The following is a 57219-nucleotide window of genomic DNA, read 5'->3' as shown; positions in this document are numbered from 1 at the left end:
CGGTTGCGTGCATACTGCGCTCTCGCACGCCATCTGACGCCAAACATCGCGTGAATCACCGAATTCACGCGGAAGAGGAGCAGCAGGGCCTAGTTCCGGTGAGACACAGATGCCACTCTGAGCACCGAAACGATTAAGCCACCTCGGGAGAAGATGAGAGTACGATTGGTTGTTTCACCGGGCTGCCAAGCCCTGTGTTCTCCCGGGATGACCCTCTGCTGCCACCAGGGGGGATGACCCCCTGATTCTACGTCATCTAGCTGTGCATATTAGATGGCGATGTAACGACTCTTCTTAATCCCATCGGTCAGATAGATCAACTGGTGGTTCCGTCCGACAGTTTTGCAAATTCGTGGCTCTGTTGAAATCCTCTTCTTTAGACACAGTATCGTCTGAAACGTCCGGTCGCTGAAGAGTGCGAAGTACTCAATTTGCTCTCATCTGTAGGGTTTCGTAGATCGCTCCTATGACGGAGATACTCAAGAGGACGAACAATGAAACATCCACGAGCGTGTTGAATGCCGTTGGCCCGTTGGAAATGAGGTCCTGTAGCGTATTCCACTGAAGTGATGCAAAGAGGAAACTCAGCAAAATAAGCATCATCAGCTCACGCCATTGCGGTATGTCACTGGTGGAGGGCATTATCCTGATTGTCCACCTCAGAAATAAAAATGTCTTCTGATGGGTATGTCTCCTGAATTGACCGCAGCCCGATTAGAATATATCACCTGTTGAGGATTTCAACAGAGCCAAATTCGTGGAAGACTCACGTTCTGTCGTCGGTGTGTTGGATCGATATCTCTAGTGATCTCTATCTTCATCCTCCTCTGTCAAGATTTCTTAGAAGAATTCTCTCGACAGTGCTCCAGAACCGACGAGAGAGTGGCTCGATCCCGGCGCAGTCTGCGGATTCAACAGAGCAGATCGGGTCCAAACATCCGAACGTACAAGACACCGCCTCCCAAGAAATATACAGATGAGTGTGCCGCTGCGTGACATCAGGCTGGTCCGCGACGGTGAGAAGCAGCGCGCTCCAAATTTGGTCGGTCTTGATGAATCGACTACAACGGTAGAAGGAACGCGATATACCATTGTAGTCGCCGTTCGTGCCGCTCGAGAGGACGAAATATCTCTTCTCCGCGCACTTATTGAAAATGATCTCCAGCCATTCAAGCATAAATCATCGTCACTACTCCGTTACGGGGATGTTTCTGTAAAGGAACGTGCTAGACGGGTCCAAGGACTTATCGAGGATCTTCGATCGCTACCGGTCTCTTGGAGTGCCATCCTCTGGGAGGGCCCCGACAAGGCTACTGGACTCGCAACATGCGCAGTTACAGCTGCAAAAAAATCAATCACGAACCCACTCCAAGTGGGAGACCTTGCCCATGGGTGTGGTAAAACAGCGTTCCTTCACGATGGTCGTGAAGATGCCCACAGCAATTATTTTCACCAGCTAAAGCGACAGATGCCTTCAGCATTCGACACCAGTTTTCAGCAGTCCATCTGTCCTGTTTTGTTGACGTTCATGGAGGGGGCTGATCGGACATATCCCGCGACGAATACGGCAGACTACATTGCTGGTCATATTACCCGTCAGTTGGAGAATGGTCGATCTGAGCTCCCTCCCCAGGTTCTCGATTTCGACCCATCATGGGTAGATCCTGCTCCTCAGGCAGAGGTCCCCTACCAACTTTACTCGATCCGTCCGATTCGCGAAGAGGGCGTCCGCTCTCGAGTACTCGCTTGGATTTTGGGAAAAGGAATCCCGATGAATCCGTCGCCAACAAATCGGGACCCGTACCGCGATCACGTAAGCCAGATCGACGACACTGCTGTGCGATCCTATCTACTGGAGGAACTGTAGATATGAAGACCGGATGTCGTCGGACCGTGAGCCACTACCTCACTATCCTAACCGGGAGAGGCGGCGCGTTACGCTAACCGCCTCCCCCGCATCCTCATGTATACATAACTCGGTCCAAATGAAAAGCGTTGCTAACATAAACGGGATTTTCTCATACAAGTCTGGGAAGTAGATTAACATGCCCGTTAATCTTTTTCTCAAGCAAGTATTAAGATTTGATACGATGAGCCAGCCTAAAGAGTACACCATATCAGACACGACTGAACTGGAAATTGGCGAAGGAGCATTCACTGCTCAGGAGAAAGAAGCACTACAATCTGTGGGGCTACTGAGTGTCAAATCGCACAGCAGTAACGGGGACGTAAATAGGGCATATATCGATATTGAGGCCCTTGCTAGGATGGCGTTTGAATACGATCTGCTTCGAAACGTAGCAAGCCGGGTTGAAATTGATATTCTTGAGGCCTTCCGACGTAGCGATGAGAACACGCTCACAACATCTGAAATTGCCAAGATGACTGAGCGACCAAAGTCAAGCGTCAGCCGGGCACTCTCTCAACTGGTTGAGAAGAACAAATTGACAAAAGTCCAAGCTGGTGTATATCGACACCCCCAGTAGCTCTCGATCAAAGGTCCGACGTCCACTCGAACCTGAAGCAGCTGGAAGTACTAGGCATCCTCACGCTCGAAGCGGGCAGGCCAAGCGATGCGATTCAACCTGTTGTTCCGTCCGACCGCATCGAGGTCCACATCGACTACCCGCTCGTCGATAGCGGCGACGCCGATGGGACTCCTACGAGCGCGTAGTCACCACCCACCGCTCTCGGAATGTCCTCGTGTGATAGCTACTCACGACCTGTAGTCACGCTACTGTCCCCGGAACAGTACTTTCACTCCGCTCGCCCGAAGTATAAGTCACAGAGTCTCAAATTTTGAGGAGAGGGAGCACCGCTGGGTCGGTTTCAACAACCGGATCAGCTCCAAAATAGTGTCACACGCTCCCTCTCCCCCTCGGAGTAGCCCGTGAACTCGTGAGAATGACTCCTGATGACCCAGAGACAGTCCGTGGCGACTGGTCGTTCTGCGGCGAGACAGTCACGAGTCGGCACGCAATCATCCACTATGAGACCGCTAGCGGTGACCCTGGCGTGTGGGCCGAATGTCCAAGCTGTGGCGAGATCGTTGACCCCACCGATGCTAGGTAAACAGTTCATCCAGCAGATCGTCAGGCTCGAGCCGTCATCGACAACGCACCACGAGTGCCGTCACTGTGGGTACAGCGTGGAGAAGGACGTCGATGAATGTCCACAGTGTGGCTCTCACGAGATTGCGGCCTACGATCTCGAGTAATTGCTGAGGTCCTCACGGTTGGTAGAGAAGATTCAATTTCTTATGTAGCACCTGAACGCTAATATGACCCCAATTGTTACATAAGGTATGAAGCAGCCGTCACCACCCACCTCGCTCCCGAAGTATCTCGCAGAGGGGCTCCCAAAACAGGATACAGAGACACTCCAGAAGGTACAGAACTATATTGAGGCGCTCATCGAGTATCGCGACCAGTCGGTTGACACCGACAAGCTTCCCGAGACTGCCGAACCCGTCGAGGAGTCCGACAGCACAGGAAGCGGGACCGTCGTCAAAGAGAAAGTCACCTGTGGCGACGACAGCTGTAAATGCGCAAGCGGGGATCCCGCGGATATGCACGGCCCGTATCTCTACCGCTACTATCGTGAGAATGGGACAATGAAATCGGAGTATGTCGGCAAGCCGGGGAATGAATAGTAGTGTGAGGGTGTCATAGAAGTCTTCTCACACCTACACAGGAATCACTCAATACAGACCCATCACTCATCGCCACCACCCTCCTTGAGGAGGAGCTTTTCGACTGTCTCAATCTTGTTAGTGCTGTAGATTGGGATTCCTGAAACGACAATTTCTCGGACGTCTTCTGTGTACGTGGGAATCGCGTGGACCGCCTCAACGTCGACGTCGTAAGCATACCTGTTCCCGTCGAACTCGGCGTCTTCGAGGTCGTGACCAACAGCGTTCGCCTCTCGTTGGTTTGGGGCTCGTTCGTTCGTGGTGAGTACCCAGACGTCGATGTCGCTGCGCCGATCGGCTTCGCCACGCGCGACACTTCCGTAAAGGACGATCCCGATGACGCCGTCGAGACGGCCAGTGAGCTCGTCGACCGCGGCTTTCACGGGTTTCTGGAACTCTGGTTGCGGTATTCGGAGGAGAGGGTCGTCCGGAACAGTGAGTCGCTCGCGGTTGATCTGAACGAGCCGTTGATTGTTCTCGGGCCATTCAACCACTAATCCGTTCTCGACGAGGGTATTGATCGCTCTCCGAACCGTCTGTTGGGAATGGCCAATCTGGTCAGCCACCTCGCGCATTGAGAACTGTTTGAATCGGTGGTTCGTTAAAAATAGCAAGATGTCGTTCGTTGCCTTGCTTTTGAATAAATCCGCGTCTGAGACGGGTATTGGAACAGATATGGATACACTCTGTGCGGGGTTTGATTCCATCTCATGGCTCATATGCCATGCTACGGCTCACTACTATATGAAATTTATAAATAAATGACACAGTAGTTAAAAATGACAAATCACTGGTCGTCATCGTTGTGTCCTTCAGATTCGACGGTTTGGGTGTCTTCTTCACCGTCACCAACGCTTGGATGAGGCCGATCCGGCTGTGCGTCGCTCCACGCTTTTGCTTCCTCTTCGCTCTCGATGATCGATCCAACCGACTCGTTGAGCGTGGAGAATACCTTTGAGAACCGGGTCGCTTCGACGAGTCGATGGTGATCGTCTGTGATCGCCCAATGATTTTTGCGGTGGCGAACGAGACCGCGATCTTTCAACCGACTCAAGTTCGTTCCCACGGTGTTCGGATCACGGTTGATTTCGTCTGCGATCTCGCGGCGTTTCCACGCTCGATCCCTGTTCTCGAGGAGGAACTTCACAACTGCCTCGCTAGTGGATAGTCCCTCCTCCCCGTTCCCCGCTGCTTCAAACTCTTCCATGTCCATTGTCATGGTCACGTGTTGGGTGTACTATTGTAAGAGTATGCTGCTGTGCTATGTGCTGTTGTGCTGAAGCAGATAGCCGTGTAAGCCGAGGTCATCATGTCGTCTAAAATCGGTTGGAGCCCCAGCTTGCGGTTATCGGCAACCAGCTGTTTCAGTCTGGAGGCTCTGTTGAAATCCTCAACAAGTGACACATTTTGACACGGTTGCGGTCAATCTAGGGGACTCACGAATCGCTCAGTACAGGAGACCTCCGGAACGGTTCCCAGAGTTTACTGGGTGGAGGAGTCGTTATATTTCTATTTTTCCTCAGATACGACACCTGATTGGCTCGGGGAAAATCGCCGTAAAGCAAACGCAACAGTAGATGATACAATCCCTATTGGGACGCCATATAACATTGCTCCCCCCACGCCGGTTAACAGTCCATAGTCAGGTTGAGGGTGATTAAGCGAGATGACACTATACAGGGCAGAGCCGTTTATGACGATCACGGCGACGGCGATACTCACGAGTATTCCGTCGTTGCGATATGTGTGTATCCCTGCCAGAAAAATCGCTGATACCGTGACTCCAAGAAATGAGTTTCCCATACCGGAATTTCCAACAAGATAGAGTTGACCGAAGAACAAGGCCATGAGAATGACCGAGTAGCCGAGATACCGAAGCGATAGGTTCAACGACTTCCCGAGAAGGAACGATCCTAACCGTGAGTTCATGTACCATGCTGACTCGCTGGTCGTATAAGCTTTTGATCGAGAAGGTCGCGGGAAATTAGGCATATAGATAGTACCCAAAACGAGCAGGTACTCTATGACCGGGTTCAATAAGCAAGCGCGTTCTATCGGCTGATTCGGCTGTGAATTCACGAAATAAATGTCGTGGCAAATCGTCTATGACACCCTATAGTAGTGTGAGAAGTTTGCGATAACCACCCGTTCGTGCCAACCTGCGGGTCCTAGACTTCCCCGCGAGGGGTGTCATCAACAACATCAGCGAACGCAACGTTCTCACGCACCTGTTGCATCTCGACGGTGACTCGGTCTCCAATATTTGTCTCGGGAACGATCACGACGTAACCGTGCTCAACTTTCGCGATCCCGTCACCTTGGTCACCGAGGTTCTCGATTTCAACGTCTCGCTGTTCACCTTCCTCAACAGGCGGGCCGTCGTATTCGTGTTGCTGACCAGTGTGGTCAGCTGACTGAGTGACCTCAGTCGTGTCGGTGGGTTCGGTATCCGACGTCGATGTCGATATGAGCGCAACACGGTACGTTTCACCCTCAGAGAGTGTTCCCGTGGCTATCTCACGGTCAGGCACAGGTATCTGGTAGGTGCCATCGTCTTGCTCAACAGTCGCAGTATACAGTGTCTGGAGCGTCTCAGAAATGTTCATAAATCGTGTATTATGTTGACTCGTGCCAGCGGACTTGTTTCTAGCGTTTCTAGCGTTTTCAACTGATTAGCGCCGGTCTGACCAAAGTACCCGAGAGACCACCTCAGGACTCATCGTCGGCATCAAACACGGCCGCAAAATCCTCGAGAAGCTCCTGCGGTGATCGCTCATCACCACGAGACGGCAAGGGTGCTTCCCAGCATTCGATCTCGAGTGTGCGCGCATTCGACACTGACTCCGGTTCGGTTGTCACATTGAAAATTCCGGTATGATAGATCGCGAGCAGTCGCTGCTCATGAACCGTAACGTAATCGATACCGGCCCGGTCTAGGACTGTTGAAACATTAGTAGGCACAGATAACGAGACAGAGACACTTGGAGACGCCGAGTCGGTCATACCAAGTTATAGGTCTATGCTAGTGATAAAAACCCGACTTGAGCACGGTCCGGGTACACTATCTGGTCAGTTGCCGTGGCCGGTCTGTCGTCTCCTAACGAGTACGATAGAACGGTCCTCCCGCAGTCTCGGCTGTGACAGTATCCGCCCAGACGCCGGCTACCCACCAGTTGAACGAGTGTGATAGGATGTCCCGGAGTCAAAACTAGTGAGTTCGGTGATACGTTGCTCCAACTCTTCGATTTCAACTTGGAGCTCGGTTGTGTCTTCGTCGGCTCCAGCCAACTGGTCTTTGAGCCCTTGGAGACGGGTTTCTTTCATCTCTTCGTCGACGTCTGCCTTGCGTACATACTCGCTCTCTTCAATCTCGTACACGTCGGATTCAGAGAGTGACGTTACCTCCAGCGCGTCGTCGAGTTTGCTCGTGTCGACGGTCAGCACGCGCTCGGGGTCGATCCCTTCTGCTTCCAGTCGCTCAAGGACCGTTTCGTCATCTTTGAGTGTTCGATTTCGGCGGACAGCCCGTTGAACGGACCCGTATTGACCACTCACAGGTTGATCGTGATGGAAGCGGTCAAGCAAGACGCCACGGACCTGCTGCCGAAGATCGTTGGCGTTGCGCTGGACATCGGACAGCAACGTGTAGAGGTTCACGAGCGTCGGCACGTCTAGTTCGGTGAGTGACGTCACATCGTGCTGCTCGAGCGCGTCGATCAACAGGAGGGCATCTGCATAGACCGGGATATCGGGCTCTTCTCGTGGACCATCGTCGTGTTCGACCGTATGGGCATCGACGAGTGGGGACGCTGTTGGCGTCTCGCTTTCAGAAAGGGTACCCTCCCGGTCGTCGATCGCGAATCGCGGATGGAGACTCATCACGGTGGCATACGGTTCAGCCCCGGGTGGGAGGCGATCGAGATCGAACGACCCAGTCGCATCGTCAACGCGCTCAAACAGCGTCTCGAACTGCTCTCGCTGGAGCGGGACGGTCTCACTGTCGGCCTGATACTCGATCAGCACTCGGTGTTGCTGGACGTCGGTAATGTGAAACGGCTTCTGAGAGAGCGGAGTGAGGAGTGTAGCGTCTGCTGGAAGCTCCTCCACGTTGTCGAGGAGATTCTCCCACGTCACTCGAAACGACATACTGGCGATTCAGTACTGCGAGACAAAAGCATACGGGCGTACGTGATTGAGCTCACCGTGATTAACCAACAGATAGCAGCAGAAGCGCCAGTTTGTTGGTTAATGGCTCGAACTTGTCCTCAGAGGTTCTTTCCAAGGTCTCCGACACCGCCTAGGTGTGGGGTGACAGAGGTCGTTTCGCGAGTTCCGTCTGTCCTGATTACTACCCCACCCCCCACTTTTCACGAGAGTTCTCAAATATATTCAGCACACAACTAAAATCGAGAGCTACAGTTCACCAAGGTCTGCTACCACCCACCCCACTTTTCACGAGAGTTGCTCCAGCTCTCGTTTCTCTGTACGAACATACCAACGTGGTCGTACTGTCTACAACCCCCCACCCCCCATTTTTCACGAGAGTTGCTGTTAGAGACTAGGTAGTGAAACGATGTCTGCTACTCTCTTAGCATTCTTCTACAGCACAATTAACCGCTACAATAGCTGTGCGGGTATGGTTTCGAGCGATGTGTTATAAAGGTTTGCGTGTTAATAAAGTGATCTCGATCCTCCCCCACCGTCTTTACCGCGGAACTCTCGTGAAAAGTGGGGGGAGGGGGTTCGTCATCTCTGTCTGGTTTTGTTCGCGAACACCACCGTATCTGTGTGGTGTATCTATGTCTCATGAAGGCATGGTGTACACAGATGAAACTGATGACACTCATGAAGGTGTGGTTTTAAGTAACGCCGTGGTTACAAGTCGAGTAATAATGGGGCTGGAACGGTTCAAACCCGATTCTACAATTTTTGCTGATGAAGCAGTGCTTCGAGACGGGTATCGGCCTGATCAGTTAATCGAGCGAGATAACGAACTCAAGCAGTACCAGTCGGCTCTGAAACCCGTGATCAACGGAGCACCACCGAAAAACCTGTTTCTATATGGGCAGACAGGCGTGGGAAAGACGCTCTCATCTCGAATGATTATTGAGCGGCTAGACGAGGATCAACAGAATCTAGATGACGTCGATGTACACTTTGCCGAATTGAATTGTAAATCGCTGAACTCGAGCTACCAGGTAGCTGCGAATCTGATAAACGAGTTTCGAGAGCCGGAGGAGCAGATCAAGCCGACAGGATATCCATCTGGGATGATATACACGATGCTATTCGAGGAACTCGAAAAACTCGACGCTACGCATTGCCTAGTTGTTTTAGACGAGATCGATGCTATCGGAAATGATGACGACATCCTATACAAACTTCCTCGCGCTAACGATAATGGGAATGTCAGAGATACGTCTGTCGGGGTTATCGGGATCTCGAACGATTTCACTTTCCGAGATAACCTTTCTGCACGGGTGAAAGACTCCCTGTGCGACGAGGAGATTCATTTCCCACCGTATGATGCGAATGAACTCGGGAACATCTTGAAGCAACGAGCATCCGAAGCATTCCACGATACGACTGCATCGCAACTTGATAATGGAGCGTTCGAGTTATCATCAGACATTCTTGAAGATGATGTGATCCCGTTATGTGCAGCGTTCGCGGCGCAAGATTCTGGGAGCGCCCGGCAAGCGCTGAAGCTGTTGTACAAGGCCGGTGATATGGCGCGTGACGAGGAAAGTGACTGTATTACTGAAGAGCATGTTCGTCGTGCGGATGAAGCGGTTGAGCGGGATAAAGTGAGAGAGGAACTAGGACGACTTCCCACACAATCAAAATTAACGCTGTACGGACTATTGTTGCTCGAGCAGGAGAGTGCGCTCCCAGCTAAGCGAAATCGGATCTACGAGCGGTATGTGTTGGCTGCAAAGCGTATCGACGCGGATGTCCGTACCGACCGCACTATTCATAACCGCTTGTCCCAGTTGACGCTGAAAGGATTTCTTGACGTTCGCGAGCAAAACAAAGGCCCGAAAGGTGGGAGTTACTATGAGTACGAGTTCTCAATTCGTGCAGACATCGTGCGTGATGTACTCCAAGGAGATAGTCGCCTACAAGAGTTGTTTGACGGAATTGATGGAGACATGACTCTCGACAAGTTTTGATACAGATCTCTTTTTGACTGGTCATTGTTAACTAACTCCAATAAATGGGTACGGATAGCCAGTAGCGCAGCGTCAGGCTCGTGAAAAAGTAGCTTGGTAACGCCCAAACCCTTATTCGGCTTTCATCACGTAGATAGAGCATGGCCACGTCGACGAGAGAAGGCGATGACCACGAGGACGAGATCCGTCTCTGGCGGGAAGATGGGTGGTGGGTCGCCAAAGACGTCGAGACGGGGGTGACGACTCAGGGGACCTCACGCGCCGTTGCGTTGGAGAATCTCGATGAAGCAGTGGCTCTCCATCGAGGAGAGATTGGACACGAACCGACGAATGTAGAACTCGAGGAGTTAGGTATCGATCCGGAGGACAACACGACCGGGGAACAGCACCCCCCGGACGTGCTCGAATAGATGGGAAGACGGACGTTTTCAGGACACGAAATTGCCAAGGTCCTCGTCAATGCTGGTGGCTTCGAATGGCGGCGGACAGCCGGAGACCACGCACAGTTGTACTATGAGCATCCGACGAACGAAGATGATCGCCGCCAGGTGACTGTTCCGTTACACGACGAGCTTCGAACCGGGACGCTCCGTGAAATCGCCGACGGAGCGGGTGCGCAAGACTTTGAAGAGTTCTGTGACTGGATCGATCGGAACGCGTAGCACATTGAGAAATCAGATACGGGTTGAGCAAGAACTTCCACAGCACAATCCATGTGAGTTGGACCTCGCTTTGATTAACCAACATAGACGGCAAAAGCGTGGTGTGTTGGTTAAGTCATCTCGTCTTTGTGTAGAACTGCTGAAAATCCTCTCGACAATGAGGGTCTGTCCCTCCCCCGTTTTCGAAGCTTTTGGTGACAAGAGATAGCGGGAACCCACACACCACTATTTCCGAAGCTATCCACGAGAGAAGAAGGGGCCACAAAAAAGGCGGCATAAATAGTTGAGAGTCTCATCGATTAACTGGATTCTGTTGTCCTCGACACAATATCTATTTTCGACGTACTGCCCCGACGACGAACTGGCCTCGACAGGACCGTCAGCAGATTGTACGCAATCGCGTCGGTGGTTATAGTTGAACACTTGAACGGGTGGTGTGTAAGGTCGACAATTAGAACGGCTGTCTGGTCATCGGAGACACTTGAAGACGTGGTGTGTGTGAGATCGGCTGGGATTTCAGCGTCGATCGCTGTCGGCGTACAGCTCGAAACACTCGAAGCGCCGGAGGGTGAGGACAGAGACAAGCGAGGTGCCGTCGCAGAGGCCGGTGATCTACTCCTCCCTCCCCGGTGGTTGGACGACATCTGCGAGGGATCGAACCAATTGGATCCCGTTCTCATAGCCAGTCGTCACCCGATATCCTTCTTTGTCCTGCTCAACGGCCCCTGCGCTTGGATGCGCGAGCAGTTGGAGGGCGGATCGAACCTCTTCGGTGGTTGGGATATCGTTCGAGTCCTCCATGCCCACGACGATCCACCGGACGTCCTCCGCTGTCTCCACGGCTCCGTCGGCACGCTCGAGAGCTCGAATGACCGCAAGCAAGGTCTCTCCAGCATCGATGCGGTCTTGGATGTACTCATCGAGGAGGTCGAGTCTGTCGTCTTGGAAGGCCCTGAGCGTGTCAAGAGCGCCAGTATTTCCTCGGGTGGGACGGCATACTCCTCCCGGCGATCGAGAAGCTCGACGAGGTCGTCGACGGCGATTGTTGTCAGCTCGGTCGTCTCGGCATTATCGATCACCTTTGGGGCGAAGCATGGGGCGACCACGATGGCGTGATCGGCTCCACGCTGGCGTCGATGCTTGTCCACGTTTGTGACCTCTAGCGAGTTGACTCGCCCGTTCCCTCGGGCCTTCACTTCGACAACGACGTGTTCGGGGGATCGGATCTCCACGTCGGTGTCACCCCCTCCTTCGATCCAGTCGGCGGCACAGCCCAGCCGGGAGAAGGCCTTCGCAACGAGTTTCTCGAACTCCTCATGAGCGTTCCCATCTGTGCTGGCCGCCCGGAGTTGATCGGCGAGGTCGGGAGTGGGTCCGTCGTCTTCGTCGTCGACCGGGTGAACACGCTCGCCGGCATCGGTGAGGTCGGCAATGGCGGTTTCGACTGATTCCTCGCCAGAGAGTTGGTTGAGGCGCTTGTCTGCGACTCGTGTGAATCCCTGCGGGCGGTAGGTCTCGTCATAGCCAACGAGCTCGTTGAATTCCTCAATGTCGACGTCGACTTCCTCAACATCGGTGAGGAAGGTCATGTACTCCCACGGGCTTTCCTCGTTCCAGCGACCGTGTTCAACGTTCTCTCTCCAGAGATACTCCGCAAGGTCGGGGTCATGTCGGAGTTGGAGAACTTGTCCCCTCGCGACGAACGCGCCATCGTGGTAGACGAGCGCGATGTCGTTTCGCTCGACGTTCCGCCACGTCCCGTCTACTGAAGTACCCCAGACATGGACGAGATCGTTGTCAGATGTCGTCCGAAACAGTTCGAGATCCTCGTCATTGAGGTAGGACTCAATATCCGCAATTGGGTGCCCATCTCGGATGAACTGTTTGTAGTCCTCAAACGCGTCGTCGCGACCAGCGGGGAGGATCACGATTCCGGTCATGCTTGAGTGGAAATCACTAGTGGGAATCAAATAATTGGCTACAACTCTATGGAAAGGCTCTTTTGAATTCCTCATTTGGTGATATATTCTCGGAGCCGTGCTGAACCCAGAGCGTGAGTCGGTTGGGTGGGTGGCAAACGTGCCCGCGGACACCGGCCCGTTCACGAGTCGAGACAGTTAGTGCCCACTGAGCCGACGGCGACGCTGGGAGGCCCACCCTGCGACCGCTCCGAGGGGAACGAGCAGGGCACCGACCAGCGGGCTCCACGCAGTAGCGACGGTTCGAGTAACATCGACAGCAGTCCACAGCGGTTCCGGATAGAGCTGTATTGCGTACTGTAACCCCTGCCCGGTAACGATACTGAGGAGGAGTGGAAACAGTAGTACGTACACTCCTGCCAGTATTGGGACGAGTGCCACGATTCAGAGGGCCATCGCGCTACCCACGAAGGCCCCCTGTTCCGGAGTAGATACCCGAGACGCGACTCGTCGCCACACGATAGCGCCTAGGACGAACCCCGAGACAAACGCGAACTGTGGCGCGTATCCGACCCAGTACTGCGCGTCTGGCGACAGGCGCAATGGAACTACCATCGCCACGAGCATATAAAGGAGAGAGGCGGCGAGTGCCGCCGCCGCCGTGACGACCCCGGCACCCATATCCCGCCACCACGTCACCGAGCGTTGCTGCCACGTGACCATACGGCTTTGGACGCTGCGTGGGGATATAATTGAGCGCAACCGGTCGGTGACAGGTGTGTATCCTCTGTATCTCGCACGCCGATTCTATCAGCTCTTAAGGACTTCAACAGAGCCGCAGAGTCGTATTCGAGGGTACACTCGGACCTGTACCGGTGGGTCATTCTATTGAGTTCGAGGCTTCTTGCTCCACCACGGTCGGCACCCCGGCGAACCGCTGTACCGTAGCGACCACAACGAGCGTAACCGCCAACAGCGCGAGTGCGAGTGGAACAATCGCGTCGATGCCGCCGGCGATAAAATCGACCCAGATACGTGTTGGTATCGTTCGAGGATTGTACGCGACCATCATCGTTGCGCCGAACTCACCGATGGCCCGCGAGAACGTGAGTATAATGCCGGCGACAATCGCTCGTCTCGCGAGGGGGAGCGTCACGCGTCTGAACGTGGCTATCGGCCCGCACCCGAGTGATCGAGACGCCTGTTCAAGCCGCTCATCAATTGAGCCGAATCCAGCGCGGGAGGTAATCACGACGAACGGCGCGGCAACGAACGTCTGTGCGAGCACGATGCCGACGAGACTATCTGTCAGCGGTAGCCCGACCTGCGCCGCGGCCGCTCCAATCGGTGTGAACCGCCCAACCACACTGAGCAGCATCGCCCCGCCAACGACCGGCGGGACGACGAGTGGAAGTACGACCAGCGCCTCAACAAGTCGCTTCCCTGGAAACGTCTTGCGTGCAAGGACGTACGCGAGCGGAACGCCGAACACGGTCGAAATCGCGGTAGCGACGGGCGCGGTGAGGAGCGAGTTCCGGACCGCCGTCCGGCTCGTCGTCTGTAGCAGGGTCTCAACGACGGGAACCGATCCGGTTCGGCCGAGGAACACCACGAAGGGGAGCGCGAAGTACACGAGCAGAACCACTCCGAGAACTCCAAAGACCAGCAGCGGGGGTACACGTCGTGATTTCGTGGCTGAGCGAGTTACATCAACAAGGCTCATTCGCTGCTCACCTCGATAGGAGCCTCCCCGTGCGTTCTCGGGAATTCCTCCGTCTCGAACCCGTTCTCACGGAGGGTCTCGCCGGCATTCGCAAGGAATCTGACGAATTCGTGCCCGGCGTTCGGCGAGTCCGCACTTTCGAGCACCGTCGCGTTGTACACGATCGGCGCGCCGGTCGCCGTGTACCCGTCGTCCGTCGTGTACGAGACCTCCGCGTACTGGTCGGCGTACTCCGGGTTCGAGAAGTTGTACGCGTCCGGGAACGAGTGAAACGGAAGCCCGTGGTCCGCGGCCATGTTCCGGTAGACGACCGCGGCGGCGCGGTTCCCCGTCTCGACGCCGGCGAGCAGCTGTGGTTCCTCCGGCTCCCGATAGGCGGCCTCGGTGACGGTCTCAGAGAAGCCGTCGAGCCCGTGTTCCCGCTCGGCGAGTCGAAACGCGTGGATGGCGCGGTATCCGAGGGGATCAAGATCGGGATCGCTTATCGCGAAATTACCGCTGTCGGCCTCACGCGCAACCTCATACCACGGATCGCCCGCATTTAGTCGTTCCCCGAACCGTGTGTCGGGAGCATAGGCGATCCCGATGGCGTTGGACGCGAATGACACGTCCCATGCCGAGTGAGTGTCGTAGAGTCGGTCGCGTAATAGCCTGGCGTCAGCGCTCACGACAACGTCAGGGTACTTCCGGTCGTCCTCGACCATCCGCATCACCGCGTTGGTGCCGTAATATTCCCCGCGAACGGCGAGTCCCGTCTCCTCTTCGAACCGCTGTCCGAGGTGTTCGTCGAGGACGACCGCGAGGCTCCCGGCGGCGAGAACGGAGACAGAATTGCCGCCACCGAGGCAGCCAGCGGCCCCGACTCCGCCCCCGGCCGCGAGCGTCGCGAGGACCGATCGACGGGATCGCGATTGCATGGGAAAGCCTTCAGACACCAGTCGAATATAACCTTCTCAAGTTACTACTTCGTGAGAAGTAATTGCTTAAGATTATATTTCGACAATCTCCAAGTTATTCGCGGTCATATCTAATTACGACGCCAGATCTGAAGGGAGACCTTCGACTGAGCGCGAGCTTCAGCGTGCCGTTGCCTACTGGTTCTGCCCAATTTCGACGGCACCGTTGGCGTGCGAACGTCTCCGCTCTCGACCGACTTGGTCCATCGTCCGTTCAGCGAGCTTTCGGAATGCTCGTGCCGGCTCCGAGTTACCGTCGGAAACGACGGGCTCTCCGACCTCGCACCCCTGTTGGATCGCAGGGTCGAGCGGGATCTCGGCGAGGAGCGGGTGATCGAACTCGTCGGCGAGTCGCTGGCCCCCGCCGGTCGCGAACACGTCGTGTCGAGTCCCGCACTCGTCACAGACGAACCCGCTCATGTTCTCGACGACGCCGAGTACCGACGTATCATGCTTGTCAAACATCCGAACGCTCTTTCGGGCGTTATCCAGCGAGATGTCCTGCGGCGTCGTCACGGCGAGCGCACCCAAGACCCCTATCTGCTGGAGCAAGGTCAGCTGTACGTCCCCCGTTCCCGGAGGCAAGTCGACGACGAAGTAGTCGAGATCTCCCCACTTGGTGTCGTGTAGTAGCTCTGTGAGTACCTTATTGACCATGGCGCCCCGCCAGATGACCGGATCGTCGTCACCGACGAGGAAGCCGATGCTCATCAGCTTGAGTCCGTGGCTCTCGACCGGTCTGATTGTCTCGTCGTCCTCCGCCCTCCCCAGTTCATCCTGTACGCCAAGCATCCGCGGGATGTTAGGGCCGTACACGTCGGCGTCGAACAGTCCAACATTGGCCCCCCGCTCGGCCATCGCCGTCGCAAGATTCACCGAGACGGTGCTTTTGCCGACGCCGCCCTTCCCGGAGGAGACAGCGATCACGTTCGGTGCGCCGTCCATCTGGCCGGCGGGCGTCGTATCGTCGATCTCGACCGAGAGAACTGGTTCGTATCCCTCGTCCCGAACGGCGGCTCGAACGTCCTCGGTTATCTGTGTCTCGACCGGCGAGTGCGGGGCACCGAGTGCGAGCGGTACGTGGGCGGTATCTCCATGGAATTCAATGTCTCCGACGAGACCGAGCGAAACAATGTCGTCATCAAGGGCCGGATCCTCGACCCGTGCGAGCGCGTCTTGAAGGGTAGCCATTAGTAGATCACGTGGTTAGGCTGCGGGGCGGATTGCCGCACTTCGCCGTCGTCGACCGTAATATCGTGGGCGGTGCCCTCGATGGGCACCGGCCAGTCGTGGAACGCTATAGACTCGAGACAGGCCTCTGAGCCTTCAGGCGCCTTATAGTCACCATGGTCTCGGTACATGTTCGTGTGTAATATCTCGAGCGGCCAAGCCGTATTCCTGAATATTACAGGTTTTTAAATCTATCAGGCGTGCTCTAACGAATTACGGAGAATCAAGGAGAAAGCCTCGCGCTTCAGCGCGGGGATGAATCCGACAATTCTCTACAGCAACCACGAACTTCTGGTCGGGTGTTTTAAGTGAGTGATTGTCGTACCAATAGGTATCCGAGGCGGTCTATTCGCCCAATGAATCGGACAATATCGGGATTCCCGACCACACACAGAAAGCACCCTTTCTGTTGTCGTGTTCGGGTACAGTACGAAGTACCGCTGAATCCCATGCCGGGATAGGAGTAACGGCTGATTGGCACAGCCAGTAGCTGTCACCGAGACAACTACAAACCGTAAACACCCCAAACTAGCGGTGCGGGGCCGTGGGAATCTTCGCCCTTCAGGGCGGAGATGATGTCAATGCTGTACCGCCCGGTTCGAGCGAGCGATTCGAGTAGACGCTGTGTGGCGAGAGTTTCTACAGCAGAGAACAATCCATCCACCGAGATCATCGGCAGCTTCCGTCACACGACGGTGGTGTTTTGGCCGTCTCGTCATTCATAAGCATATAATGACTAACATAATTTAGCGGAGAGAGTTTACTCTTTTCAGCGGAATGTACTCGTACGGGTCTACCAATGGCAACGAACGGCGCGGGCGACGGTGGGCATACGGTTCTAATAGAGACCGATCCGAGTGTCGATATTGCGGCCGTCTTAGGTACGATTGCGGATCTCGATATTGACGGAGTACGAGTTCGTGATATCCGCGCCAAGGAGCGCTCAACCGTAACAATTTCCCCCGAGAAACTGACAGAGGTACAGCGTCGGACATTGCTTCGAGCGGTTGAAGCCGGATACTACGCCGAGCCACGGGAAGCGACACTCGCAGACCTCTCAGCGGAGTTTAATGTGTCTAAGTCCGCGATTTCACAACGCCTCCACGGTGCTGAGGCGACAATCATTCGGCAAATGGGCGAAGAGATGACTCACGGGCGGGTACTGGATCCGACAATGGCGTCTAGTCGAGGGGAGTGACGGCTCGAATCCGTCGAACCGATCGAGGCAGTATCGTCACGTCATGGAAATACTCGGGTCGCTTTTATCTGTACTCTCTAGATGTCCGTGTATGTCTGATGCCATCGAAGACACCGACGAACTTCCGTCGACGGCGGGTGAACTCGCCGCTGAATTTCCCGAGGTGTGGGACGAGTACGCCGATTTAGGCAAAGCCTGTTCGGAAGCCGGTCCGATCGAGGGCGAAGAGAAGCGCCTGGTCAAACTGGCGCTGGCGGCTGGCTCTGGGTCAGAAGGAGCTGTCCACTCACACGTCCGACGAGCGCTCGAGGAGGGTGTCGACCCTGAGGCGCTGCGACACGTCGCGCTACTGGCTGTGCCGACAATCGGGTTTCCAAACGCGGTGGCAGTGCTGACGTGGATCGACGACATCGTCGACGCAGAGTGAGCAGCAAACTGGCTCGGTCCGTCCGTTCAGTCGCTCACAGAGCGTACAACGCAAGTGATTACATCTCCCGTTGGTGAATTTATAATGGTAGAAACGACAGAGCGCTCATCGACCGCAGCGAGTGATAGTACGGAGACCGCCTATCGACTCTACGCCGAGTTTGAGCTTTCCGCGTCCGGTGAGATCGCCTGTCCTGTCGAGGTCTTCGGCCAGAACGCAGACCGGATCGATCGGCAGTCTTCTGACGGGAAGTGTCACACGGAGACCACACATGAGTGCGGCGACGAAACACCATCTGGGCCGGCCGACACAGAAATTCGCCACTCGAAAACCGAGATCACGTCTGAGTGCTTCTGCCCCATCTTCTTCGACTACGACTGTATGCCGAAGATCACGGCGGTCACCGACGACGCCGTTGTCATTCAGGCGTTCCTTCCGGACCGCGACCACCTCTCCGCGCTGATAGACGATCTCAGAGAGGCGACGGACGACCTCTCGTTGCGCCGTCTCACCCGGGTCGACTCCGTCGACGGCGACCGGTCGAACCGCGTCACCCTCGACCTCTCCACGCTGACCGAGACCGAACGGGAGACGGCCGCGATGGCGGTCTCGTCGGGCTACTACGAGACGCCGAGGGAGACGAGCGTCGGCGAGCTCGCTGCGGACCTAGACATCACGAAGTCGGCAATGTCGCAGCGACTGAGTTCGATCGAATCGAAACTTGCGCTCGCCGCCTTCAGGTAAGCCGTCCGGCTCTCGGGACGGTCATCGATGTGCGGCGATAAGGCGTGTGAAATACCAAGGTAGTATTCTATCTGTGCCATAATATAACAATTGTTCACCAATAACTCGAGGCGCATATAATATGCTGTAGTATACAGCGCGAGTCGTATCGCGGTCTACTCACAACATACAGATAGAGCCATGAGTGACCCACAGCAGCCGAGACTGACGCCGATCGATGAGTGGGAAGATGAAGCTGAAGCGATGTTAGATGATGTCGAATATGACACTGATCTCGGTGTGCAGATGGCTCGTGATGCGATTCGGGTCTCAAATGGAGAGCTGACTGACGCCGAGTTCCACGAGAAGTACCACGAAGCAGTACTAGAAGAGTTCGGCGAGGACGAACGCCCGACGAAGCCGGAGGGGTTCGAGGATGACTGACGGGAAAGCGTACAGACGAGACGTACTGAAGGCCGGTGGAGCCGCTGCCGCCCTCGGAGTCGGGGGGAGCGGATTTCTCCAGACGCTGGTCGAGAGCGAGGAAGATCAGCCGTCGACCTCCGGGTTCGAGAGCTTTGTCGGTCAAAACGACGTCGTCCAGACCGTCTGTTCGCCCAACTGTCGGGGGAAGTGTCCGATCGACGTTCACGTTCGCGACGGTCAGGTGAAGAAGATCGAACCACATCCACCGGAAGACGAACAGTACAAGCGAGCCTGCGTGCTCGGGCTGTCACACACGCAACGCGTGTACGACCCGACGCGACTGAAGTACCCGATGAAGCGGGCGGACTGGTCGCCTGACGAGCCCAATCCACAGGGACGCGGTCCGGACGCCGAGTTCGAGCGCGTCTCGTGGGACGAGGCGCTCGACCTCGTCGCCGACAAGATGCAGTCGTTGAAAGCCGACCACGGCGCCGAGAGCGTCCTCTTCCACGAGGGGTCGGGGAACTACGGGCAGACGGGCAAATCGTTCAAGCGACTCGCGTCGCTGTTTGGCGCGACCCAATCCGCCTGGGGTATCGACACTAACGTCGGTCGCGGCTTCAACCGCGTCACTGGTGTCGGTGCCTTCCTCCCGCCGACGAACGAAGCCGAAGACTGGGAGAACGCGAACACGATCATCGTCTGGGGGTCGGACATCTTCTCCAGTCAGTTCCAGATGGACGCCTCGAAGATCCTCGACGCGATCGAGAACGGGGCGAAACTCGTCGTCGTCGATCCGGTGTACACGACGACGGCGTCGAAGGCGGACCTGTGGCTCCCCGTCGAGCCCGGTAAGGACGTACACCTCGCGCTCGCGATGATGCACACCGTCTTCGAGGACGAGACGTACGACGAGGACTTCCTCCGGAAACGGACGACTGCTCCGGCGCTGATCCGCAAAGACACCGGGGAGTTGCTCAAGGCGAGCGACGTCTTCGAAGACGGTGGCGAGAATCAGGTCGTCGCCGTCGAACGCGGGAGCGGTAGCCCGGTCGCACTGGAACCCGAAACCGGCGGCGCGTACGCGCTCTTCGGAGAGTTCACCGTCGACGGCGTCGCGTGCGAGACGGCACTGACGCGGCTTCGAGACCACGTGGCGGACTACGCTCCCGAGAAGGTCGCAGAGACGACCGGTGTCGACGCCGAAAACATCCGGACTGCGATCCGGTGGCTGGCGACCCGTGGTCCTGGCGGTATCGCCCCGAGTTACGCACTCGGCCGGTACAAACACGGACACATCTTCGGGCAGGCGTACGCCATGTTGATGGGGATGACCGGCGACTACGGTCGTCACGGCAACATCCACGCCCACCACTCGGGCGGTGCGACGCTTGCTGCCGGCGACTGGGCCAGCCCGAGCGACGCCGACCCGGGCCCGTCGCTGACCTTCCCCGAGTACCCCGACGCGATGATCGACGGTGACCCGCACAAAATCAGGGCCGTCTACTCCATCGAGTCGAACATGATGGGGAACCAGTTCCCGGACCGACAGCGGTTCAGAGAGGCCATCAGAAGCCTCGAGATGTACGTGGTCGCGGACATGCACCACACGGACACGGTCCAGCACGCCGACATCATCTTCCCGGTCCCCCACTGGTTCGAGCAGGAAGACATCAGCTCGGGCTGGGGGTCCCATCCGCATCTCGGCTACCGCCACAAGGTACAGGAACCGATGTGGGAGGCCAAAGACGACTACTATGCCATCCGCGGACTCGCGGAGCGGTTCGGGTACGACGATCGCTTCCCGGAGACGAAACGAGACATGCTCCGGAAGCTCGCCGGCCGAGACGACGACATCGACTTCGACACGCTGTTCGAGCAGGGGACGCAAAAGAAAGAGAGCGTCCCGATCGTCAAGTACACCGACGAGTTCCCCACCGAGACGGGGCGCATCAAGATGTACGACGACGACGCCCCGAGCGAAGAGGGCGTCACGTTCGACGTGCCGCGACCGCTCGAGGATCGGACCGCCGACGACTACGAAAAGGCCGACGAGTACCCGCTGATGTTCATGCAGAAGCACAGCCGGTTCCGCATCCACTCGCAGTACGAGATGCTGAACTGGGTGCGCGAGATCAACCCGGAACCGCAGTTGGACATCCACCCGAAGGACGCGAAGGCCCGTGGCATCGACGACGGCGAGTACGTCCGGGTGTACAACGACCGGGGCGAGATGGTCGTGAAGGCGAAGTACAACGACGCGTTCCAGCCCGGTCTGGTCAACACCGATCAGGGGTGGTGGAGCCGCGACTTCGTCGAGGGTCACCTCCAAGACCTCACGCACAACGAGGTCAGTGAGGTCGGCCAGACGATGGCGTTCTACGACGTGCGGGTGGCGGTCGAATCCGCACCCGACGACGTCGACACCGATAAATACGGATCTGACAACCCGCGCGGGAGCGGTGCCAAAGCGACTCCCACAGGAGGTGACTGACGATGACAAAACACGGGCTCGTAATCGACCAGGAGCGGTGTATCGGGTGTCAAGCGTGCGCAGTGTCGTGTAAACAGGAGAACAACGTTCCGATGGGGCAGTTCTGGAACCGCGTTCTCACTGAGGGCGGTGAGAAGATGGACACTCCCTCGGGCGGCTACCCCGAAGACGGCGGGAGTGGGTCACTGGACATGCAGTACCAGCCGACGGCTTGTCAACACTGCGAGAACGCGCCGTGCGTGAAGGTCTGTCCGGTCAACGCGACGTACACCCGCGACGACGGCATCGTCGAGATCGACTACGACAAGTGTATCGGCTGTCGCTACTGTATGGCGGCGTGTCCGTACAACGCTCGGGTGTTCAACTGGGACGAACCCGAACACATGCCAGAGGAGGGAACCGGTGACGTGGAGGCCCGACCGCAGGGCGTCGTCGAGAAGTGTACGTTCTGTAGCCACCGCGTCGACGAGGGGCTCGATCCGGCCTGCGTCGTCAACTGTCCGGCCGATGCCCGCATCTTCGGTGATCTCGACGACGAGAGCAGCACCGTCTCGAAGTACATCGACAAGTACGAGACGGACCAGCTGCTCGAAGACCGCGGGACGGACCCGAACACGTACTACATCAGCGGCGAAATGAGTCCGGGACGCCCGCAGACGTCGGACAAGATGGAGAGCGAACTCGACGACGTCTCGCCGTGGTCCGACGGCGACGACGACGTGCCGTCGGAGGAAGCCGACGGCGCCGGTGGCGAGTCGAGTGGTAGCAGCCACTCCGTTGAGGGTGGCGAGATTCCGTACGCTACGCCTGCGAAATCGGGAGGTGACGACTGATGGCAGCGAAAACCGGATCGTCGCGCGTTGCGATCCCCTCGTTCGGCGGGAAGGGCAAGCTCTGGATCGGCCTGCTCGTCGCGCTCATGGCCGCTGGGATCGCTGCGTGGGGGTACCAGCTCACGACGGGGCTGATCGCCACGGGAATGCGCAACGTCTTCTCGTGGGGGCTGTACATCATGATGTTCGTCCTGTTCGTGGGGCTGTCGGCAGGCGGACTCATCATCAGTAGCGCGCCGAAGTTCTTCCATTCGCACCGCTACGAGGGCTTCGCCCGGCTCGGAGTGCTGGTCAGCCTCGCGTGTATCATCGTCGCGGGACTGCTCATCTTGCCGGACATCGGTCGTCCGGGGCGGATATACCAGTTTTTCACCTCGCCGGACTTCCGGTCACCGATGGTGTGGGACTTCGGTATCGTCCTGCTGTACGGACTCTTAAACCTCTGGTACCTGTGGCTCTTGACCCGACGTGACCTGGCCGCGCGCGGGTCGGCCCTCGCGCTCGGGTTCAAAGACACCGAGGCGGGCCGTGAGCGCGATCGAACGCTCATGTTCTGGACGGCGGCAGTCGCGCTTCCGACCGCGGTCGCGCTCCACTCGGTGACGGGCTGGATATTCGCAACGCAGGTCGGTCGCGGTGACTGGTTCAGCCCGCTTGTCGCCCCGGTGTTCATCGCGAAAGCACTCGTCTCCGGGCTCGGCCTGCTGCTGGTCGTGTCGGTCCTCGCGGACCGGTACACAAACTTCGAGGTCGACCGAGAGGAGCTCACGAGCCTCGGCAAGATCCTCGGGATCTTCCTCGCGTTCCACGTGGTGTACCTCTTAGCGGCCGAGCGGCTACCACACGCTTGGGCGGATCACTTCGAGTTCTGGGCCATCATGAGTAACTTCCTGATCGGAGACTCGGTGTACTTCTGGCTGTGGACCGTCGTTGGTGGCGCAGTCCCACTCGCTATGCTGGCACTCCCGCCCCTCCGAAAACGCGTGTCAGTTATCTTCACCGCGAGCGTGCTCGCGGTCGTCGGGACGATGTTCGAGGGGATTCGCCTCGTGTTCACGGGGTACGAGGTCGCCAACATCGACTCTGCGCCCGGCATCTCGCTCGGCGGCGAGTACACCGGTATTACGACCGATATCTGGGCGACGGCAGGGGCCTACACCCCGACGCTCGTTGAGATCGCTGTCACCCTCGGCATTATCGCCTTCGGGGCGTTTATCGTCACGCTCGGCCTGAAGTACGTGCCGATTCAGCGAGTCGACGCTGAGCCATCGTACGCGACTGACGGCGGAAAACAAGACCAATGACGGACCAAACTACCGCGTCGACCGAACGTGAGCGGTCGACCGAACAGACCGACGAAAGCGACGCGTTCCAGTCGGACGCAGCGGCGACATACGCGGTCCTCGCCGAGTGTTGGCGGGAGCCCAGCCCCCGGCTCGTCGCGGCCGTCGAAGCAGGCGAGTTGGAACCGGTGTTCGGCGACCTCGGATCGGTAGACCTCAAGGACCTTCGAACCGAACACACGCGGCTGTTTATCGGCCCGGCAGGACCGCCGTGTCCGCCGTACGAGAGCGTCTACCGCGACCGCGACGACCCCGACGAACTCGGTCCAGTCAAGGGGCCCGCTACGATGGCGGTCGCGCGCTGGTATCGAGAGTTTGGCGTTCAGCCCGCTCAGGACCATTCGGACCTTCCAGACCATATCGCGACGGAGTTAGAGTTCGCCGCGTACCTGGCGGAAGAAGGGTTCGATGAGCGGCTCGAACAGTTCTGTGACGAACATCTCAACACGTGGACTGAAGCGTTTTTGGAGCGTGTTGAGGACAAGACGTCTGAACAGTTCTATGAGGCGCTAGCGGCGACAACCCGGCAGGTGGTGGGATAGCTAAGCCACTCGGCTTGCGAACTCGACGGCGTCTCGGCGGTATTATCGACCGAGTCGGCACCGCGCAGGTACCGCTTTTCCGTGGGTTGCACTTCTCTTGAGAGAGCCGCGGACGTCGGGCAGCTAGGCTCGATCAACGAGTTGATCGAGCGCCTCGCCGATCGCCTCGTTCGCTCTTGTTGGGCCGTCGGCCAGTGCTACCACGTAGACGAGATCGTCATGTTCGTCGAAGAGAGACTGCTGACGGTGGACGCGCGCGTCACGGACGCCGTCCGTCGAACGGAGGCGGCGTTCCGCCCCTTCGAGCTGTGTTTCCACGTTATCAGTGGAAGCCAGTTCAGCCTCCAGTACGGTACTCGTCGCGATACTTCCGGAAGCGCTTGTACCGACTGAGCCACGGAGCGCGGTCACGAGGGACGCCGGTGTCTCGTAGGAGGGGAGGGTCTCGACGATGTCCGTCACCTCGTCGAAGTCAAGATCGTCAGCGCTGGCGGCCGTAACTACTTCCGGGACAGTAACCGGTCTATCGCCGAGCGACACCTTCGGCAGGTAACTGTCGCTAAACCCCTCGACAACGGCGTAGTCACACTCGATTGCGAAGTCGTCGAGCACGTCGCTAAGCGTTCGCTGGTCGCCGGTGCCGAACCATCCTCCGTCGTCGGTGAGACCGACGGTATACATCGAGCCAGCCGCTCGATGCCTGGCGGTGTCTTTCCCATCGGTATCGATGTCTGGTTCGTGAGTGAGGCGCTTGACGGTTCCCACCGCCCCGTGAGCACTGAGGCGAGACGCGAGCTCTGCGACGGTGGTTGTCTTTCCGGAGTCGGACGGTCCGGCGACGCCGAGTACTTTCATACTCTCACTCACAGGGAAGCTAATATATAGCGTCCGGAAGCGCTAGGTTAGGGTGACTCATTCGGTCGTCACAGCGGCTGTTCGCATGGTAGATGAGATTCTTCAGACCGAGGCAAGACTATACATTTATATTTACTTAATCAGGTTAATTGTTGAGGAGCAGGCTCAGGGTCGCTGAGAACTACTGCTTTACTGTTAGGCACATGAATTCCCCAGACACTCGTTTCCACGAACTTCCCCCACTATCCACCCCGATTACTGTCTCGGGGAATCGCAGTCTGTCGTTATCTGGTGAAGCACTGTCGATGCTTCCGATCGAGACCAAAACGGTCACAATCAAGTGTGCGTCGGGTACACGCAACACAGCAACCTGGACAGGAATTCCGGTACTCGAACTGCTCTCTGCCGCCGACGTTTCAGATGAGACGACTCATTTGGTGGTCGAAAGTGATGGCGGCTATCGCATGTGTGTTGACATCCGCGCGGCGCTTGACGGCTTGCTCGCCTTCTTTCGTGACGGCACGCCAATTTTGGAGTGTGAACCATACGAAACACGGTTTATCACGCCTGGTGTCGACGGCGCTCGAACGGTAAAGGCGGTCGCCCTACTGGAAGCACGACACCTCTCTCCGAGTGCTGACCCGGAATCTGTCGAAGAAATATCCCGAGAAGAAGAATACTCCGCATGAGTGGCGAATCACCTGGCGTGACTGGCGTGGTTCTCGCAGGTGGGAACAGTCGTCGATTCGACGCCGGAGACAAGGCTCTTGCCACGCTTGACGGCGAGACGTTTCTCGAGCGAGTACTCGGTACGCTTCGTGCTTCGACAGCACAGCCACCGATTGTCGCAGTTCAAACCGAGGCCCAACGGGAGCAACTTCGCAGGACCCTCCCGCCGTCATGGGATGTGCGGTTCGTGCTGGACGACAGCAGTCTCGCGGGACCGCTTGCTGGACTATTGTCAGCATGTGAGGCGGCACCGACACCGTGGATATTCGCAGTCGGGTGCGATATGCCGCTCTTGGATCCGAGAGCAGTCAGGGAATTGTGGACACGAGTTGCGAATCACGCTGAGAGAGCGCCTGAAGCAGTCGTCCCAGTTTCACGGCGCGGACGACGCGAACCACTACACGCGTTTTACCGACGCTCTGGGGTCATCAGCCACCGAAATAGTGTATCTGGTGAGGGTAGTTTCAATGCGTTTCTCGCCGAGTTTGACCATGTCGACTACGCCGAGCTGAATGAACTACCGCAGTTGATCCGGCTATCGACAACGAATATAAACACGGTCGCAGAACTTGAACACGTCACTGAGAGACAAAGGGAGTAATCTGCTTTGTTGAATCCACAGAAGGCAGCAGGATCGGGTCATTCTGTACACGGTTCAGGACCGCTGCCGAGAGAATGTAGAGATGGACTCTTGCCAGGGAGAGCACGGATCGAGATCGTTGGGTGGATCGATCCAATTCATCGACGACGAAAAACGAGATAACCGCGTCTTCAGCGATCGTAATCACCGTGCTGTCATCGGATTCAACAGCGCAGAACGGGTCCTCTTTCCGGGACTATACGGGTTAGCAGACTGGCTCCATCGTTACTATACCCCAATCCGGGTTTGGAGCTTTTCCGAACAAAATTGCCGCCTCCGTCTCCCCCTGCCCGGTATGGTTCGTGAGAAGGTGAACAGGGCAGTGCTGGCATTCCCAGAGCGCGACGTCGACGCGATCATCGTACCTTCGTTTGATGACTTCCTTTCTCGTCCATTCGTGAATGCCGTGTGGTCCGCGACACGGTGCGACATCGGTACGGTTTGCTAATGCTCCCTCAAACGACCGTTCACGACCGAACGAGTCGCCGTTCTTCCAGTCGTCAAAATCGTCCGCAACATCTGGATAGGGGATAACAGCGTCACGAAGAACTTCGATGTCGACCTCTGGTGCGAGCACCCCCTCGTAGTCGTACACGAACCTGGTTAGTTCGTGATCGTACCGCCGGCGTGATCCGCACCACCAGCAGTATTCGTATTCGTACCCGTCCGGATGCGCATATCCTAGGACTTGGCTCCAATTGTGGCTCCCGTATTCTTCGACGAAATGGCAGCCTCGAGATTTTTCCTCCCAGTCGAGATTCGCTTCGACACGAGTGTCGAACTCCCACGGGTCGTACTCACGGATGCTGAAAGCACGACCGTCGTCGGCTCGGAACGCGTCGTCGACGACCTGATAGTCCAGCTGCTCGTCACCAAAATCCCCAGACTCTAACCACGCGACTGAGTACCCCGCTGAAAGGTAATCGTGGGTGGTTCCTTCGATATCCTTGCTGTGATGCTTGTGTTGAACCTCGATGATAAGGCCGCCTCCGAAGAAGGGGTTTTCCTCATCGAACTCAACGAGGGCGTCGGCCCGTCGGGTCTCGGGAGTTGTTGGCGTCCCTGTCGCGTCGATTGTGATTTCAGCCCCGACGCGTGCTGCATTCGGATAATGGTCAGCAAGCGTAGCGACTGCCAATGCCGTACAGCGAGCGTGGGTATCTGATTCCCCCTGGCCCGCCTTTGAACAGGACTCAGCTGCGTCGTCGGCAGCGTGAAAGAAGTGGCGGGCACGGTGGTCCCCGTCGCGAGGATAAAGGATACTTCGGCACTCAGGACATTCGACGGGTTGCTGGTCATTGACCTGTATGGGGGTGACAATCTTCCCGTCGTCGAGCGCTCTGAACGGCACGGTCAACTGAAACAAAATACGTGGTCTGCTTGAACGTTCCGCTGTTCCAGAGTTTCAGAAGACGAAGAGGAGACTGTATTAATTACTAGTCGGTAGTGTCAGAACAGGTCACGTTCTAATCGGAGGGGAGACAGCCTGAATCAGCTGATCCTGATTCTTAGGATCTTACTATTTCACACAACAAGTGTGAATCCCGTGTCCTGATATGAACTGACTACCGAGCGCAGAACTCGTCTTCGGTAAATCCCAAGGTTAGTAATCTCGAATTGTATGTTATTGTTGAAATATGCCCCTACCGTTTCACTGCCAAATCGTTATGACTGACCCACAGATACGGACGGTATGGATCAGCCATCGGACGTAAACAACCAACGACCGAAAATCCCGATTGGGATTCCGAGTTTCGACAATCGCCTCAAAGGCGGCATCCGCCCCGGAACATCAATATTGGCCATCGGTCCTACTGGAGCTGGTTACCATGAGTTTCTTCGGTCCGCGGCGATTATGCACGGGAACTGGCAGGCAGAATCGGGCTTGTTCGAGATTACATACGACGAGGTACCCGAAGCGGTCCGACAGCCTTCAGAGGTACGGTATATCACGGTCAACGATTCGGAGAATACGCTTCGCCGGCATATACACGATCTCGCGGACGATGAGTTCGCTTATCCCGCACTCGAACACATCAACGTACTCAGCCTTGCCGAGGAAATGGCTAATCTCGGACCGATTAAACCCGGAACAGGCGGCGGGTTCGAGTATAGACCGAGGTCAGACCAATCCACTGAGTATTACGAACAGGTATTCCGCCGATTCGATGATCTCATCGAAGCTAAACCAGGAGAGATGATCTTCATCGATTCCCTGACTGACTTTGTTCCACTAATATGGAAGTTCTTTGAACCGGGCGATCTATATTTCATCGCGCAAACACTCTGTTATATGGTGGCTAAATCAGACAGTATTCTAATCGCTGCCGGCGATACCAATCTCATTAACCAGCAACGGCAAGGTTTGCTTGAACGGTCTTTCGAGGGTGTTCTTGACTTCGGATGGTTTGGCGAGGGATTACAACAACGGCGAACGCTTACCGTCTCGAAATTCCCGGAGTTCTGGCGTGAAACCGATACTAAAGGACGCGTCAATTTCGATTTGGAGATTGATCGAGATAAGTTTGGGATTTCTGAAATTGAGAAAATTCCCCCGAATCGATGAGATATTTTGAAGATGTTACTATGGTTCTGTAACGTTTCGAACTGGTGGGATAGGTAGCTGGGACGGTTCTATTAAGCACGAAAAATGAAATCACTCCGTCACTTAACGTCAGAACTCGTCGCGCGGGTGAGCAGGAAGACCGCGACAGCACCGAGTACCAGATCGAGGACAGCGAGAACTACGACCGCCGGAACCAGTGTGTTCCAGATGCCGCTGAATTGCGTCACCTCGACGACCGTCATTACGTCTTGGTCGAGCATCAGCGCCCGGGCAGCGTCGACGCCATAGGTGACGGGGTTGAACCGAGCGAACGTTTGAATCCACTCTGGGAGGGCGTCTAGCGGCAGGAACGCTGACGAGAGGAACAACAGCGGAAACTGGAGGAGGTTCGCCGCGATGATCGTCGATTCTTGGTCTTTCGTGATGACGGCAGCGGTGTTCGACAGCGCGATAAACCACAGCGAGAACAGCAGGCCGACGAGCATGATACCGACCGCGCCGACGAGCCCGGTGGCGATCTCCGCGCCGAGCAACACCCCGAGGCCGAGAATGATCCCGACCTGTACCACAATCCGGAGTACTTCTGCGGCCGTCTTTCCGACGAACACGGCCGTCCGGTTCATTGGTGTCGCCAGGATCTTCTCGAACATACCCTCCTCGATGTCGTTCACGAGGCCGATGCCGGAGGTGATGGCCGCCGCCAGCGACACCTGGATCGCGATTGCCGGAACCAGATACGTCTCGTAGCTGATGCCGGCGCCGCCACCGCGATTGATCGCCCCGCCAGCTATCTGCCCGAACACCTCGGTGAACAACAGCAGGAAGATGATCGGCTGGACGAGCGAGACGACCAACACGAACGGGTTGCGGACGGCTTTCAGGTTCCAGCGTTTGAAATTCGTCCACACATCCCCCAGAAAAGAGTTGCTCGCCCGATGAACGTCGGCGTCGGCCCCCGTCGTGGAATCCGTCGACGGCGTACTCATCGTTCGACCTCCGCGGCAGTTGCTGCCTCGTCACCCGTCACTGCTTGGTCGTCATCCATCTCGTCACCAGTGATAGCGAGGAAGACGTCGTCCAGGGTCGGGGCACGAATGTTGAACCCGGTCACTGTCAATCCTTCATCTCGGAGGGCAACAAGTAGGTCCGTGCCACGCTCGCGAGCGTTCTCGGAGGTGACGCTGATGCCATCCCCAGTCACCTCAACCATCGCTTCCGAATCGAAGATGTTGGTCTCCCGAACGACGGCAGCTGCGCGGTCGCTTGCGTCTTTCCCGTTTTCCAGATCGACGTCGAGGATTTCGCCCCCGACACGGCGTTTCAGATCGGCTGGCGGCCCGGTCGCGACGATCTCCCCGTCGAGGATGACTGAGAGACGATCACAGAGCTGGTCGGCTTCTTCGAGGTACTGGGTCGTGAGGAAGATGGTCGTCCCCTGGTCGTTGATGCGCTGGAAGTACTCCCAAAGGCGATTGCGGGCTTTTGGATCGAGCCCAGTCGTCGGTTCGTCCAAGAAGACGAGGGGTGGCTGGTGAACGAGCGCCATCGCAGCATCGAGACGCTTTTTCATGCCTCCAGAGAACTCCTCGGCCTGCTTGTCGCCAACGTCGGCGAGGTCAACGAGATCAAGTAGTTCGTCGATACGGTCACCACGTGCCGACCGTGGGACGCCATAGGCCTCACAGGCGAATCGAATATTCTCTCTGGCAGTGAGTTCGGAGTCAACGCTCGTCTCCTGAGCCATGTAGCCGACTGACTCGCGAACAGCTCGCGGCTCCGTCCGAACGTCGAACCCGTTGACGGTGATTTTCCCATCAGTAGGCGACAGGAGCGTAACCAACGTTTTGATCGTGGTCGTCTTTCCGGCGCCGTTTGGGCCGAGAAAGCCGAAGAATTCTCCCTCGGGAATCTGGATGTCGACACCGTTCACGGCTCGAGTTCCATCACTGTAGGTCAACTGGACATTCTGTGCGTCAATCGCGTAGCGAGGCGTCTTGGTACCATCGCCACCTGGATTCGTGTTGCCGTGTGTATTCATCGTGGACTCAGTTGCTACTTCAATTGGACCGCTAGTTCCGCTGCTGGCAGGGGTCTGTGTCGCTGCTGCAATCGGGTTGGACTATGGATTTCGTAGTCAAATACTTGCGAGTCCGAAGTTGCTAATTCACTTCAGAAGTTGAAGTTATATCCGTGTCTGTCGATTCGAGTGCGAAATCGGCAGCCCATCGATGAAAGTGGCCGAACGCGGGAAACAGTGCTTCAGCCTTTTCCGTCGGCTCATATTCCACGCGAGGTGGGATTTCGTCGTAGGACTCTCGAACGAGCAACCCTGTTGCGACGAGTTCCTTCAATCGCTCCGAGAGGGTGTTCGGTGAGATACCCAGCTCGGTTTCGAGGTCGGAGAATCTGAGCGGTCCCCCAGAAAACGCGAATTCACGGAGAATCGCCATCGTGTGCGCTTTTCCTAAGAGGTCAAGTAACTCTGAGACGGTCTGTTCGACCCGTTCGCGCTCGGCCGGCGACATCGATTTCCGCCGGTCACGAGCAGCCTCACGTCCCTGGGGCACATCGTCCATACAGTTCCCATATGATCCCCAGCGCCAAGAACATTTGAGTGTGAATTCGGCAACACAGGGATGTGTGGCGGCCATTACTACGAAACTCCGAAGTCACAAGTATATGACTCTGCCTGTCGTAGTAGGGGGTATGAAAATCGCGGTGTTCGGGGCTACCGGACGAACCGGAATCCCCCTCGTCGAACAGGCACTCGAACGCGGCCACGACGTCGTCGCGTTCGCCCGCAACGCGAATGATATCCCCGCCTCGCTTCGCAGCCACGACACACTCGTCATCCTAGAGGGCGATGCCTACACCGGTGCTGGCGTCGCTGACGCCGTCGCCGGCGGAATCGACAGTGACGAAACCAGCGCGGTCGATGCCGTCATCTGCGTTCTCGGCCAAACCTCGTCGGGCCCCGACGACCTCCTAACCGAATCTGGACGGCACATCCTCGATGCGATGGACGAATCCGGTGTCGAACGTATCGTGACACTGGTTGGGGCTGGCGTTCGGGAAGACGGCGAGTCGGTGAGTCTCGGCGGGAAGGTGATGGGCTCACTGCTGAAAGTGATGGCTGGCGGCGTCCTCGAAGACGCCAAAGCCCACGCGGAGATGCTCCGGGCGAGCAACGCCCAGTGGACGATCGTCCGTGGCCCACGACTCACAGAGGGTGAACACACGGGGCAGTTCCTCCACGGAACAGAACTCCAGCTGGGGCTACGCGATAGTGCCGCCCGGGCCAACGTCGCCCAGTTCATCCTCGACTGCATAGAAGACGACCTGTACGTCGAACAACTGCCGAAGATCACCGACCAATGAAACGCATCCTCGTTACCGGAGCCACTGGCACCGTGGGGAGTCACGTCGTTAGCCAACTCACCCAGAAGGACATCGCCGTCCGAGCGGGCGTCCGTAATCCCGAGCGGGCCCACGAGCAGTTCGCGAGTGATGTCGAATGTGTTGCGTTCGATTTCCACAAACCAGAGACGTGGGGCGCGGCGTTCGCGGATGTCGACGCGATGTTTCTCATCCGACCGCCATCAGTGAGTCGCGTGAAGCGCCATCTCACGCCGGCCGTCGACGCTGCGGCTCGAGTCGGTGTCGACCATGTCGTCTACCTCTCGGTACTCGGGGCCGAAAAGAATCCACTCTTGCCACATCACCGCATCGAGGATGCGCTTCGTGAGATCGACGTAGCCTACACGTTCTTGCGAGCGTCGTTTTTTATGCAGAATCTATCTGAGGTCCATCGAGAAGACATCGTTGACCGTGATGAGATATTTGTTCCCGCGGGTGACGGAACTACGAGTTTCGTCGATGCCAGAGATATCGCCGCCGTCGCAATGGCAGCTCTCACCGAACCGGGCCACGAGAATCGCGCATACGACGTGACTGGGCCGGAGGCATTGACGTACGACGACGTGGCCGAAATCTTCTCCGAGGTCTTGGATCGGGAAATCGAATACACCCGACCCGGCCCAATCGGGTTCGCTACGACGATGTACCGCCGCGGCTCACCGCTTCCGTTCGTCATCGTGATGTTAGGCATCTATACGACAGCCCGACTTGGACTAGCAGGCCGAGTGACTGACGACGTTGCAGACGTGCTTGGACGCCCGCCTCGGACGATGCGAGCGTTCGTCGAAGATCACGTAAGCGTGTTCCAGCAGGAAGCCAGCCACGCAAATGAACGACAGAAAGCCGATCACTAACCATCGATAGATCAGAAATCGAATACTCCCTCACGACACGAAATCATGCAAACGACAACCCAGCACTCACCGATTGATCGCCGAACGCTTGCAATACGTGGTGGAATCGCGCTCGCGCTCTCGCTCGTCGTGAACGGGCTCATCGTCGGGATCGTCATAGCCACAGATGCAGTCCAGTCGTTCCAACCGCTCGCATTCCCGCCCGTCCTGTTTCTCTCTGCGGTCGGGGCTGTCGGCGCTACCATCGTATATGGCCTCCTCCAGTGGCGATCAGCACGCCCGAATCGACTTTTCGCGGTGATTACTGGGGTTGTGTTGCTCCTGTCGTTCGTTCCGGACGTGACGTTTCTCCCGGGGCGTCCGGGAGCCACAACCGCAGGGATTCTCGTGCTGATGGTGATGCACGTGACTGTCGCGGGGATCTGCTACGCGGTACTCACCCGGTAGCCCGATAAGTACGAGTCGTTCAGGGCCTGTAAAAGAACGACAAACGCTGCATCAGTTCGGTCACAGAGTAGCACAGCGATTAGGCGTCTTCATGGCTGATATGGGTTCCTTCGGCCTACAGGAGGGCAGGAAGTTCATTCGCTAGCTGAGATTGTAGCTGTGATTCGATACGGACGAGAGCTGGGCCCGCCTCGACGAGGTCGTCTACTTGGTGGTACTCAACAAGATCAGCTGCCCGTAACGCAGGGAGATGGTCATAATACAGCGACATGTAGACCGGAGCCGGTCTCTGTCGTCGGGATCGGACGGTTCAGGGTCCTCCCAGACAGTGAGTTGGTCAGCTATCTCTGGGAGTGTCAGTGACGTTGGAGTGAGATAGAGACAATAGAGCAGATATCGTCGCCGGTGAACCGCAAAGACCGCGTCAACATCTTTCACTCAACGAGGACTCTGCCATATCAGTAGTCGAAAGTGCTTCGTCGTCTGTTGACATATTTGTATCTGGTTTCTCGCACTGGTTAGTTTTTGGCGTGCTCGACCATACACTCGAGAAGTGGGCGAAGCTCCTCGAATCGTGGCCCCTTGGTGACTTCGTGAGTGTCTCGGTCCCACTGAATGAAGCCATAATCGTCGAGTTTTGGGAGATGTGTGTGATACATCTTGATTCCCCGACGGTGGTTGGCTTTCAGTTCCCCAGCATCGTCACCCGCAGAGAGTTCAACAGCCACTTCCTGCGGGTTCTCGTCAAGCAGGTCGACGAGGAGCGTTCGGCGATGTTCGTTCGCCAGCGCATCGAAGGTAGTGTCGTTCATAGTGTCTCTATCGGATTCCACCATGAAGGTCAACGACTCCCCCGGTGGTTACATCCTTACTAAAAGACTCGACCTGAAGGACGGATAATGTTGTTGTGTGTAGTAGTTTATGTATTCGGAAAATCCGCAGTGCTTAGAGGGTATACTGTGTAATCCGAAATCATAGTGTGTGGAAGCTCCATTCTCTCCCCCCCAAATTGTGGATAGTGGAATTATATCAGATATTACTCAGAATTTGGCTGCCCGTCCTCAAAATCGTCGCCGCGTGCTTCCACGTCTTCGGTCCCTTGGAGGAAAAAGTGGTTGAATGGCTGGACGTGGCGGCGGCGCATCATCTCCGACGACTCGATCTCGACACCAATGTCGTGGATCGCATCAGTGATCCTGGTGATATCGCTCGTGCTCGTCCCGACAACATCAATATGGATGTTGCGCCGCCCCGTGAGCATCTCACGAACATCGACCACACCTTGGATTGCCCTGATATCCTCCGAGTACTGCTTGAGTTCGGTGGGAGGTGCGGAGATAACGAACGTCACTTGCAACGGCAAATTGGCTTCCTCGTAATTGATCTCTGGATGATAGCCTTTGATGATACCATCGGCTTCGAGCTGGTCGATGCGGTTCCGAACGGTGCTGGCCGAAACGCCAGCCGTATCGCCGATTTCCTGTGCTGTCGTGTTACGAGCATCTCTCTGGAGCAGGTAGAGGATGCTTCGGTCAATGTCGTCCAAGTCGCGCCCCATATAGCAGAGTAGCCACCAGAAGGACTAACAAATTTCCCCACTGAACCTATGCCAAGTACATCGGGTGCGGTCTCCAACTGGAAAGACGCTCCTCAAGACAGCTGACTCCGTCTAGCAGAAGGAAATAGCGGATATTCTAGCTGAGATTTCTAGTATCCTTACAACTGTTTATTAACGGGTGAGTCGTACATACGAGACTGTACGATGGCTTCGATTCTCCTCGGATACGGAACTGGCGAAGGACAGACAGCGAAAATCGTGAATCGAGCCAGTGAGTGCCTCGTCTACCGAGCTCACGAGACCACCGTGAAGAATCTCGATGAACTGCCACCAGACTTCACAATTGAGGAATTCGATGCCGTTTGTATCGGCGCGTCGATTCATATGGGACAGCATCAACCAGCAGTGAATGAGTTTGTTCAGACCCATCGCAACGACTTGGAGCAACTACCAACGGCGTTCTTCCAAGTCTCTTTGTCGAGTGCCTCAACTGATCCATCCAGCCGAGATGAAGCTGCAGGATACGTTGACTCGTTCCTCGAAGAGACCGGGTGGCACCCCGACCGGATTGGACTGTTCGGTGGTGCACTCCGCTATTCGAAGTATGGTTTTCTCAAGCGCTTAATGATGAAACAAATCGCGAAGGAAGCGACCGGCGACACCGACGCGTCCCAAGATTACGAGTATACCGACTGGCAAGAAGTCGAAGCCTTCGCCGCTGACTTCGGAACCTTCATCGAAGGACGTCTCGGTCTCACAAGGTCTGTCGAAAACGACAAATGAGTGAACTGAGGGGGGCGAGATAGGGGGGTTTAGATATTTTTCTGTAGGGAATAAATACAAAATTTCAGTTAAATTACAGAAATTCAAGAGAATTCTTGATTTAGGGTCAGAATGAATCCGACACTGCCTTTCACGAACCACGTCTATTACGTAGTCTGAGTTTGTTGAAATCCTCAGAAAGTGACATATTTCGACACAGTCGTGGTCAACATAGAGTACTCACAGACTGTCCGTACAGTCCACACGTTGGTACTACCCGGGTAACTGTGTGACCTATAGTTTCGTTTATATTTGATGCCATCCTACATACGAGGCGATAGTATGTACGAGGCGTTAACCTCAAGTCTAATCAGATCGATTGCTGAGCACAAGAGCGTTGACCCGGATGAGCTAGATATTATTGTTGCCGATTATATCGACATAGCCGCCGTAGAGCAACTCGCAAGGCACAGTAACAGCACATGGAGTCTCGAATTTGAACTCCCAAGTCATAGTGTAACTGTACATAGTGATGGCAGAGTCCTTGTTGACGGTCAAGTAAGACTAAATTGGATATCCGATTGAGCAGTACGTAGCTCTCATCAACCGGTTGTTTTAGGCGAAAAATTGTCTGAAGAAAAGGATTTAAACAGAGCCGGCGAGGAAGATATCAAAGCTTACTGGCTCCAAGAGGAGTAGCCGTGGGGGTATGCGTTCACAGCTGTGCTGCTCGTGAAGGTTACAACGCTTGGCATGGCGTGCTTTCGATAGCTGTCTTCATGACTCGGAGGGAGGAACCAGTTCCCTTTCTACAGATCATCTAGTGAACCGAATCGCCGCACGGTGGCTCAAGTGTTCCACACGGTGACACCGTTCGAGTCAACTACCCCACCCTACTTCGCTCAGTCTACTGACTTCGCTCGTTGAGGGTGTCGCTAGAACTCGAAGAGTTCTGGCTGCTAACCAGAAGTCTGTGACTTCTGGTGATGGGGCTTGTCCATGAACTCGGCCTCGAACCCGTCCGGGTAGGCGGTGAATCCGCCACTTGGCGTCACCGTTCCAGACTTCAGGGCGAGTTGACTGTCGCCCGTCCGCCGAGACGACTGTTGGCCTCGACGGACATACCGCATCCCGATGTTCTTCGCCGCGTTGTAGTCTGCGTTCGCTTCCGACTCACACTTCACACATCGAAAGTCGTTGCGAGTTCGACGATTCTCGTCTGCCGTGAATCCACATTCGGCGCACCGTTGGGATGTGTATGCCGACCCCACTTGCTTCACCGTGATACCTTCCGCTTCGGCTTTATATTCCACCTGCTCGTACAGCGTTCGGAACGCCCACTTGTGTCCCCACGACGCTCCCGTAGGGTCGCGGATATTGGTTAGGTCCTCAAACGCGATCACGTCGCACTCGTACCGGAGCGCTTCCGAGATGATAGCGTTGGATGCTCGGTGGAGTACATCCCGAACGTAGCGAAGTTCATGGCCGCTCGATCGTTCGAGCGTCCGATGGGCACTCCTCGTCCCAGTCTGTTGGAGTCCGGCGCGTGCCTTCTCGAACTCGCGGAGATCGTGGGTTAACTCCCGCCCGCTGAAGAAGGAGGCAGTGCTTGTGACGGCGAGGTTTTCGATACCGAGGTCAACCCCGAGGACCGTCCCGTCCTCGGCGGTGTTCCGTTCGGTGTCGGTCTTCAGTCGGCGGAAGCCGATGTGTAAAAAGTAGTCGCCATCACGGACGGTGAGCGTGCTTTCCGTGACGCTCCAGTTGTCGGAGTTGAGGTACTGCCGTTGGTAGCCATCGTCGGCGTCGGGGAGGGCGAGGTCGCACCGGACGCGGCTCTCTGTGGTGGAGAGTGACACCGTATCATCATCAAATACCGTCATGGTCCGGGTGTCGTATGTCACCGTGGGTGCGGTGAAGGCGGGCTTACTCACCTTCTTGTCCTTCGCCTTCCGTTCGATACAGCCGGTGATGGCTTGTGCGGCTTGATGGGTGGCGAGAATCGCGTGCTGACTTCCGAGGTCGGTGTGTTCGCGCACGTCGTCGTATGCGAGGGGCTGTACGTCGCTTTTCGCGTTGTATTTGCCCCACGCCATGTCCGTGGCGAGTTGGCATCCACGCTTCCACTCGGAGATGGTGTCTTCGAGGAGGTCGCGTTGCTCGTCTATCACTTCAAGACGAGTGATTGCCGTCCGACGCACGTAGTCGTCTGCCACGTATTCAATGTGATCAATAGGCTACTTAGAGATTGGTGTTTGCGACCAACACAAACGCGCTCCTCCCCTCCCTACTCTCTCCCTCCGGTCGCTCCTTAAGGAAGGGGACTCCGCGCTACCGCTTCAGTTGAAGCTGTTTAGTAAGTCTACAGTCACCCAGTTCCTGAATATGAGAATTAGATGTCGTAATATTTAGTACTCTGACAAATAAATGACTAGTAGTGACCGGCAGTGGTAGCAAAAATACACGTTGCTCTCATCGATCCGGACGAGACAATTTGCGAAGACGTCTCAACAGCATTGGAACGACGAAACGACCCACTCACTACCACGATATTCACTAATTCAGAGACACTCATCAATCGAGTCGAGAATGATGAGTCGATCGACTGTATCGTCAGTAGTCAGAGCCTTCCAGAGATCTCCGGGCTGGAACTGCTTCGCGCCATTCGAGACAACTATCCCGAGCTTCCATTTATTCTGTTCACGGATCAAGAATCTGCATCAGCTGTAAAGCGAGCTTTTGCGGAGGATGCCTCCGATTTCTGTATCTCGCGGGGCACAACGGAAGAGTACGATGTGCTGGCACACCGGATTCGGAACGCTGTCCGAGAACATCGCCTCAAACGAGAGATCGATCAGACACGGGAACGATACGAATTGGCGGTTCGAGCGGCCTCTGACATTATTTGGGAGCGAGATGTCGAGACGAACGACATCAGGCTCTCGGAAGGGATTGAGAATACATTCGGCTACCCGGCCGATCAAGAGTACGGGTTCGACTGGTGGCAAGAACAGACCCACCCCGACGACGAGGCGGGGTTGAAAAAGCAGCTCCATCAGGCATTTGAGGCACAACAAGAACGGCTCCAGCAAGAATACCGAGTCCAGCGAGCTGACGGATCGTACGCCTACGTCGAGGATACGTGCCACATCATCTATGACACCGATGGAACGCCCACCCAGATGATCGGTGCTATCCGCGATATCACCGAACAGAAAGAATACGAACTGCAACTCGAACGGCAAAACGAGCGGCTCAACGAGTTCGCAAGCGTCGTCTCACACGATATCCGAAACCCATTGAATGTCGCAGTCGGTAATCTTGAACTGGCAGCAGACGAATGTGACAGCGAGTTCCTCGACAACGCTGCGAACGCACTCACACGAATCGAGTACCTGACGGGAGACCTCTTGACACTCGCTCGATCCGGGAAGGCCGTTGGCGAGACGACACCCGTTCAATTACAAACGATTGCCAAGAGCGCATGGGGGAACGTCGAAACGGCAACGGCGACTCTCGACCTCGGCACCGATGACACCATCGTCGAGGCCGACCGGGATCGACTGGAAGAAGCCTTTGAGAACCTCTTTCGGAACGCAATCGAACACGGCGGCGATGATGTCACTGTCCGAGTGGGAAAGATCAACAACGGGTTCTACGTCGAAGATTCAGGTGACGGGATCCCCGACGATGCTCGTGAGCAAGTGTTTGATCATGGCTACTCGACGGGTGAGGGAGGCACCGGGTTCGGTCTCTCGATCGTCCGGAGTATCATCGAGGGACACGGCTGGTCGATTACTGTAGCGGACGCGTCCGCTGACGGCGCCCGCTTCGAAATCACTGACGTTCAGCTCTCCTCGTAGGATACCGATTCGGGTGTAACCCTAAATTGTCGCCCGTCTACACGAATGAGTATGTGATGCCGATGTGGATATGGTTATACTCTGTGGTTTCAAATACTATATCAGAACTTTTAACATGAGTGCTAGGAATCCGATTTCAGTCCTTCACGTCGACGATGAGCCGAGTTTTTCGGAGCTAACCGCGGAAATGCTCGAGCGTGAAGACGATCGATTCAGTGTGGAAACGACTACCAGCGCCGCTGACGGCCTTGAGCGAGTCGCGACGGGAGACATCGATTGTATTATCTCGGACTACCAAATGCCCGGGATGGATGGCATCGAATTTCTCGAGGCCATCCGTGGGGACTACCCCGATTTGCCGTTTATCCTCTTCACCGGAAAAGGGAGTGAAGCAGTCGCCAGCGACGCGATTGCGGCGGGCGTCACGGATTATCTCCAGAAACAACCTGGCTCGGAACAGTACGAACTGCTCGCCAACCGGATTCAGAACGCAGTTGAACAGTATCGCGCAACTCAACGTGCGACCAACCTAGATCGGATCCGCACACTCGTCAACACCGTCAACCAGGCGTTAGTTCGCGCATCGAGTCGTTCGGAGATCGAAACCCGTGTCTGTGAGAGTATCACCGAGGCCGAACCGTATGTATTCGCGTGGATTGGTGAGTACGACCCGGAGACACAGACAATTGAGGCACGAACGGGAGCAGGTATCGAACAGGGATATCTGGAGAGGATTGACATCACAGCCGATGAGAGCGCAACGGGTCAGGGCCCAACCGGACGAGCGGTTCGAACTCGCGAGATGGTAGTGATGCAGAATATTATCGAGAGCGACGAGTACGAACCGTGGCGTGACGCCGCGCTCGAAAGAGGGTATCGCTCCAGCGCAGCAGTTCCTCTTGTCTACGACGACACGCTCTACGGGATACTGAATGTCTATGCAGGTCGCGTCGATGCATTCGACGACCAAGAACGCGAGTTACTCACTGAACTGGCCGACGATATCACCCACGCACTGCGCCACCAAGAAGTGAGACGCGACCTCCGCCGCGAGCGTGACCGCTTCCAGTATCTCGTCGATGGGATCGAACACTACGCGATATTTATGATGGACGCAGACGGGGAGGTAGCGACCTGGAACAGTGGCGCCGAGCGAATCAAGGGATACACGAGCGATGAGATTCACGGCGAACACTACAGTATCTTCTTCCCTGACGACGCAGTCGCAGACGGAAAACCACAGGAGTTGCTTACTCGCGCGAAGACAGAGGGCGCAGTCGAGGGAGAGGGCTGGCGCGTTCGTAAGGACCGAAACCAGTTTCTTGCGGATTTTACCCTCACTGCGCTCTTCGATGACGCGGGCGAGCTTCGTGGGTTTGCGAAGGTCACTCGTGACCGGACTGACGAACACTAAAACTGAACAGGGACAAAGAGACGCTCAGACGGTCACGGAAGCGGTGGCACGGGGTGGACATTATTTACTCCCGCCCTTACTCATTCCTCGGTTCCGACAGAGTGTCGGAACACTTGTCCTTCGCGGAAAGAGCGGGATTCTCTCGCTGAATCAAGATAGACGGATTGAGTCGACCTCTTTTTGCGAAAACAGATGAATGAGTGAACGATAGATTCATCGCATCGCTAAACGTACATTCAGTACGATTCTTCCATGCCAACAATCCAGACCGACGGTCTAATGAAGTACTCTGGCGATGTGCGAGGCGTCGAAGACCTCTCCTTTGGGGTCGAGGAGGGTGAAGTATTCGGGTTCCTCGGACCGAATGGCGCGGGGAAGACGACCGCCATCCGGACGCTGATGGGGTTTCAGTCCCCGACCGACGGGACGGCGACTGTACTCGACGCCGACATCACTGATGCGACGGCGCTCCGAAGCGCACGCGCAAACATCGGTTACCTCCCGAGTGAACGGGGATTCAACGAGAACGTGACGGGGCGAGTATGGTGTCACCGGAGCAACCCTCCTGCTCGTCTTCGCGGCCGTCTTCGTCGCCGCGAGCCAGGTAGTATTTCACCGGAATGACCTCTGATGGCTGGATTCAGCGACGAGAAACGGACGTACATCCGGAACGAACTGCTCAAAACCGGCCGGAAGCTGTTCGCTCGCTACGGCCTCAAGAGGACGACCATCTCGGACCTCACCGATCCGGCCGGTATCGCCGACGGGACGTTCTACCACTTTTTCGACTCGAAAGAACGGCTCTACCTCGAAATCCTGACCCGAGAGCAGGAGGCGTTCGCCGACAGTGTCGACGAGCTGCTCGCCGACGCGTCGGGTCCGCAGGAAGGGATTACCGCGTATCTCCGACTCACCATCGAGGAGATCGAGACGAACCCCCTTATTCAGCAGCTCGTCGTCGAGGACGACTGGGAGCGACTGGTTCAGGAGTTCTCCGGGGACGAACTGGCCGAACAACGCGAACAGGAGCTCGGATATCTCCTCCCGTACGTCCGCGCGTGGCAGGAGGACGGACAGCTCGTCGACGGTGACCCCAGAGCGATCACTGGGGCGATCAATGCTGCCGCGTTCGTCGCGCTGCATCGGGAGGAGTTCGGCGACGACCTCTACCCCGTCGTCCGTGACACGCTCGTCGAAGGCGTCGCCTCTGGATTGACTCTCGATTCGAAACCGACCCCGGCCGCATCCGAGACGCGGGCAGACGAAGAACAGCCCCAGTCGACCAGAGACCGAAAGAGTACCCGATGACGCGACACCAGACACAGAGTTACCTACAGTGGTTCGAGAAGATCGGAAGAAACGACCTCGCGCTCGCCGGCGGTAAAGGCGCGAATCTCGGCGTCCTCGTTCACGCAGGACTGCCCGTCCCGCCCGGATTCGTCGTGACGACCGCCGCGTACCGAGCACTCACCGACGACGCGGAGATTCAGGAACTGATCGAGCGACTCGATTCGCTCGACACCGCCGATGCCGACGCACTGACGACGACAGCGGCCGAAATCCGGGCCCTCATCCAGAATCGTGCGTTTGACGAACCGGCCGAACGCGCGATTCTCGATGCGCTCGATAGCGACGCCGAGACCGGCACGACCTACGCAGTGCGCTCGTCGGCGACGGCTGAGGACCTCCCGACGGCGTCGTTCGCCGGCCAACACGACACGCATCTGGGCGTCCCCGCCGACGACGTCGTCGACAGGATTCGCGACTGCATGGTGAGCCTGTTCACCGACCGTGCCGTCGCCTACCGTGCCCGCAACGACATCGCCCACTCGACAGTCGAGATGGCCGTCGTCGTCCAAGAGATGGTCGACGCCGACGCGGCGGGTGTGTTGTTCACCGCCGACCCCGACACGAACAGCCGAAAGATCGCCTCGGTCGATGCCACCTTCGGACTGGGCGACACGGTCGTCTCCGGCGAGGTGAGCGCCGACAACGCCCGCGTCAACAAGGAGACTGGGAAGGTAATCGACTACGATGTCGGTGAGAAGGCGACCGAACTGCGCGTGGCTGCGGAGTCGGGAACCGACGCCACGAGCACGAGCGCCGAACGTCGTGGATGTCGTGTCCTCTCGGACTCACAGCTTCGGACGCTCGTCGACCTCGGCACTCGTACCGAGGCGTTGTTCGGCTATCCACAGGACATCGAGTGGGCACTGGTAGATGACGAGTTCGTAATTCTCCAATCCCGGCCGGTTACCTCGCTAATCGGAGTTCCAGAGCCTCGTCCCACCGACGGACGGCTACACGTCTATCTGAGCATCGGCCATGGGCAAGCGATGACCGACCCGATGCCGCCACTCGCACTCGACTTCTGGACGGCCGTCTACGGAGATACGATAAACGACATGCTCGGAACCGACGGCGCATGGGCAGCCAGAACGACCGGACGGATCTACATCGACATCACCCCTGTTCTCAGAAACAGGGTTGGACGGGGTGTGATTGTACGAACCGTCAGTTCGATCAGCGAACCGGCCGGCGAGGGCACCGCTCGACTGCTCGACGAACGGCGTTCGGAGTTCCGAGGCGATAGGTCACTCTCATCGGTCCCGAGAGCGGTCCGTACCACTGTTGGATCGGTTCCGACTGTCGCACAATGGAGTGTGGAGATGATCCCCGCGACGGTCGGTCCCTTTCTGAAGGGTGCGAACGGAGCCAAGGAATTCAGCGAGTGGTTCCGCGAGTGGGGACGTGAACTGGAAGCGACCGTTCTCGACACCGACGACCCGCGAGAACTGGTCGAGAACACCTTCGCTGGTTTCCCCGGCGACGCACTCGTCGAGATGAAGTCGAAGGCGATGGGTGTCGTCGTCGGTCCGTTGGCCGGCGGCATCATCGAGCGAGTGGTTCCCGGTGCGGATGCCGACCTCGTCGCGTCGGCCGGACGGGGCGTCGAGTCGGACATCGGCACGCGCATGACGCTCGCACTCGGTGACCTCGCTGATCTCGCACGAGAGACGCCAGCAATCGAGCAGGCGATACTCGACGAAGGGTCGTACGAAGCGGTTCGAGACATCGACGGGAGCGAAGCGTTCGTCACCGAGTTCGAGGCGTTCCTCGAGGAGTTCGGTCACCGCGCGGCAGGAGAGTTCGACCCCAGCCGTCCCCGGTGGCGCGACGACCCCTCCGCCCTGTTGGGCATCGTCCGTGGGAACCTCATCGTCGACGAGAAAGGAGCGCACCGAGAGCGTTTCCAAGAACGCAAACGAGAGGCGAAGGCGGCTGTCGAGGAACTCAGATCGAACGCTCGGTCCGGCCTCCTCGGCCCAATCCGCGGTCGACTCGTTGACCGACTCCTGAGTACCTACCGGGCGTACATCCACCTACGCGACGAACCGAAACACGAGGTCGCCCACCTGTTCGCGGCGTGGCACGACGCGCTCCAACAGGCTGGCGAGCACCTCGTCAGCGAGGGTGCGCTCGACGCCGCAGACGACGTCTGGTATCTCCACCACGAGGAGCTGATCGCGCTCCTCGACGACCCGTCTGGGGACCTCCCCGACATTCAGGGGCGACGTCGCGAACACGAACGCCAGAAGCGTGTCGACATACCGGCGCTCATCACCAGCGAGGGGGAGATCCCCCGGGCGGAACGTCCGGACGTCGGGGAGAACGTTCTCCTCGGGACGGGCGTCTCGGCGGGAACCATCGAGGGGACGGCACGAATCGTCCACGACCCCAGTGAGGCTGATCTGACCACCGGGGACATCCTCGTCTGTCCGTCGACCGACCCGGCCTGGACGCCGCTGTTCGCGACCGCCGGCGGCCTCGTTGCCGAGGTCGGCGGGCGCTTCACGCACGGCGCGCTCGTCGCCCGCGAGTACGGTCTCCCCGCGGTCGTCTCCGTGGCCGGAGCGACTGAACGGATCGCCGACGGCCAGCGTGTCCGTGTCGATGGGACCAATGGAGTCGTGGAACTGCTCGAGGACTAACCGGCGACCACAGAACACGAACTACACACCAATGACACTCGAACCCACCATGGCCTACACGATCCGACTGGACGACCTCACCGCCGACGACCTCGCGCTCGCGGGCGGGAAGGGCGCGAACCTCGGCGAACTCGTCCAAGCAGGGCTTCCTGTTCCGTCAGGGTTCGTCGTCACGACCGACGCCTACGAGACGTTCGTCGATACCCCAGCGATTCGGGAGGCAATCAACCGGCTCGACTCCATCGAGAGAACGAACACCGAGGCACTGACCGATGGCGCCGGCGAACTCCGCTCGTTGCTGAGAGAGCGGGGGTTCGCGGCGGACATCGAAGGGGCGGTCGACGAGGCACTCGAAACCGCCGGTCGTACGGAGGGCGTCAACTACGCGGTTCGTTCATCGGCGACCGCGGAGGACCTGCCGACGGCGTCGTTCGCGGGCCAGCACGACTCGTATCTCGGCGTGGCCCCCGAAGACGTTCTCGGGCGCGTTCGAGACTGTATGGTAAGCCTGTTCGCCGACCGGGCGGTCGCGTACCGGGCGCGTAACGGTATCTCACACGCCGATGTCGCGATGGCAGTCGTCGTCCAGGAGATGGTCGATTCGGAGGCTGCTGGCGTGCTGTTTACCGCCGACGCCGACAGCGGAAATCGAACAGTTGCGACGGTGGACGCGAGCTTCGGGCTCGGCGAGGCAGTCGTCGCGAGCGAGGTCACCCCGGATCACGCCCGAGTAGACAAGAGTACCGGAGAAATCATCGACTACGCGGTCGGCGAGAAGGAGATCGCGATCCGTCCGAGCCGAGGAGGCGCGAGCGACACCGAACGAGTCGAACTCTCCGTCGAGCAGCGAACAGAACGGGTGCTTTCGGAGTCACAGCTTCGGACGCTCGTCGACTTCGGCACCCGTATCGAGGCGCTGTTCGACGCCCCACAGGACATCGAGTGGGCACTTTCGGACGGTGGGTTTCAGATAGTGCAATCTCGGCCCATCACCTCGCTGTTCCCGTTACCCGACCCGATGCCGGCGGACGACCGCCTGCACGTCTACCTGAGTCTCGGCCACATGCAGGCGATGTCCGAAGCGATGCCGCCGCTGGTGCAGGACTTCTGGCAGACCTGGATGAACAGCGTCATCTCACAGTTCGGCTTCGGTCCGTTCTGGCCGACGCCGGTGGTGACCGCCGGCAGCCGGATCTACATCGACCTCACCCCTGCACTCCGAGTCGAGCGGCTGCGCGATCCGCTGCTCGGAGTAATCGGCGCGGTGAGCGAACCGGCGGCAGCGGGTATGCGCGAGTTGATCGAACGCCGCCCGGAGGAGTTTGAGCGCGAGGGGCTCTCGCTTTCCTCGCTACCGGCGGTCGCCGGCACGACGCGACGGGTCGGCGGCCTCGCGGTTGCGGTCGCCCCGGCGTTCGCCGCCGGAGCCCTCGACGCGTTCCAGGGGCCGCCGACGGTCGAGGAGTTAGACGAGACGTGGGGCGTCTTTGCGGAGTCGTTCGTCCCGGACGGAGTGACGACGGCGAACTCGCCCGCGGAGCGCGCTCGGGCGGTGTTCACGTTCGGGGACATCAAGTCGTTCATGGTCGCAGCGTATCCGAGGGCCATGCCGCTGTACCTCGCCTTCGGTATCGACACCTGGATGAACCGGGCGTTTGCCGACGCCCCCGAGACGGTGAACAAGGTGGGGCGAGGCTTCGAGCACGATCTCGTGACCCGAATCAACCTCGGGTTGGGCGACATCGCGGACGTCGCCCGCGAACACCCCGCCGTCGCCGAAGCCCTACAGAACGGAGCCTCCCTCGAAGAGATTTCGACCGTCGAGGGGGGCGAGGAGTTCGAAGCGGCCTTCGAGGCTTTCTTGGAGGACTTCGGCCATCGGGCGACGGGCGAACTCGACTTGAGCCGACCGCGCTGGCACGAGAACCCGGCGACGCTGCTCAGTACGGTCTGGGCGAACCTGACGAACGAGGACGCTGGCGAGCATCGCGAGCGAGTACGCGAGTTAGCCGTCGAGGCGGAACGTGCCGCCGACGAACTCGAAGCACGGGCTGATCACGGACTGTTGGGGCCGGTCAGGAGACGCGTCGTTCGGAAGATCATCGAAACCTACCGGGACACGATCTACACCCGTGAGTACCCCAAACACTACGCCGCGGAGGGCTTCGCCAGCTGGCGCGAGGCCCTGCTCGACAGCGGGCGTCACCTCGCGGCCGAGGGCGTTCTTGACCGTCCCGAGGACGTCTGGTTCCTGCGCAAGGAGGAACTGTTCGCCGCGCTCGACGGCGACCCCATCGAGGCCGATATCGAGGCACGGCGGCGGGAGGTCGCGTTCTACGACACGCTCGACGAACCGCCGCTGCTCACGAGCGAGGGTGAGACGCCCCGTGGAGCGATTGATCGGACGGACGTTCCCGATGGAGCGCTTCTCGGCACCGGCGTTTCGACGGGGATCGTCGAAGGGCCCGCGAGAGTGGTACACGACCCGACCGAAGCCACCGTCGAGGGCGGCGAGATTCTCGTTGCGCCCTCGGCCGACCCGGGCTGGACGCCGTTGTTCCTCAACGCCGCAGGAATGGTCGTCGAAGTCGGCGGCCGCGTCAGCCACGGCGCGCTCGTCGCCCGCGAGTACGGCCTGCCAGCCGTCGTTTCCGTCCGGAACGCGACCGAGAAAATCAAAACCGGTCAGTGGATTCGAATCGACGGCTCGCGGGGCACCGTCGAGATACTCGACGACGAACGTGACGACTGACGACACCGCCACATCCATGACTACAGATCCTCCGACTCCGGGAAATTCGACGGCGTACACGAGACGGTTCGACGAACTTGGGCGGGACGACCTCGCTCTCGCGGGCGGGAAGGGAGCGAACCTCGGCGAACTCGTCCGAGCGGGACTTCCCGTTCCGACGGGGTTCGTCGTGACGACCGCTGCGTATCGAGAGCTGACCGACTCATCGGCGATACGCGAAGCCATCGACGAGTTGGACCGCCCCAACCCGTCAGACAGGGACAAACTCGCGGCAGCCGCAGAGCAGCTACAATCACTCGTTCGAGAACGAACGTTCCCCGAGTCGGTGACGGGCTCCATCGTCGACGCGCTCGACGGCGATGACGACGCGAGGTATGCAGTTCGGTCGAGTGCGACGGCCGAGGACCTGCCGACGGCGTCGTTCGCCGGGCAGCACGAGACGTTCCTTGGGGTTCCTGCTGACGATGTCCTCGACGCCGTTCGCGACTGCATGGCGAGCCTCTTCACCGACCGAGCGGTCGCCTATCGTGCCCGTAACGGTATCTCTCATTCAACGGTTGAGATGGCGGTCGTCGTCCAGGAGATGGCTGACGCCGACGCTGCGGGTGTCCTGTTCACCGCCGACCCCGACAGCGGGAAGCGGGGCGTCGCATCCGTGGAGGCGACCTACGGTCTCGGTGAGACGGTCGTTTCGGGTGAGGTGAGCACAGACAATGCCCGCATCGACAAGGCGACGGGTGAGATACTCGACTACGACATCGGTGAGAAAGCGACCGAACGACGCCTCACCGACGACGGAACGGAAACCGAGGAGACGACCGAGGAGCGGCGGCGCGAACAGGTACTCTCCGATGCACAGCTTCGCACGCTCGTCAACCTCGGCACCCGAATCGAGAAGCTGTTCGACGCCCCACAGGACATCGAGTGGGTGCTCGCAGATGGTGAGTTTGTGATCCTGCAGTCCCGGCCCATCACCCCCTTGGTCTCACTCCCGGAACCGCGTTCCGACGACGACCGGTTACACGTCTACCTGAGTATGGGTCACGCACAGGCGATGACCGATCCGATGCCACCGCTCGCGCTCGATGTCTGGGAGACGGTCTACGGCGGAATGTTGAACGAATACGCCGGTGGCGACCGCGCATGGGTCACCAGAACGGAAGGACGGGTGTATCTCGATATCACACCATTTCTCGGGTTCGGCGTGGCACGCGACGGCATCGTCGAGTCCATCAGCGTGATGAGCGAGTCTGCCGCCGAGGGAACCGCCCGACTCCTCGACGAGCGACGCGAGGAGTTCGGCGGTGAGTTCTCCGTTTCGAGCCTGCCAACCGTCCTCCGCAAGCTCGCCGGCGCGCTTCCACTCGTCGTGGGGATGACACCAGGGATGGTTCGAGAGGGGTTGCTCCCCTTCTTCCGCGGTGCCGCTGGCACTGAAGAGTACGTGGCCGAGTTCAATGCGTGGGCGAAGGCACAGGAAGCGCAGGTCCTCGACGCCGAAGGCCCGAACGAATTAGTCGAGAACGTGTTCGCGGGGTTCCCGGCCGAGTTCCTCTTCGAGATGTCGCCGAAGTCGGTGCGGGTTATCGTCGGCCCGGTCACTGGCGGACTGCTCGAACGGGTTGTCCCCGGTGTGGATGCCGCACTCGTCGACGCGGCCGCGAGAGGAGCCGAACAGGAAGTGGGCACACGCATGACGCTTGCACTCGGTGACCTTGCGGATATCGCACGAGAAACCCCGGCAGTCGAGCAAGCGATACTCGACGAACAGTCGTACGAAAAGATTCGCGAAATCGAGGGGAGTGGACCGTTCGTTGAAGGGTTCGAGGCGTTTCTCGACGACTTCGGCCACCGTGCGGCCGGCGAGTTCGACCCGAGTCGCCCCCGGTGGCGCGATGACCCCGCCACCCCGCTCGGTATCGTCCGCGGGAATCTCATCGGAGAACAAAAAGGGGCCCATCGCGAGCGTCTGCACGAGCGGAAGCGACAGGCACAGGACGCAATCGACGAACTGCAGGCGAACGCGCGGCGTGGGCTCTTCGGCCCAGTTCGACGGCCACTCACAAGCCACCTCATTCGGACCTACCGGAGTCACATCCACCTGCGCGATGAACCGAAGCACGCCTCGGCACACCTGTTCGCGGCGTGGCACGAAGCCCTCCAGCGGGCAGGCGAACATCTCGTGGCCGAAGGCGTACTAGCCGAGGCCGACGACGTGTGGTTCCTCCGCAAGGAAGAGCTGCTCGCGCTCATCGACGATCCATCCGGTGACCTGCCGGATATCGACGTGCGTCGACGGGACCACGAGCGTCACAAGCGGATTGACGTGCCACCCCTCATCACCAGTGAAGGAGAGATTCCCCGCTCCGAGCGCAAGGACATCGGTGCGAACACGCTGGTCGGAACGGGCGTCTCCTCGGGCATCATCGAGGGCACGGCCCGAATCGTCCACGACCCGGCGAACGCAAACCTCCAGTCCGGCGACATCCTCGTCTGTCCCTCCTCGGACCCCGCCTGGACGCCGTTGTTCGCAACCGCGGGCGGGGTCGTCACCGAGGTCGGAGGTCGGTTGACCCACGGGGCGCTCGTCGCCCGCGAATACGGTCTCCCTGCGGTCGTGTCTGTGACCAACGCGACGGAGCTGATAGCCGATGGTCAGCGCATCCGAGTCGACGGTGACACTGGAACGGTAAATCTCCTCAATTAGAACGAGAGAGGCTGATAAAAGAACTGGGCGTAATCGGTAGAGTTAGACACGGCGTACGCGAGGCAGTTTATCCAGAGGTCATTTAGATGAGCCGGCATTCCCATCTACGTCAGCGAGCGCTTCTGTCGCCACATCACCGAGTTCGCCGGCCTCGATATGCGAGTACCGCTCCCGAACCATCTCCTCCGAATTATCGAGATACCGAGCGGCGACGGTATATCCGAATGCTCGAACGAGAACTTCACCCATTCCTCGGCGACCGCCGTGCGGAGCGAGGTAATCGTGTTTTGGATGGTCGATGTCGATCTCTGCGGCCTCCGAGAGTCGTTGGAGAATCGACCGTGCGCCGTCCGTCGTGATCGACGGCGGCCGAATATCCTGATCGAGCGCCAGCAGGAGGTCGCGGGCGTATTCCTCACGGCACTCAGTAATTGCTTCTGGGCGTTCCCCTCGTTCGGCTAGCTCTTCCCGGACGAGTTCCGCGAGCGTCCGTTGGTCAAACGTCGGGAACACCGGCCAGCGACCCGTGGGTGAGTCCATCAGCTTGCGGTAGCTTCGCAGCGGCGAGATCACCGGATCGGGAAGACTCGCGGCGTCCCACTGCTGTTTCTTCCGGTAGACGTCCATACTCCCGTCGTCGAGAGAGAGGTCCTCCCAGCGGACGCCGCGCCGGCGTGGGTCGTTTGGGTCCCGGAGTAGCTCCCCGACGCGGACGGCGGTGTACGCGAGGACGAACACCAGCGCCCGGTCACGAGCCGCCTTCAGCGCCGCGTAGCGTCTTCGTTGCTTGTCGAGGAGGTCAGTATCTTCTGGGAGTGTCGTGTACGCCTCGACGGCGTCGCGGGCCCGTTCGTCGACGTGACGGGTGAGGGCGTGGCGCTGTTCCGACGTCCAGGCCTGCTGGTCGCCGGGCTTCCGGCCGTCGTCCTCCGGCAGTGGCGCCATCGCACTCGCCCGCTGTGCATAATGCGCTTCGAGATATCCCTCGTTGACGCACCAGCCACACCACTGGAAGTTGAGACTACAGTGGGTTTAACGGGGCTGTGATGCGTGGTTTCGGGCGAATTTTCGAGGAGAAGCTGCTTCGGATCTACTCTCGATAGTCTTCTGGTGTCGTACTACCAACTAGACCAGTGAATTTTCAAGATCCCCGACAGCGTTGCCACTCAGGAATCCGTATTGCCCCGATCAGAGTATCTCTCTATCCGATTCCGGTCTCCTTCTTCAGCAGCGTGAGCGTATTGTCGGCCGTCACAATGGGTGAGTGTTCGTACTCACCCGTCAACTCGACTTGGACGAGCAAATCGACCGCTCGCCAAATCGAGTACAAGAGACACGCGAATGCGAAGTAGAAGAACCGCAGTCCGAAATCCTTCGAGGTGGTCGCCGCCATGAACCGCTTTATCGACCGGTAGCCGCTCTCGATCTCCCACCGATACCCGTACTCTGTGAGGTGACCGCTCCCGCAATTCGTCATGAACACCGAGTACTGCCGGTAGTCGTCATGCTCGGAGTCTTCTTTCCGACGGTAGATCAGCGTCGTCTCGTGCCATTCGTTCTTGCCGAGGTGGAGTTTCCGGTCGGTCTCGTAGCGGTCTTGATCACGTCGAAGCAATCGCTTGGCCTGGGCTTTCTCGCTGGTCTGCATCCGCTTGGGAACGACGTAGGAGAGCCCGCGCTGGCTGATCATCTCCAAGACGTGCTGGCTATCGAATTCCCTGTCCATCAGCACGTTATCGACGTGGACCAACTCTTCAGCCGAATCGAGCAAGTCCTCGACGATTTCCAGTCGTGTCTCCCCCTTTCGGACGGGGCGGGCATCGAGGACCAGCGGGACGGCGTTGCCGACTAACTGGACGGACGCCCACTGGTAAGCATACTCGTCGGTCTTCTCCTTTGTCCCGATGATCTCGTCCTCGTGGCCCGTGCGGTTACCTGTGAATGGGTCAGCTTCGGTAATGTCGATCGCGACGATCCCGGCTCGAAAGAACTGCTCTGTCTCGGCAACTTCGTTCAGGAGCCGAGTGATGGCCTGCCGGTACATCGCTCGAACCTGTTCAATCGAGAGGTCCCGAATCTGCTCCCGATGGGCGTGCCCCAGCGGCGTCCGATCCCGAGTCGATTCGTAGACAAAACTGCGCGCTCCCTCGTTCGCAGCCAGCCGTTCGCGAAGTCCGAGATATGTCTGTAGGCCCCAGTAGGCGTTCTCGTGGATCTCACAGCCCTCGCCACGGTTCAGCGAGAATGACGGGAAGACAACACGGCTGACGTGATCGCTGATCTTCGCTGCTTCTGCCAAAACAGTCTGGTCGTCCAGATCGGTCGGCCCAGACTCGTCATTATGATACTGGAGCTTCGGTTCCGGGTCACGAGGAACCGCAACACCGGCGTTCTGTGCGTTGATGAGGAGCGTCCGAGCAGTTCTCTCGACTGTCTCACGGAGGTCGGCACTGAAGCGCTTGTTCCAACTGCGCCAGAGTGTCGACTGATCGGGAACGGAATCGAACCCGAGCGAGCGACGAGTTTCTGAGTGTTGCCGGAGATACTCGACGAGCGCGGTTTCGTGGTCCCAGGCGTGTATCTCCTTCACCAGGAACGCCCTGAAGAGCTGTGACATCTCGTATCGAGTCGGACCGCAGTACTGGTCGTGAGAATTGAACTCCACATAGGACAGTGGATACTGACAGACGAACCCCTCAACCGAGTCGTGGGCGTCGTGCTCAAACCAGATTCCAGAGACGGTCCGGAAATCCTCAGTGAGCGCCGTCAGTGAGCTCTGGTCGTACAGTGGCGTCGAGTCGTAGGCCGGCCAGTCGAGATACTCTGTTGTCGCTATCGAACGGAAGACATCGCGCCGAGAGACGGCAGTCGGTGCCATCGGGGACACGTCTGCCGTTCTGGGCCAATGATATGACGTTCTCTCCGATGCTCACGTATGGGACTCAGGCCTCCTCAGCTTCGGGATCGTTCACAGACAGCAATCCCGTCGCCATCAGCCGTCGCGTGATCGCGACCAGCCCGTTGTCGAATCCGCGGCCAAAGACGCCTTGTTCGTGCTCACGGCCGTCTGCTCTCGTTTCGGTGAACGAACTCACCAAAATCGCCTCACGGTCGGCCAGTAACAGCCGACTGATTTCGGTATCGTCACCTGGAAGCGGTGACCGACTCAACCAATCCAATCCCGAGACGAACACTTCAACATCAGGCAAGGAATCCTGAATTGTGGCCTGGAGGTCTTCATTGACTGTCCCAATGATGACGTTCACATCGCGTTCCTGAGCCGACTGCAGCTGTTCGGCCAGTTGCTCGGTGAAAATACTCTCGTGGCCGACCACGAGGATCAACTCCTCTGTCGCTCCCTCGATCAACTGCCGCGTCCGGCTTGTAATGCCTTGGTCGCCGGAGATGGACCACACCTCGTGGGTAGCCTCCGTTGATTCTTCCTCGTCGGTCGGTTCGAGCCCGCTCAGGGCACTCCGGAGTGACTCGGTCCGCTCGACGTACTCCGACTGGAGGGTGTTGACAGCCTCGTCGATAGAGACCGCTCGAAATATCTGCGGGTTCGAGTGCTGGGTTTCTACCAGCCCCTTCGATTCCAATACGCGAATCGCGTCGTAGACGCGCGTCCGGGGCACCTCAGAGGTCTCGCTGATGTCCTTGGCCGTCCCGCGCTGGCGGCGTGCGAGCGCCACGAACGACTTGGCTTCGTACTCTTTGAGCCCGAGTTGTTGGAGCAATTCGATCGCTTGGTCTTGATTTGAAACATCTTCCATTGGTCCCAACCTCGACTGCTACCGTCTGGTTCGTGCCCCGGGTGTTTAGTACGTCGCACCGAGATGCACCGATGTCACCCAAATTATCACAGAATTTCCTCGGTTCTGAGTGCTCTAAGCAGTTCAGAATAGGAGCTCATCAGGTGTTCACTCACTTAATCACAATACTTCTTTGTACAGGTAGCACGGAGGGTAGAGTGGCGTGTAGGCACAGATTTGGTCCCAACCTCTCTGTCGCTACACGTCAGAAACCACCATACACGGTGGTTTTCACGAGATTGGTGACGAGTTAATGTCCGGCAACCCATCCGACCAAGCACGATCCACGGCCGTCAAACAGCTCAAAGCGCTCGGCCTCAGTACCTACGCCGCCCGGACATTCGTCGCCCTGGTCAGTCTCGGCGAAGGGACTGCGCAGGACGTGAGTGAAGTTGCCGATGTCCCCCGAACTCGCGTCTACGACGCAGCTGACGAGCTTTATGACCGCGGTCTCGTCGACGTGAAACAGTCGAGTCCCCAGCGATATTGGGCCATTTCGACGGAGACGGCCGGCCGTCACTTCGAACAGGAGTACGACCACCGCGTGACGGTCCTGACAGACGCACTCGACGAACTCGCATCAGCGACTCGCAGTACTGAACAGCAGGGTGTCTGGACGGTAACCGGCCGGGACACTGTGGCCGAACGCGTGGTGGATTTCATCTCGGCCGCTAATGAGGAGGTCGTTTACATGACTGCCGAGGAGCTACTAACCGACGAGATCGCTGAGTCTCTCTCGACCGTCAGCGACCGTGGGGTCTCGATTCGGCTCGCAGAGATGTCACAATCCGTCGAAGCCCGACTCGAAGAGGACGTTCCTGACGCGCAGCTGTTCGAATCGGTGTGGGACTGGTCGGATACGCCTGCTGGCCGCCTCCTCATGGTCGACCAGGAAAAGACGCTCGTGAGTGTGCTCGTCGACGGCAATGGTGAACACCCACCCGAACCTCGTGACGAAACCGCCATCTGGGGCACGGGTCAGACGAACAGCCTCGTCGTTGTGCTGAAAGCGCTGTTCACCTGGCAGCTCGACACCGACCGCGAAGCGGCCGATGAATAGTCACTCAGATTCTCACAACAATGCTATCACGGTCCGGATCGTAGAGATGGAAACTGAAGCCACGGCGGTTTCCTCCGCTGTTACTTCGTCTAACGACAACCGGTGATGGAAAATGCACGACAATAGAGATGAGGGAGGTGACTCGGATCCGACCGACCACCCCGAAAGCACAGATCCAAACTCCACTACGGTTCGTCATGACTGGAGGAAATCGGGCCTCCCCAGTGTGGCGATTGTCGAAGCAGTCGCGGCGGCCACCAACCGGGAAACGACTGACCTCCCACCGTTACAGGAGACGATCGAAGCCGATGCACTCGATGCGCTATTTGATGGCCAGTCGTCGTCAGTCGCAGTCTCATTCCAGTACGCCGATACCGACGTCTCAGTGACCGGGGACGGCAGCATCGAAGTCCGGGTTGATGGACGCCTTCAGCAGGAAGACGACGGATAGGAACTGTGGTCGGTCAAAACACGCCACCGGACCCTGACCATCGAATACCGATCAGGAGATAGACGAAGATGTCTCCTGTTGGTGATCGTCGATCGCCTCAAGCAGGGAGAGAACGTCTTGGAACTCTCGGCCTCGATGTACGGTGCCCTCGTTTGTGTCGTACTCGATCACGTTTGCTTCCTGTAACTTCGGCAGGTGAACGTGGTGGAGCTCGATACCTCGATGTTCGACAGAACCGTTACCGTCTGGTTGAACTGAATCCGACCCTCGGAGGTGCTGTGTGAGTTGGTCGACAGTCGTCCCGTCGGAGGTGTCAGCCACCCGGCGGAGGATCTGTCGTCGCTGCTGGTTGGTCAGCAGCTCTAGTGCTGTCTCGGTCGTCATCCGCCGTTCTGAGTTGCTCATTAGTAGTCCCACCATGTCCAGTCGGGACATCGGCTCGCACGAACATGGACTAGATACTTCACAGGCCTAGCGGAAGCCCGTGTCGTTAACCCGAATCCTCAAAGAGTACAGAGGATTTGAGGTGTAGTTGGCTAATTCTGGGCCATAATGATCTCAAAACCGTATACATTGAGAGCGCCGGTCTCAACTACTGGCGGGAGGACGTGTTGCGAAGATAGGGAATAATGCACAGGTTCGACGCCGACCACTCACCAAACAGAGTGCTCTTGCGTACTCCTGCTCACTGGTGAATAAGCCCGCTGACTCTGTTGATATTCTATTTTTCAGACAGATTTTCGCACGGAACAGCTGTTCACTGAAGATTGCATACCGTTTAACTGATTCAATTCTAGAGACAAGACGAAACGCTCTGCTGGTAGTCTCAGTACGAATCTTGTCCCCTTTCCGAGCTAGAGCGACGAAGACGGTGACGTGTTGCGAAGATAGGGAATAATGCACAGGTTCGACGCCGACCACTCACCAAACAGAGTGCTCTTGCGTACTCCTGCTCACTGGTGAATAAGCCCGCTGACTCTGTTGATATTCTATTTTTCAG

Annotated in this window: 54 protein-coding genes and 2 pseudogenes; 32 read left to right on the top strand and 24 right to left on the bottom strand. The window is 57.8% G+C overall.

All coding sequences use genetic code 11. The annotated features are described in order from the left end of the window. Positions 1-426 precede the first annotated feature (426 nt). Positions 427-642, bottom strand: a complete 216-nt coding sequence (locus DVK05_RS16175; RefSeq protein ID WP_121564889.1) for a hypothetical protein — start codon at positions 640-642, stop codon at positions 427-429. A gap of 334 nt (positions 643-976) precedes the next feature. Here DVK05_RS16175 and DVK05_RS17035 point away from each other — a divergent pair, with 334 nt between their 5' ends. From DVK05_RS17035 to DVK05_RS16160, 4 genes and pseudogenes are all read left to right on the top strand, one after another. Further along, a complete protein-coding gene (locus tag DVK05_RS17035) occupies positions 977-1867 on the top strand; it encodes a hypothetical protein (RefSeq protein ID WP_147437818.1) in 891 nt (296 codons plus the stop codon). A 223-nt stretch (positions 1868-2090) separates the two neighbouring features. Further along, the gene (locus DVK05_RS16170; protein WP_158598867.1) at positions 2091-2486 is read left to right on the top strand and encodes a helix-turn-helix domain-containing protein; all 396 of its coding nucleotides are present in this window, start codon (positions 2091-2093) and stop codon (positions 2484-2486) included. 14 nt (positions 2487-2500) lie between these two features. Next, positions 2501-2674, top strand: a pseudogene (locus DVK05_RS17750) (transcriptional regulator); the annotation flags it as partial. Positions 2675-3304: 630 nt separating this feature from the next. After that, positions 3305-3652, top strand: a complete 348-nt coding sequence (locus tag DVK05_RS16160; protein WP_121564885.1) for a DUF6788 family protein — start codon at positions 3305-3307, stop codon at positions 3650-3652. Positions 3653-3714: 62 nt separating this feature from the next. On the opposite strand, the gene DVK05_RS16155 is transcribed toward DVK05_RS16160, so the two are convergent. From DVK05_RS16155 to DVK05_RS16145, 6 genes are all read right to left on the bottom strand, one after another. After that, positions 3715-4410, bottom strand: a complete 696-nt coding sequence (locus tag DVK05_RS16155) for a nucleotidyltransferase domain-containing protein (protein WP_121564883.1) — start codon at positions 4408-4410, stop codon at positions 3715-3717. A 68-nt stretch (positions 4411-4478) separates the two neighbouring features. Further along, on the bottom strand, positions 4479-4904 hold the full coding sequence (locus tag DVK05_RS17030; RefSeq protein ID WP_147437816.1) for a hypothetical protein: 426 nt from the start codon (positions 4902-4904) through the stop codon (positions 4479-4481). A gap of 296 nt (positions 4905-5200) precedes the next feature. Continuing rightward, positions 5201-5620 carry a hypothetical protein gene (locus DVK05_RS17025; protein ID WP_147437814.1) on the bottom strand — a complete coding sequence of 140 codons (420 nt, stop codon included), beginning with the start codon at positions 5618-5620 and terminating at the stop codon, positions 5201-5203. Between the two features lie 239 nt (positions 5621-5859). Beyond that, on the bottom strand, positions 5860-6297 hold the full coding sequence (locus tag DVK05_RS16150) for a TRAM domain-containing protein (protein ID WP_121564881.1): 438 nt from the start codon (positions 6295-6297) through the stop codon (positions 5860-5862). 103 nt (positions 6298-6400) lie between these two features. Continuing rightward, the gene (locus DVK05_RS17020) at positions 6401-6694 is read right to left on the bottom strand and encodes a hypothetical protein (protein ID WP_147437812.1); all 294 of its coding nucleotides are present in this window, start codon (positions 6692-6694) and stop codon (positions 6401-6403) included. A 159-nt stretch (positions 6695-6853) separates the two neighbouring features. Further along, the gene (locus tag DVK05_RS16145; protein WP_121564879.1) at positions 6854-7837 is read right to left on the bottom strand and encodes a hypothetical protein; all 984 of its coding nucleotides are present in this window, start codon (positions 7835-7837) and stop codon (positions 6854-6856) included. A gap of 746 nt (positions 7838-8583) precedes the next feature. On the opposite strand from DVK05_RS16145, the gene DVK05_RS16140 reads away from it, so the two are divergent. The 3 genes from DVK05_RS16140 to DVK05_RS16130 all read left to right on the top strand — a co-directional run bounded on the left by DVK05_RS16140 (position 8584) and on the right by DVK05_RS16130 (position 10526). After that, entirely contained in the window at positions 8584-9864 is a 1281-nt protein-coding gene (locus DVK05_RS16140) for a Cdc6/Cdc18 family protein (protein WP_007344140.1), read from the top strand. A 140-nt stretch (positions 9865-10004) separates the two neighbouring features. Further along, positions 10005-10274, top strand: coding sequence for a type II toxin-antitoxin system HicB family antitoxin (locus tag DVK05_RS16135; RefSeq protein WP_121564877.1), 270 nt, complete (start codon positions 10005-10007; stop codon positions 10272-10274). Further along, the gene (locus tag DVK05_RS16130) at positions 10275-10526 is read left to right on the top strand and encodes a type II toxin-antitoxin system HicA family toxin (protein ID WP_121564875.1); all 252 of its coding nucleotides are present in this window, start codon (positions 10275-10277) and stop codon (positions 10524-10526) included. It begins immediately after the preceding gene. Between the two features lie 689 nt (positions 10527-11215). On the opposite strand, the gene DVK05_RS16125 is transcribed toward DVK05_RS16130, so the two are convergent. The 5 genes from DVK05_RS16125 to DVK05_RS16105 all read right to left on the bottom strand — a co-directional run bounded on the left by DVK05_RS16125 (position 11216) and on the right by DVK05_RS16105 (position 16315). Further along, positions 11216-12466, bottom strand: coding sequence for a restriction endonuclease (locus DVK05_RS16125; protein WP_233559451.1), 1251 nt, complete (start codon positions 12464-12466; stop codon positions 11216-11218). 423 nt (positions 12467-12889) lie between these two features. Continuing rightward, positions 12890-13168, bottom strand: a complete 279-nt coding sequence (locus tag DVK05_RS17605) for a hypothetical protein (protein ID WP_233559449.1) — start codon at positions 13166-13168, stop codon at positions 12890-12892. A gap of 157 nt (positions 13169-13325) precedes the next feature. Further along, on the bottom strand, positions 13326-14168 hold the full coding sequence (locus DVK05_RS16115; protein ID WP_050033734.1) for an ABC transporter permease: 843 nt from the start codon (positions 14166-14168) through the stop codon (positions 13326-13328). Further along, positions 14165-15085 (bottom strand): extracellular solute-binding protein, encoded by a 921-nt coding sequence (locus tag DVK05_RS16110; protein ID WP_121564873.1) that lies wholly within the window; start codon positions 15083-15085, stop codon positions 14165-14167. The genes DVK05_RS16115 and DVK05_RS16110 overlap by 4 nt, the downstream gene beginning before the upstream one ends. Positions 15086-15259: 174 nt before the next feature. Next, positions 15260-16315, bottom strand: a complete 1056-nt coding sequence (locus tag DVK05_RS16105) for an Mrp/NBP35 family ATP-binding protein (protein ID WP_121564871.1) — start codon at positions 16313-16315, stop codon at positions 15260-15262. Positions 16316-17153: 838 nt separating this feature from the next. Here DVK05_RS16105 and DVK05_RS16100 point away from each other — a divergent pair. The 8 genes from DVK05_RS16100 to DVK05_RS16065 all read left to right on the top strand — a co-directional run bounded on the left by DVK05_RS16100 (position 17154) and on the right by DVK05_RS16065 (position 24340). Then, complete coding sequence (locus tag DVK05_RS16100; protein ID WP_121564869.1) at positions 17154-17552, top strand: helix-turn-helix domain-containing protein; 399 nt, start codon at positions 17154-17156, stop codon at positions 17550-17552. 91 nt (positions 17553-17643) lie between these two features. After that, positions 17644-17979 carry a carboxymuconolactone decarboxylase family protein gene (locus DVK05_RS16095; protein ID WP_121564867.1) on the top strand — a complete coding sequence of 112 codons (336 nt, stop codon included), beginning with the start codon at positions 17644-17646 and terminating at the stop codon, positions 17977-17979. Positions 17980-18360: 381 nt separating this feature from the next. Next, positions 18361-18723, top strand: a complete 363-nt coding sequence (locus DVK05_RS17600) for a helix-turn-helix domain-containing protein (protein ID WP_233562232.1) — start codon at positions 18361-18363, stop codon at positions 18721-18723. 180 nt (positions 18724-18903) lie between these two features. Further along, positions 18904-19146: a 4Fe-4S ferredoxin N-terminal domain-containing protein gene (locus DVK05_RS16085; protein ID WP_004597865.1), complete on the top strand. Its 243-nt coding sequence runs from the start codon at positions 18904-18906 to the stop codon at positions 19144-19146. Next, the gene (locus DVK05_RS16080; protein WP_121564863.1) at positions 19139-21622 is read left to right on the top strand and encodes a molybdopterin-dependent oxidoreductase; all 2484 of its coding nucleotides are present in this window, start codon (positions 19139-19141) and stop codon (positions 21620-21622) included. Before DVK05_RS16085 ends, DVK05_RS16080 begins: the two co-directional genes overlap by 8 nt. 2 nt (positions 21623-21624) lie before the next feature. Further along, on the top strand, positions 21625-22455 hold the full coding sequence (gene dsrO, locus DVK05_RS16075; protein WP_121564861.1) for a sulfate reduction electron transfer complex DsrMKJOP subunit DsrO: 831 nt from the start codon (positions 21625-21627) through the stop codon (positions 22453-22455). Beyond that, positions 22455-23759, top strand: coding sequence for an NrfD/PsrC family molybdoenzyme membrane anchor subunit (gene nrfD, locus DVK05_RS16070; RefSeq protein ID WP_121564859.1), 1305 nt, complete (start codon positions 22455-22457; stop codon positions 23757-23759). Before dsrO ends, nrfD begins: the two co-directional genes overlap by 1 nt. Next, positions 23756-24340 carry a molecular chaperone gene (locus tag DVK05_RS16065; RefSeq protein ID WP_121564857.1) on the top strand — a complete coding sequence of 195 codons (585 nt, stop codon included), beginning with the start codon at positions 23756-23758 and terminating at the stop codon, positions 24338-24340. Before nrfD ends, DVK05_RS16065 begins: the two co-directional genes overlap by 4 nt. A 123-nt stretch (positions 24341-24463) precedes the next feature. On the opposite strand, the gene mobB is transcribed toward DVK05_RS16065, so the two are convergent. Further along, the gene (mobB, locus tag DVK05_RS16060) at positions 24464-25195 is read right to left on the bottom strand and encodes a molybdopterin-guanine dinucleotide biosynthesis protein B (protein WP_121564855.1); all 732 of its coding nucleotides are present in this window, start codon (positions 25193-25195) and stop codon (positions 24464-24466) included. A 254-nt stretch (positions 25196-25449) separates the two neighbouring features. On the opposite strand from mobB, the gene DVK05_RS16055 reads away from it, so the two are divergent. Both DVK05_RS16055 and DVK05_RS16050 read left to right on the top strand, forming a co-directional pair. Continuing rightward, entirely contained in the window at positions 25450-25884 is a 435-nt protein-coding gene (locus DVK05_RS16055; RefSeq protein ID WP_394338862.1) for a molybdopterin-dependent oxidoreductase, read from the top strand. Then, positions 25881-26525: a molybdenum cofactor guanylyltransferase gene (locus DVK05_RS16050; protein ID WP_121564853.1), complete on the top strand. Its 645-nt coding sequence runs from the start codon at positions 25881-25883 to the stop codon at positions 26523-26525. The genes DVK05_RS16055 and DVK05_RS16050 overlap by 4 nt, the downstream gene beginning before the upstream one ends. A gap of 244 nt (positions 26526-26769) precedes the next feature. On the opposite strand, the gene DVK05_RS16045 is transcribed toward DVK05_RS16050, so the two are convergent. Beyond that, positions 26770-27915, bottom strand: a complete 1146-nt coding sequence (locus tag DVK05_RS16045) for a competence protein CoiA (protein WP_199712356.1) — start codon at positions 27913-27915, stop codon at positions 26770-26772. A gap of 342 nt (positions 27916-28257) precedes the next feature. Here DVK05_RS16045 and DVK05_RS17015 point away from each other — a divergent pair, with 342 nt between their 5' ends. After that, the gene (locus DVK05_RS17015) at positions 28258-29130 is read left to right on the top strand and encodes a hypothetical protein (RefSeq protein WP_147437810.1); all 873 of its coding nucleotides are present in this window, start codon (positions 28258-28260) and stop codon (positions 29128-29130) included. 98 nt (positions 29131-29228) lie between these two features. On the opposite strand, the gene DVK05_RS16040 is transcribed toward DVK05_RS17015, so the two are convergent. From DVK05_RS16040 to DVK05_RS16030, 3 genes are all read right to left on the bottom strand, one after another. Next, the gene (locus DVK05_RS16040; protein WP_121564851.1) at positions 29229-30116 is read right to left on the bottom strand and encodes an ABC transporter permease; all 888 of its coding nucleotides are present in this window, start codon (positions 30114-30116) and stop codon (positions 29229-29231) included. Beyond that, positions 30113-31168 carry an ATP-binding cassette domain-containing protein gene (locus tag DVK05_RS16035; protein WP_121564849.1) on the bottom strand — a complete coding sequence of 352 codons (1056 nt, stop codon included), beginning with the start codon at positions 31166-31168 and terminating at the stop codon, positions 30113-30115. Before DVK05_RS16035 ends, DVK05_RS16040 begins: the two co-directional genes overlap by 4 nt. A gap of 121 nt (positions 31169-31289) precedes the next feature. Further along, the gene (locus tag DVK05_RS16030; RefSeq protein ID WP_199712355.1) at positions 31290-31706 is read right to left on the bottom strand and encodes a helix-turn-helix domain-containing protein; all 417 of its coding nucleotides are present in this window, start codon (positions 31704-31706) and stop codon (positions 31290-31292) included. Positions 31707-31836: 130 nt separating this feature from the next. Here DVK05_RS16030 and DVK05_RS16025 point away from each other — a divergent pair, with 130 nt between their 5' ends. From DVK05_RS16025 to DVK05_RS16015, 3 genes are read left to right on the top strand one after another with little or no spacing between them, the layout of a single operon-like run. Next, entirely contained in the window at positions 31837-32508 is a 672-nt protein-coding gene (locus DVK05_RS16025; protein WP_121564845.1) for an NAD(P)-dependent oxidoreductase, read from the top strand. Continuing rightward, positions 32505-33401 (top strand): SDR family oxidoreductase, encoded by an 897-nt coding sequence (locus DVK05_RS16020; RefSeq protein WP_121564843.1) that lies wholly within the window; start codon positions 32505-32507, stop codon positions 33399-33401. Before DVK05_RS16025 ends, DVK05_RS16020 begins: the two co-directional genes overlap by 4 nt. Before the next feature lie 45 nt (positions 33402-33446). Next, the gene (locus DVK05_RS16015; protein ID WP_121564841.1) at positions 33447-33848 is read left to right on the top strand and encodes a DUF6069 family protein; all 402 of its coding nucleotides are present in this window, start codon (positions 33447-33449) and stop codon (positions 33846-33848) included. Between the two features lie 518 nt (positions 33849-34366). On the opposite strand, the gene DVK05_RS16010 is transcribed toward DVK05_RS16015, so the two are convergent. Then, positions 34367-34660, bottom strand: coding sequence for an ArsR family transcriptional regulator (locus tag DVK05_RS16010; protein ID WP_121564839.1), 294 nt, complete (start codon positions 34658-34660; stop codon positions 34367-34369). Positions 34661-34884: 224 nt separating this feature from the next. Next, positions 34885-35406 (bottom strand): Lrp/AsnC family transcriptional regulator, encoded by a 522-nt coding sequence (locus tag DVK05_RS16005; protein ID WP_121564837.1) that lies wholly within the window; start codon positions 35404-35406, stop codon positions 34885-34887. A 204-nt stretch (positions 35407-35610) separates the two neighbouring features. On the opposite strand from DVK05_RS16005, the gene DVK05_RS16000 reads away from it, so the two are divergent. Both DVK05_RS16000 and DVK05_RS17010 read left to right on the top strand, forming a co-directional pair. Beyond that, the gene (locus DVK05_RS16000) at positions 35611-36189 is read left to right on the top strand and encodes a flavodoxin domain-containing protein (RefSeq protein ID WP_121564835.1); all 579 of its coding nucleotides are present in this window, start codon (positions 35611-35613) and stop codon (positions 36187-36189) included. Between the two features lie 321 nt (positions 36190-36510). Further along, the gene (locus tag DVK05_RS17010; protein ID WP_147437808.1) at positions 36511-36753 is read left to right on the top strand and encodes a HalOD1 output domain-containing protein; all 243 of its coding nucleotides are present in this window, start codon (positions 36511-36513) and stop codon (positions 36751-36753) included. Positions 36754-37127: 374 nt separating this feature from the next. Here DVK05_RS17010 and DVK05_RS15995 read toward each other — a convergent pair whose 3' ends face one another. Continuing rightward, the gene (locus tag DVK05_RS15995) at positions 37128-38384 is read right to left on the bottom strand and encodes an RNA-guided endonuclease TnpB family protein (protein ID WP_121564833.1); all 1257 of its coding nucleotides are present in this window, start codon (positions 38382-38384) and stop codon (positions 37128-37130) included. A gap of 231 nt (positions 38385-38615) precedes the next feature. Between DVK05_RS15995 and DVK05_RS15990 the strand changes: the two genes are divergently transcribed. The 7 genes from DVK05_RS15990 (at position 38616) to DVK05_RS15960 (ending at position 50896) form a co-directional block, all read left to right on the top strand. Continuing rightward, positions 38616-40031 (top strand): ATP-binding protein, encoded by a 1416-nt coding sequence (locus tag DVK05_RS15990; protein WP_121564831.1) that lies wholly within the window; start codon positions 38616-38618, stop codon positions 40029-40031. Between the two features lie 115 nt (positions 40032-40146). Beyond that, positions 40147-41445, top strand: a complete 1299-nt coding sequence (locus DVK05_RS15985; RefSeq protein WP_121564829.1) for a GAF domain-containing protein — start codon at positions 40147-40149, stop codon at positions 41443-41445. Positions 41446-41697: 252 nt separating this feature from the next. Next, positions 41698-42069: an ATP-binding cassette domain-containing protein gene (locus DVK05_RS15980; RefSeq protein WP_199712354.1), complete on the top strand. Its 372-nt coding sequence runs from the start codon at positions 41698-41700 to the stop codon at positions 42067-42069. Between the two features lie 6 nt (positions 42070-42075). Next, on the top strand, positions 42076-42753 hold the full coding sequence (locus DVK05_RS15975; RefSeq protein ID WP_121564827.1) for a TetR/AcrR family transcriptional regulator: 678 nt from the start codon (positions 42076-42078) through the stop codon (positions 42751-42753). Further along, positions 42750-45437: a PEP/pyruvate-binding domain-containing protein gene (locus DVK05_RS15970; protein WP_121564825.1), complete on the top strand. Its 2688-nt coding sequence runs from the start codon at positions 42750-42752 to the stop codon at positions 45435-45437. The genes DVK05_RS15975 and DVK05_RS15970 overlap by 4 nt, the downstream gene beginning before the upstream one ends. Positions 45438-45486: 49 nt before the next feature. Beyond that, a complete protein-coding gene (locus DVK05_RS15965; RefSeq protein WP_121564823.1) occupies positions 45487-48189 on the top strand; it encodes a PEP/pyruvate-binding domain-containing protein in 2703 nt (900 codons plus the stop codon). Next, positions 48179-50896: a PEP/pyruvate-binding domain-containing protein gene (locus DVK05_RS15960; protein WP_233559446.1), complete on the top strand. Its 2718-nt coding sequence runs from the start codon at positions 48179-48181 to the stop codon at positions 50894-50896. The genes DVK05_RS15965 and DVK05_RS15960 overlap by 11 nt, the downstream gene beginning before the upstream one ends. A gap of 78 nt (positions 50897-50974) precedes the next feature. Here DVK05_RS15960 and DVK05_RS15955 read toward each other — a convergent pair. From DVK05_RS15955 to DVK05_RS15945, 3 genes and pseudogenes are all read right to left on the bottom strand, one after another. Continuing rightward, positions 50975-51904, bottom strand: a pseudogene (locus DVK05_RS15955) (site-specific integrase); the annotation flags it as partial. Between the two features lie 193 nt (positions 51905-52097). Continuing rightward, positions 52098-53774 (bottom strand): transposase, encoded by a 1677-nt coding sequence (locus tag DVK05_RS15950; protein WP_121564821.1) that lies wholly within the window; start codon positions 53772-53774, stop codon positions 52098-52100. Between the two features lie 64 nt (positions 53775-53838). Next, positions 53839-54669 carry a TrmB family transcriptional regulator gene (locus DVK05_RS15945; RefSeq protein ID WP_199712353.1) on the bottom strand — a complete coding sequence of 277 codons (831 nt, stop codon included), beginning with the start codon at positions 54667-54669 and terminating at the stop codon, positions 53839-53841. A 292-nt stretch (positions 54670-54961) separates the two neighbouring features. On the opposite strand from DVK05_RS15945, the gene DVK05_RS15940 reads away from it, so the two are divergent. Further along, a complete protein-coding gene (locus DVK05_RS15940; protein WP_121564817.1) occupies positions 54962-55768 on the top strand; it encodes a TrmB family transcriptional regulator in 807 nt (268 codons plus the stop codon). 112 nt (positions 55769-55880) lie between these two features. Next, positions 55881-56219 (top strand): HalOD1 output domain-containing protein, encoded by a 339-nt coding sequence (locus tag DVK05_RS15935; protein ID WP_121564815.1) that lies wholly within the window; start codon positions 55881-55883, stop codon positions 56217-56219. Positions 56220-56270: 51 nt separating this feature from the next. On the opposite strand, the gene DVK05_RS15930 is transcribed toward DVK05_RS15935, so the two are convergent. Beyond that, complete coding sequence (locus tag DVK05_RS15930; protein ID WP_199712352.1) at positions 56271-56624, bottom strand: hypothetical protein; 354 nt, start codon at positions 56622-56624, stop codon at positions 56271-56273. Positions 56625-57219 lie beyond the last annotated feature (595 nt).

It is taken from the genome of Halorubrum sp. Atlit-8R (assembly GCF_003666025.1).
GTDB lineage: Archaea > Halobacteriota > Halobacteria > Halobacteriales > Haloferacaceae > Halorubrum > Halorubrum salinarum.
Note: the sequence above shows the minus strand (reverse complement) of the source record. Positions and strands in the feature narration are given on the sequence as shown.

What these genes read in the sequence shown, in the direction of transcription:
- DVK05_RS17600 (WP_233562232.1), top strand. Translation starts at nt 18,361, where the DNA reads ATGCCGAAGATCACGGCGGTCACCGACGACGCCGTTGTCATTCAGGCG.
- DVK05_RS16025 (WP_121564845.1), top strand. Translation starts at nt 31,837, where the DNA reads ATGAAAATCGCGGTGTTCGGGGCTACCGGACGAACCGGAATCCCCCTC.
- DVK05_RS16100 (WP_121564869.1), top strand. Translation starts at nt 17,154, where the DNA reads ATGGCAACGAACGGCGCGGGCGACGGTGGGCATACGGTTCTAATAGAG.
- DVK05_RS16160 (WP_121564885.1), top strand. Translation starts at nt 3,305, where the DNA reads ATGAAGCAGCCGTCACCACCCACCTCGCTCCCGAAGTATCTCGCAGAG.
- DVK05_RS16005 (WP_121564837.1), bottom strand. Translation starts at nt 35,406, where the DNA reads ATGGGGCGCGACTTGGACGACATTGACCGAAGCATCCTCTACCTGCTC.
- DVK05_RS16170 (WP_158598867.1), top strand. Translation starts at nt 2,091, where the DNA reads ATGAGCCAGCCTAAAGAGTACACCATATCAGACACGACTGAACTGGAA.
- DVK05_RS17025 (WP_147437814.1), bottom strand. Translation starts at nt 5,620, where the DNA reads ATGAACTCACGGTTAGGATCGTTCCTTCTCGGGAAGTCGTTGAACCTA.
- DVK05_RS15970 (WP_121564825.1), top strand. Translation starts at nt 42,750, where the DNA reads ATGACGCGACACCAGACACAGAGTTACCTACAGTGGTTCGAGAAGATC.
- DVK05_RS16000 (WP_121564835.1), top strand. Translation starts at nt 35,611, where the DNA reads ATGGCTTCGATTCTCCTCGGATACGGAACTGGCGAAGGACAGACAGCG.
- DVK05_RS16175 (WP_121564889.1), bottom strand. Translation starts at nt 642, where the DNA reads ATGCCCTCCACCAGTGACATACCGCAATGGCGTGAGCTGATGATGCTT.
- DVK05_RS16040 (WP_121564851.1), bottom strand. Translation starts at nt 30,116, where the DNA reads ATGAGTACGCCGTCGACGGATTCCACGACGGGGGCCGACGCCGACGTT.
- dsrO (WP_121564861.1), top strand. Translation starts at nt 21,625, where the DNA reads ATGACAAAACACGGGCTCGTAATCGACCAGGAGCGGTGTATCGGGTGT.
- DVK05_RS15940 (WP_121564817.1), top strand. Translation starts at nt 54,962, where the DNA reads ATGTCCGGCAACCCATCCGACCAAGCACGATCCACGGCCGTCAAACAG.
- DVK05_RS15935 (WP_121564815.1), top strand. Translation starts at nt 55,881, where the DNA reads ATGCACGACAATAGAGATGAGGGAGGTGACTCGGATCCGACCGACCAC.
- DVK05_RS16115 (WP_050033734.1), bottom strand. Translation starts at nt 14,168, where the DNA reads ATGAGCCTTGTTGATGTAACTCGCTCAGCCACGAAATCACGACGTGTA.
- DVK05_RS16030 (WP_199712355.1), bottom strand. Translation starts at nt 31,706, where the DNA reads ATGGACGATGTGCCCCAGGGACGTGAGGCTGCTCGTGACCGGCGGAAA.
- DVK05_RS16015 (WP_121564841.1), top strand. Translation starts at nt 33,447, where the DNA reads ATGCAAACGACAACCCAGCACTCACCGATTGATCGCCGAACGCTTGCA.
- DVK05_RS15945 (WP_199712353.1), bottom strand. Translation starts at nt 54,669, where the DNA reads ATGGAAGATGTTTCAAATCAAGACCAAGCGATCGAATTGCTCCAACAA.
- DVK05_RS15980 (WP_199712354.1), top strand. Translation starts at nt 41,698, where the DNA reads ATGCCAACAATCCAGACCGACGGTCTAATGAAGTACTCTGGCGATGTG.
- DVK05_RS17605 (WP_233559449.1), bottom strand. Translation starts at nt 13,168, where the DNA reads ATGGTCACGTGGCAGCAACGCTCGGTGACGTGGTGGCGGGATATGGGT.
- DVK05_RS16125 (WP_233559451.1), bottom strand. Translation starts at nt 12,466, where the DNA reads ATGACCGGAATCGTGATCCTCCCCGCTGGTCGCGACGACGCGTTTGAG.
- DVK05_RS16110 (WP_121564873.1), bottom strand. Translation starts at nt 15,085, where the DNA reads ATGCAATCGCGATCCCGTCGATCGGTCCTCGCGACGCTCGCGGCCGGG.
- DVK05_RS16080 (WP_121564863.1), top strand. Translation starts at nt 19,139, where the DNA reads ATGACTGACGGGAAAGCGTACAGACGAGACGTACTGAAGGCCGGTGGA.
- DVK05_RS15965 (WP_121564823.1), top strand. Translation starts at nt 45,487, where the DNA reads ATGGCCTACACGATCCGACTGGACGACCTCACCGCCGACGACCTCGCG.
- DVK05_RS17030 (WP_147437816.1), bottom strand. Translation starts at nt 4,904, where the DNA reads ATGGACATGGAAGAGTTTGAAGCAGCGGGGAACGGGGAGGAGGGACTA.
- DVK05_RS17020 (WP_147437812.1), bottom strand. Translation starts at nt 6,694, where the DNA reads ATGACCGACTCGGCGTCTCCAAGTGTCTCTGTCTCGTTATCTGTGCCT.
- DVK05_RS15975 (WP_121564827.1), top strand. Translation starts at nt 42,076, where the DNA reads ATGGCTGGATTCAGCGACGAGAAACGGACGTACATCCGGAACGAACTG.
- DVK05_RS16150 (WP_121564881.1), bottom strand. Translation starts at nt 6,297, where the DNA reads ATGAACATTTCTGAGACGCTCCAGACACTGTATACTGCGACTGTTGAG.
- DVK05_RS16020 (WP_121564843.1), top strand. Translation starts at nt 32,505, where the DNA reads ATGAAACGCATCCTCGTTACCGGAGCCACTGGCACCGTGGGGAGTCAC.
- DVK05_RS16140 (WP_007344140.1), top strand. Translation starts at nt 8,584, where the DNA reads ATGGGGCTGGAACGGTTCAAACCCGATTCTACAATTTTTGCTGATGAA.
- DVK05_RS17010 (WP_147437808.1), top strand. Translation starts at nt 36,511, where the DNA reads ATGTACGAGGCGTTAACCTCAAGTCTAATCAGATCGATTGCTGAGCAC.
- DVK05_RS16095 (WP_121564867.1), top strand. Translation starts at nt 17,644, where the DNA reads ATGTCTGATGCCATCGAAGACACCGACGAACTTCCGTCGACGGCGGGT.
- DVK05_RS16035 (WP_121564849.1), bottom strand. Translation starts at nt 31,168, where the DNA reads ATGAATACACACGGCAACACGAATCCAGGTGGCGATGGTACCAAGACG.
- DVK05_RS16135 (WP_121564877.1), top strand. Translation starts at nt 10,005, where the DNA reads ATGGCCACGTCGACGAGAGAAGGCGATGACCACGAGGACGAGATCCGT.
- DVK05_RS16155 (WP_121564883.1), bottom strand. Translation starts at nt 4,410, where the DNA reads ATGAGCCATGAGATGGAATCAAACCCCGCACAGAGTGTATCCATATCT.
- DVK05_RS15950 (WP_121564821.1), bottom strand. Translation starts at nt 53,774, where the DNA reads ATGGCACCGACTGCCGTCTCTCGGCGCGATGTCTTCCGTTCGATAGCG.
- DVK05_RS16065 (WP_121564857.1), top strand. Translation starts at nt 23,756, where the DNA reads ATGACGGACCAAACTACCGCGTCGACCGAACGTGAGCGGTCGACCGAA.
- DVK05_RS17015 (WP_147437810.1), top strand. Translation starts at nt 28,258, where the DNA reads ATGGATCAGCCATCGGACGTAAACAACCAACGACCGAAAATCCCGATT.
- DVK05_RS16085 (WP_004597865.1), top strand. Translation starts at nt 18,904, where the DNA reads ATGAGTGACCCACAGCAGCCGAGACTGACGCCGATCGATGAGTGGGAA.
- DVK05_RS15930 (WP_199712352.1), bottom strand. Translation starts at nt 56,624, where the DNA reads ATGAGCAACTCAGAACGGCGGATGACGACCGAGACAGCACTAGAGCTG.
- nrfD (WP_121564859.1), top strand. Translation starts at nt 22,455, where the DNA reads ATGGCAGCGAAAACCGGATCGTCGCGCGTTGCGATCCCCTCGTTCGGC.
- DVK05_RS15985 (WP_121564829.1), top strand. Translation starts at nt 40,147, where the DNA reads ATGAGTGCTAGGAATCCGATTTCAGTCCTTCACGTCGACGATGAGCCG.
- DVK05_RS16010 (WP_121564839.1), bottom strand. Translation starts at nt 34,660, where the DNA reads ATGAACGACACTACCTTCGATGCGCTGGCGAACGAACATCGCCGAACG.
- DVK05_RS17035 (WP_147437818.1), top strand. Translation starts at nt 977, where the DNA reads ATGAGTGTGCCGCTGCGTGACATCAGGCTGGTCCGCGACGGTGAGAAG.
- DVK05_RS16130 (WP_121564875.1), top strand. Translation starts at nt 10,275, where the DNA reads ATGGGAAGACGGACGTTTTCAGGACACGAAATTGCCAAGGTCCTCGTC.
- DVK05_RS16145 (WP_121564879.1), bottom strand. Translation starts at nt 7,837, where the DNA reads ATGTCGTTTCGAGTGACGTGGGAGAATCTCCTCGACAACGTGGAGGAG.
- DVK05_RS16050 (WP_121564853.1), top strand. Translation starts at nt 25,881, where the DNA reads ATGAGTGGCGAATCACCTGGCGTGACTGGCGTGGTTCTCGCAGGTGGG.
- mobB (WP_121564855.1), bottom strand. Translation starts at nt 25,195, where the DNA reads ATGAAAGTACTCGGCGTCGCCGGACCGTCCGACTCCGGAAAGACAACC.
- DVK05_RS16105 (WP_121564871.1), bottom strand. Translation starts at nt 16,315, where the DNA reads ATGGCTACCCTTCAAGACGCGCTCGCACGGGTCGAGGATCCGGCCCTT.